This is a genomic window from Paenibacillus sp. VTT E-133280, from assembly GCF_002264385.1.
Lineage (GTDB): Bacteria > Bacillota > Bacilli > Paenibacillales > Paenibacillaceae > Paenibacillus_AQ > Paenibacillus_AQ nitricinens.
Window position 1 is genome coordinate 1 of sequence record NZ_NFUX01000047.1, and the last position, 57671, is coordinate 57671.

General features: G+C 43.8%; 42 protein-coding genes and 1 pseudogene (1 of these 43 running past the window's edge). 27 read left to right on the forward strand and 16 right to left on the reverse strand.

What is annotated here, in order from left to right; all coding sequences use genetic code 11:
* Positions 1-85: 85 nt before the first annotated feature.
* Complete coding sequence (locus CA600_RS19465) at positions 86-397, reverse strand: hypothetical protein (RefSeq protein WP_094872187.1); 312 nt, start codon at positions 395-397, stop codon at positions 86-88.
* Positions 398-937: 540 nt separating this feature from the next.
* On the opposite strand from CA600_RS19465, the gene CA600_RS19470 reads away from it, so the two are divergent.
* From CA600_RS19470 to CA600_RS19490, 5 genes and pseudogenes are all read left to right on the forward strand, one after another.
* Positions 938-1921, forward strand: coding sequence for a Gfo/Idh/MocA family protein (locus tag CA600_RS19470; protein ID WP_256989923.1), 984 nt, complete (start codon positions 938-940; stop codon positions 1919-1921).
* A 9-nt stretch (positions 1922-1930) separates the two neighbouring features.
* Positions 1931-2050, forward strand: a pseudogene (locus tag CA600_RS32210) (sugar phosphate isomerase/epimerase); the annotation flags it as partial.
* Between the two features lie 185 nt (positions 2051-2235).
* Positions 2236-2868: a carbohydrate-binding family 9-like protein gene (locus tag CA600_RS19480; protein WP_094872190.1), complete on the forward strand. Its 633-nt coding sequence runs from the start codon at positions 2236-2238 to the stop codon at positions 2866-2868.
* Between the two features lie 92 nt (positions 2869-2960).
* On the forward strand, positions 2961-3185 hold the full coding sequence (locus tag CA600_RS19485; RefSeq protein ID WP_179281669.1) for a hypothetical protein: 225 nt from the start codon (positions 2961-2963) through the stop codon (positions 3183-3185).
* A 393-nt stretch (positions 3186-3578) separates the two neighbouring features.
* Positions 3579-4217 carry a YczE/YyaS/YitT family protein gene (locus CA600_RS19490; RefSeq protein WP_094872192.1) on the forward strand — a complete coding sequence of 213 codons (639 nt, stop codon included), beginning with the start codon at positions 3579-3581 and terminating at the stop codon, positions 4215-4217.
* Positions 4218-4289: 72 nt separating this feature from the next.
* Here the strand turns inward: CA600_RS19490 and CA600_RS19495 are convergent, their stop codons facing one another.
* Positions 4290-4709, reverse strand: coding sequence for a MerR family transcriptional regulator (locus tag CA600_RS19495; protein ID WP_094872193.1), 420 nt, complete (start codon positions 4707-4709; stop codon positions 4290-4292).
* Between the two features lie 120 nt (positions 4710-4829).
* Here CA600_RS19495 and CA600_RS19500 point away from each other — a divergent pair, with 120 nt between their 5' ends.
* Positions 4830-5879: an NAD(P)-dependent alcohol dehydrogenase gene (locus CA600_RS19500; protein WP_094872195.1), complete on the forward strand. Its 1050-nt coding sequence runs from the start codon at positions 4830-4832 to the stop codon at positions 5877-5879.
* 457 nt (positions 5880-6336) lie between these two features.
* Positions 6337-7164 (forward strand): AAA family ATPase, encoded by an 828-nt coding sequence (locus tag CA600_RS19505; protein ID WP_094872196.1) that lies wholly within the window; start codon positions 6337-6339, stop codon positions 7162-7164.
* Positions 7165-7224: 60 nt separating this feature from the next.
* Here CA600_RS19505 and CA600_RS19510 read toward each other — a convergent pair whose 3' ends face one another.
* Complete coding sequence (locus CA600_RS19510) at positions 7225-8262, reverse strand: LacI family DNA-binding transcriptional regulator (protein WP_094872198.1); 1038 nt, start codon at positions 8260-8262, stop codon at positions 7225-7227.
* 492 nt (positions 8263-8754) lie between these two features.
* On the opposite strand from CA600_RS19510, the gene CA600_RS19515 reads away from it, so the two are divergent.
* The 9 genes from CA600_RS19515 (at position 8755) to CA600_RS19555 (ending at position 22726) form a co-directional block, all read left to right on the forward strand.
* Complete coding sequence (locus tag CA600_RS19515; RefSeq protein ID WP_094872200.1) at positions 8755-9648, forward strand: ABC transporter permease; 894 nt, start codon at positions 8755-8757, stop codon at positions 9646-9648.
* Between the two features lie 17 nt (positions 9649-9665).
* Positions 9666-10547 (forward strand): carbohydrate ABC transporter permease, encoded by an 882-nt coding sequence (locus CA600_RS19520; RefSeq protein WP_094872201.1) that lies wholly within the window; start codon positions 9666-9668, stop codon positions 10545-10547.
* 61 nt (positions 10548-10608) lie between these two features.
* Positions 10609-12219, forward strand: a complete 1611-nt coding sequence (locus CA600_RS19525; RefSeq protein ID WP_094872203.1) for an ABC transporter substrate-binding protein — start codon at positions 10609-10611, stop codon at positions 12217-12219.
* Positions 12220-12276: 57 nt separating this feature from the next.
* A complete protein-coding gene (locus tag CA600_RS19530) occupies positions 12277-13758 on the forward strand; it encodes a glycoside hydrolase family 32 protein (RefSeq protein WP_094872205.1) in 1482 nt (493 codons plus the stop codon).
* A 21-nt stretch (positions 13759-13779) separates the two neighbouring features.
* A complete protein-coding gene (locus CA600_RS19535) occupies positions 13780-14673 on the forward strand; it encodes an ROK family protein (protein ID WP_094872207.1) in 894 nt (297 codons plus the stop codon).
* Between the two features lie 72 nt (positions 14674-14745).
* Positions 14746-18507 carry a GH32 C-terminal domain-containing protein gene (locus CA600_RS19540; RefSeq protein ID WP_094872209.1) on the forward strand — a complete coding sequence of 1254 codons (3762 nt, stop codon included), beginning with the start codon at positions 14746-14748 and terminating at the stop codon, positions 18505-18507.
* Between the two features lie 196 nt (positions 18508-18703).
* Entirely contained in the window at positions 18704-19684 is a 981-nt protein-coding gene (locus tag CA600_RS19545) for an ROK family protein (RefSeq protein ID WP_373455896.1), read from the forward strand.
* A 260-nt stretch (positions 19685-19944) separates the two neighbouring features.
* Positions 19945-21162, forward strand: coding sequence for an MFS transporter (locus CA600_RS19550; RefSeq protein WP_179281670.1), 1218 nt, complete (start codon positions 19945-19947; stop codon positions 21160-21162).
* A 382-nt stretch (positions 21163-21544) separates the two neighbouring features.
* Positions 21545-22726 (forward strand): sensor histidine kinase, encoded by a 1182-nt coding sequence (locus CA600_RS19555; protein WP_179281671.1) that lies wholly within the window; start codon positions 21545-21547, stop codon positions 22724-22726.
* 88 nt (positions 22727-22814) lie between these two features.
* Here the strand turns inward: CA600_RS19555 and CA600_RS19560 are convergent, their stop codons facing one another.
* Complete coding sequence (locus CA600_RS19560; RefSeq protein ID WP_094872216.1) at positions 22815-23711, reverse strand: helix-turn-helix domain-containing protein; 897 nt, start codon at positions 23709-23711, stop codon at positions 22815-22817.
* A 125-nt stretch (positions 23712-23836) separates the two neighbouring features.
* Between CA600_RS19560 and CA600_RS19565 the strand changes: the two genes are divergently transcribed.
* From CA600_RS19565 to CA600_RS19585, 5 genes are all read left to right on the forward strand, one after another.
* Positions 23837-24742: a DMT family transporter gene (locus CA600_RS19565; protein WP_094872217.1), complete on the forward strand. Its 906-nt coding sequence runs from the start codon at positions 23837-23839 to the stop codon at positions 24740-24742.
* A 120-nt stretch (positions 24743-24862) separates the two neighbouring features.
* Positions 24863-25558 (forward strand): response regulator transcription factor, encoded by a 696-nt coding sequence (locus CA600_RS19570; protein WP_094872219.1) that lies wholly within the window; start codon positions 24863-24865, stop codon positions 25556-25558.
* Between the two features lie 3 nt (positions 25559-25561).
* A complete protein-coding gene (locus CA600_RS19575; protein ID WP_094872221.1) occupies positions 25562-26806 on the forward strand; it encodes a HAMP domain-containing sensor histidine kinase in 1245 nt (414 codons plus the stop codon).
* A 104-nt stretch (positions 26807-26910) separates the two neighbouring features.
* The gene (locus tag CA600_RS19580) at positions 26911-27597 is read left to right on the forward strand and encodes an ABC transporter ATP-binding protein (protein WP_094872222.1); all 687 of its coding nucleotides are present in this window, start codon (positions 26911-26913) and stop codon (positions 27595-27597) included.
* Positions 27594-30254: an ABC transporter permease gene (locus tag CA600_RS19585; protein ID WP_094872224.1), complete on the forward strand. Its 2661-nt coding sequence runs from the start codon at positions 27594-27596 to the stop codon at positions 30252-30254. Before CA600_RS19580 ends, CA600_RS19585 begins: the two co-directional genes overlap by 4 nt.
* Positions 30255-30614: 360 nt before the next feature.
* Here the strand turns inward: CA600_RS19585 and CA600_RS19590 are convergent, their stop codons facing one another.
* Together CA600_RS19590 and CA600_RS19595 are read right to left on the reverse strand one after the other, a co-directional pair.
* Positions 30615-32546: an ATP-dependent DNA helicase gene (locus tag CA600_RS19590; RefSeq protein ID WP_256989921.1), complete on the reverse strand. Its 1932-nt coding sequence runs from the start codon at positions 32544-32546 to the stop codon at positions 30615-30617.
* 319 nt (positions 32547-32865) lie between these two features.
* A complete protein-coding gene (locus tag CA600_RS19595; protein ID WP_094872227.1) occupies positions 32866-35520 on the reverse strand; it encodes a cation-translocating P-type ATPase in 2655 nt (884 codons plus the stop codon).
* 520 nt (positions 35521-36040) lie between these two features.
* Between CA600_RS19595 and CA600_RS19600 the strand changes: the two genes are divergently transcribed.
* Positions 36041-40594, forward strand: coding sequence for an endo-1,4-beta-xylanase (locus tag CA600_RS19600; RefSeq protein WP_094872229.1), 4554 nt, complete (start codon positions 36041-36043; stop codon positions 40592-40594).
* A 379-nt stretch (positions 40595-40973) separates the two neighbouring features.
* Here CA600_RS19600 and CA600_RS19605 read toward each other — a convergent pair whose 3' ends face one another.
* The 3 genes from CA600_RS19605 to CA600_RS19615 form a co-directional block, all read right to left on the reverse strand.
* Positions 40974-43340, reverse strand: coding sequence for an MMPL family transporter (locus CA600_RS19605; RefSeq protein WP_094872230.1), 2367 nt, complete (start codon positions 43338-43340; stop codon positions 40974-40976).
* A gap of 29 nt (positions 43341-43369) precedes the next feature.
* Positions 43370-43987, reverse strand: a complete 618-nt coding sequence (locus CA600_RS19610) for a TetR/AcrR family transcriptional regulator (protein WP_094872232.1) — start codon at positions 43985-43987, stop codon at positions 43370-43372.
* Positions 43988-44244: 257 nt separating this feature from the next.
* Positions 44245-45687 (reverse strand): DHA2 family efflux MFS transporter permease subunit, encoded by a 1443-nt coding sequence (locus CA600_RS19615; RefSeq protein ID WP_256989924.1) that lies wholly within the window; start codon positions 45685-45687, stop codon positions 44245-44247.
* Positions 45688-45981: 294 nt separating this feature from the next.
* Between CA600_RS19615 and CA600_RS19620 the strand changes: the two genes are divergently transcribed.
* Positions 45982-46563 (forward strand): TetR/AcrR family transcriptional regulator, encoded by a 582-nt coding sequence (locus CA600_RS19620; RefSeq protein ID WP_094872235.1) that lies wholly within the window; start codon positions 45982-45984, stop codon positions 46561-46563.
* Positions 46564-46631: 68 nt separating this feature from the next.
* On the opposite strand, the gene CA600_RS19625 is transcribed toward CA600_RS19620, so the two are convergent.
* The 3 genes from CA600_RS19625 to CA600_RS19635 are packed head-to-tail and all read right to left on the reverse strand — an operon-like array spanning position 46632 to position 49656.
* Entirely contained in the window at positions 46632-47897 is a 1266-nt protein-coding gene (locus tag CA600_RS19625; RefSeq protein ID WP_256989922.1) for an ABC transporter substrate-binding protein, read from the reverse strand.
* A 38-nt stretch (positions 47898-47935) separates the two neighbouring features.
* Positions 47936-48775: a carbohydrate ABC transporter permease gene (locus tag CA600_RS19630; RefSeq protein WP_094872238.1), complete on the reverse strand. Its 840-nt coding sequence runs from the start codon at positions 48773-48775 to the stop codon at positions 47936-47938.
* Positions 48775-49656 carry a carbohydrate ABC transporter permease gene (locus CA600_RS19635; RefSeq protein WP_094872239.1) on the reverse strand — a complete coding sequence of 294 codons (882 nt, stop codon included), beginning with the start codon at positions 49654-49656 and terminating at the stop codon, positions 48775-48777. The genes CA600_RS19630 and CA600_RS19635 overlap by 1 nt, the downstream gene beginning before the upstream one ends.
* Before the next feature lie 306 nt (positions 49657-49962).
* Here CA600_RS19635 and CA600_RS19640 point away from each other — a divergent pair, with 306 nt between their 5' ends.
* Both CA600_RS19640 and CA600_RS19645 read left to right on the forward strand, forming a co-directional pair.
* Positions 49963-50430, forward strand: a complete 468-nt coding sequence (locus tag CA600_RS19640) for a VOC family protein (RefSeq protein ID WP_094872241.1) — start codon at positions 49963-49965, stop codon at positions 50428-50430.
* A 2-nt stretch (positions 50431-50432) separates the two neighbouring features.
* Complete coding sequence (locus tag CA600_RS19645) at positions 50433-51131, forward strand: SDR family oxidoreductase (protein WP_094872242.1); 699 nt, start codon at positions 50433-50435, stop codon at positions 51129-51131.
* A 190-nt stretch (positions 51132-51321) separates the two neighbouring features.
* Here CA600_RS19645 and CA600_RS19650 read toward each other — a convergent pair whose 3' ends face one another.
* The 4 genes from CA600_RS19650 to CA600_RS19665 form a co-directional block, all read right to left on the reverse strand.
* Positions 51322-52329: a FecCD family ABC transporter permease gene (locus tag CA600_RS19650; protein WP_094872244.1), complete on the reverse strand. Its 1008-nt coding sequence runs from the start codon at positions 52327-52329 to the stop codon at positions 51322-51324.
* The gene (locus tag CA600_RS19655; protein WP_094872246.1) at positions 52326-53333 is read right to left on the reverse strand and encodes a FecCD family ABC transporter permease; all 1008 of its coding nucleotides are present in this window, start codon (positions 53331-53333) and stop codon (positions 52326-52328) included. The genes CA600_RS19650 and CA600_RS19655 overlap by 4 nt, the downstream gene beginning before the upstream one ends.
* A gap of 5 nt (positions 53334-53338) precedes the next feature.
* Positions 53339-54286: an iron-hydroxamate ABC transporter substrate-binding protein gene (locus tag CA600_RS19660; RefSeq protein WP_094872247.1), complete on the reverse strand. Its 948-nt coding sequence runs from the start codon at positions 54284-54286 to the stop codon at positions 53339-53341.
* A 176-nt stretch (positions 54287-54462) separates the two neighbouring features.
* Entirely contained in the window at positions 54463-56115 is a 1653-nt protein-coding gene (locus tag CA600_RS19665) for a helix-turn-helix domain-containing protein (protein ID WP_094872249.1), read from the reverse strand.
* 228 nt (positions 56116-56343) lie between these two features.
* Between CA600_RS19665 and CA600_RS19670 the strand changes: the two genes are divergently transcribed.
* Complete coding sequence (locus tag CA600_RS19670; RefSeq protein ID WP_094872250.1) at positions 56344-57177, forward strand: metallophosphoesterase family protein; 834 nt, start codon at positions 56344-56346, stop codon at positions 57175-57177.
* Between the two features lie 188 nt (positions 57178-57365).
* Positions 57366-57671: the beginning of a serine hydrolase domain-containing protein gene (locus CA600_RS19675; RefSeq protein ID WP_094872252.1), read on the forward strand. 855 nt of this gene lie beyond the right edge of the window; only the first 306 of its 1161 coding nucleotides appear in the window; it begins with the start codon at positions 57366-57368; its stop codon lies off the right edge, out of view.

Genomic DNA, 57671 nt, shown 5'->3' on the forward strand with positions numbered 1-57671 from the left:
ATCTCCGGTCTGAGGAACACGAACTTCATATAAGGTTAACTCAATGAGGTTGCATGACAAATGTTGTAAACCTGCATTCAGCCTCCTACATACCAGCTGGTAGCTTAGCGGACGCATCGTAAATTCGTGGGTCAGCTTTTCCATGAATTGCACACAATCGTGGGAAGGGTGATATACCGGCTCTTCCGACAACGGACAACAGCTCACTTCCCACTGCCTCCACCGCAATTTTCCCTTGCACTACCCCCTCTTCCAGAATCACCATATCCTCTTCCCTGTTGATGTTCAGTTCCCCGAAGAAGTCAAAATGGATCCCGATCAGTTTGGTGGTCGGATCAGCCTCCGTTGCATTCGTGGTAGACGCCGGAAGGCAGAACGATAAGCTCCCGGGTAACACCGTGTAGGTTCGCTCCTCCATCGCAACGTACAATAGGCCGTGGCACACATAGAGTAGCTCAAAATCTTTTAGCCTCCTTCTCGGGAACAAGCGAGGCGCGACCGTCTGGAACTGCGTTTAATGGATAGAGGGAGTCCACTCATGGAAGAGGAATCGCTTGCGGACCGGGTGTTGGAGAGGGCGGGAAATAGCAGGATAGATCCCTTACATAGAATTAGATGGAATACCGGAATCGTGCAAAAAGTAACTTTCTTAGCTAAATAAAACTATCCATCATTTTTATATAATAAAGGTAACAAGGTATCATAACAAGACGAAAGCTATTCTGTAGTAATCCGGTATTATACAAATGTAAGAGAAGGATATGCATGAAGAATGGTAAGTCATTAATGCCCACCCAAGAAGATTAGATGCTGTAGGGAGACTTCGGCTTCTCCCAACAAGGAGCTTGGATCAACACAAAATAACCTCCGCGAGTGAGAAGGATAGGATGGATGCATCATGAAAAGGTACGGGGCGGTCGTGATAGGCTGTGGTTATATGGGCTCTCTCCACTTGGACGCGATATCACAACAGGAGCGGGTCCGGTTGATCGGCGTGGCGGATTGGAACCGGGACAGGGCCTCCTTAGTGGCAAGCCAATACGGAGCCAAGTGTTGGAGCACGGATTACCGGACATTGATCGAGCGTGACGATGTGGATCTGGTCATTATCGCCACGTACCCGTCCTCCCATCTGGAGATCGCAAAAGATTGTCTCGCTGCAGGGAAGCATATCCTATGCGAGAAGCCTATGGCGGGCAATGCACGGGAAACGCAGGAATTCATGAAGCTGGCCGGCGGAGCCAAAACCAAGGTGCTGATCGGTCACATCCTTCGCCATAACACCACGTACCAGGCGGTAATGAAGATGATCCGGGAGGGCGCCATCGGCTTCCCCTTGGTCATCCGGTTATCCCAATTGAAGCCCTCCAAAAATTGGGCTTCCCACTTGTCCCTGCTCCGAGACGTCTCGCCGATCGTAGATTGCGGCGTCCATTATATCGATGTGATGCGTTGGGCTACAGGGGCGGACGTGATAAGCGTCAACGGGATCGGGCAGCGTCTTTATGAAGAAGTCCCGCCGTACACTTACAATTATGGGCTCATGACCCTCCGTTTGTCGGACGGCTCCATCGGCTACTTTGAGACGGGGTGGGGCAAGGGGCTTCCGACTGATAACCGGAAGGAATTCATCGGACCCGCAGGCCGGATCCGCATCATCTACAAGAACGATCGACCGCGAGAGGATCAGCATCTGGGAAATCTGGTCGAGGTCGAAGACCATCGGAAAGGAACGGTCCGGCAGATCAATATGGACTTCTCCGTGAAGCCTACGGGTGCCCAACTGGACTATTTCCTGTCCATGCTGGAGAACAACTTGCCCGCTATACCGGCAATGGAGGATGCCTACCGGGCGATGGAGGTCGCACTCTTGGCCGATCGGGCGATCCATGAAGGAATTACGTTACCTTGTGCGAAATAAGGGTGGACTGACATGGTTATGGTAACAGGGGATGACCCGGTGCATGGTGTACACCTGTTGAAGGGCTATATGGTCCTTACCCATGTGAAGGACGGCATCCGACATCAGTCGGTCGATCCGAGGGTTGTGTGAGTACGGTGCCCTTGGGAGAGGGGAAAGTGGGGGATTCGCCCGAGAGGGAGGTCTCCTTCATCCGCCAATACAGGTAATGGTAGACGGCCGTGCGAAATCTCGGATCTAAATAATCAAGTTAATTTATGGGGTTATTTTGGTTTGTTAACCCCAGTGGGATTCCGAACAGAAGGGAATGAAGCATGGAAAGAAAATTGGAAACCTTAGTAATTTCCCGTCTGACAAATCAGACGGATGTTTCAGATACAGAAGAAGTCCAGATCATCAAGCAATATCAATGGCTTAAAGGGTATTACCCGGTCGTTACAGCAAGATTAAATTACAGTCAGGAGGATCTGAAGCTTCAGTTTAAGGTTTACGAAAAGAATCCAATACGAACATATAGAAACATGAATGATCCCGTGTATAAGGATAGCTGCATCGAGTTCTTTTTTCAGCCTACTCCGGATTCGGACCAACGCTATATGAATTTCGAATTTAATGCGAATGGCACAATTCTCTTGCAGATAGGAGCGGATCGGTATGATCGCTTCCCAATCACTATTAATCCGGCACTTTTCCACGTCCTAACCACCACCGATCAAATCAATGATAAAGGAGAAGTGTATTGGGAATTAAGCTTTTCGATCTCATGGGCTTGGGTACAATCTTATTTTCCAGACTTTCGGGCAGTGCCGGGAAAAAGGATAAGAGGAAACTTTTACAAGTGCGGAGACGATACGACCTATCCGCATTTTGGAACATGGAGCAGAGTTCATTCGGACAAACCAGAATTTCATAGAAGCTGTGATTTTGGGATTCTGTACTTAGAGTAACTGCGAAATGCAGCGTCAATGAATAACTTCTGAAGCCGTGTGACAACAGTGTCATCCAACAATCCACGTTTGTGCGCGGGGATCGAGTACTCGTGAAAAAGGACAAGACGGCCAATAAAGATCAATATTACTTATATAATGGTCATGGTGATATGGTAATGAATGTAGACACTAGCGCAAAAACTGTAAATGAATATAGTTATGATGAATGGGGGAACATCACTGGCCAGATAGAAGGAATCTCCAACTCTTTTAAATACGCAGGTGAAGTGTATGATGCAGAAACGGGATTATATTATCTGCGGGCTAGTTATTAGGATCCAAGTATGGGTCGGTTGTTCCAAAAGAAACAGTAGGACAGTCACTGGAAGGGTTGGACTTGATAATGTTGTAAGATAGTTACGAAGTTATGTTTCAAGAATAGAAAAAAGGGCATTTATGAAGCTGTATCTTGAGTTTTATTAGGCGAAGCGTTGCTTAAATTTTATTAGGTAGGTCCGTTAACATTAAAGTATTGAAAGGCGACTTGTCTGCGGACGGGTTGCTTTTATTTTTTTCAATTCCTTTCAAAATAGTGTTCAGTTTTGACCGATCTGCTCATGCAAAACATTGAATAGCATCCATAAAGATAACCGTCAAATCATAGGAAATATGATATAATGACGTCGTTGTTGTATGGTGCATTTTAATATGAAAATAGGATGGACAATATGAGAGGATATTTTCATAACGTCGATAAAAAACGATTGATTATTATGGTTATCGGCAATGTATTTCTGGGCATGGGAATCAGTATTTTTAAGCTGTCCGGCATGGGAAATGATCCCTTCAGCGGTATGGTTATGGCACTTGCAGAAAACACAGGTATGACATTTGCAAATTTTCTGATCTTATTGAATCTGGTATTGTTTGTAATCGAATTCATAACAGGACGAAAGTTTATTGGCGCCGGGACTTTCGTGAACGCAATTCTTCTAGGTTACATAGCTACTTTCTTTCATAGTACTTGGCTATCTCTGTTCGGCGAACCTCAATTGATATGGCAGCAGGTGGTCATCGTAGCGATTGGTGTAGTGGTATGCAGTTTTGGGGTATCTCTGTATCAGTCATCGGAGGTAGGCGTAGCTCCCTACGACAGCCTGTCCCTGATTATGAGGGATAACTTCCCGAAAGTATCTTATTTTTGGCACCGGATGTTTACGGATTCTCTTTGTGCTTTGGTTTGCTTCCTGGCAGGAGGCATTATAGGCTTAGGAACTCTGGTATCCGCATTGGGTTTGGGACCTATTGTTCATTTTTTTAATGTGAATTTTACGGAGAAACTTCTGGCAAAAAGGCGTACCAATTAAAAAGTTTATGAATTACAGTAAAGGCGGGGCAGATCAATCTGCCCCGCCTTTACTGTAATTGAAGGTCCGTTTCTAATGAGCAGCGGATGAACTTTTTATTTTATTATTTTTATGAACATCTTCTGTACCGCTATCCAAGGCGGACTTGTAGTAGAAGCATTTATGTTCTATGACTTCCATCGTTTTTTTTAATTCTTCCATCTGTGCTTCTACGGAGGCTTTCCGCTCCAAGAACATGTCATATCTTTGCTGTAAGGTGGAATCTCCCTCTGAGCACCACTCAATGAAATGTTTTATTTCTTTAATTGGCATCCCGGATGACTTCAGGCATTCAATTACTTTTAAAGCGTCCATATCGGATTGTTTAAATATACGTTTACCGCCGGTGGTTCTTTCTATAGAAGGGAAAAGTCCTTCCTTGTCATAGTATCGCAGGGTATGTGGTGTCATGTTAAAGGATTCCGCAACTTCACTTATGGAGTATGTTTTCATCATCTATCTCCAATCTCAAATATATTTTATGCTTGACTTAGAGTTAACTTTAAGTAATAACATATGTTTTGTAAAGCTGACGTTATAGATTTTAATATTATCTAGAAGAGAGGTTTCACTATGATAAAAGTTAATGCACGCGCTACATTCAGTCAGGAAGGTCCATTCAAGCTAACCACAATCGAACGCCGAGATCTGCAGCCGCACGATGTTCTTATTGAGATTAAATACGCTGGCATCTGCCACTCGGATATTCATACTGCCCGCGGGGAGTGGGGGCCGGTCAACTATCCACTTGTTCCGGGACATGAGATCGCCGGAATTGTCAGTCAGATCGGTTCTGGAGTCACAAAGTACTCAGTAGGCGACCGGGTAGGAGTAGGTTGTATGGTTGACTCCTGTGGAGAGTGCAGTAATTGCCATAAAGGTGAGGAGCAGTATTGCCTGAGTGGAAATACGGGCACCTATGGAGCTATCGACCGGTACGGGCAGTATACGCAAGGCGGATATTCCACCCATATTGTCGTAACCGAGGATTTTGTGGTTCGGATCCCTGACAGTATTCCGCTTGACGCCGCTGCGCCGCTTCTGTGTGCAGGAATCACCACCTATTCACCACTACGTCATTGGGGAGCTGCTCCTGGCAAAAAAGTAGCTGTGGTGGGTCTTGGCGGACTTGGACACATGGCTGTGAAGATCGCTCATGCCATGGGGGCAGAGGTTACTGTTTTATCACAGTCATTGAAGAAGAAGGAAGATGGATTGAAATTAGGGGCGGATCATTATTATGCCACAAGTGATCCGGAGACATTTAAGCAGCTTGCCGGTTCATTCGATCTTATCGTGAATACAGTAAGCGCGCAGATTAATATCGATGCCTATCTTTCGCTTCTGGCGCTGGACGGCACATTAGTCAATGTCGGTGCACCCGCTGATCCATTGGCAGTTAACGTGTTTTCGTTGATCGGCCACCGCCGTTCGTTTGCCGGATCGATGATTGGCGGAATCCGTGAAACGCAGGAAATGCTTGATTTCTGCGCTGAACATAATATTGCATCTGAAATTGAGGTCATTTCTGCTGACCGGATTGATGAAGCCTGGGAGCGTGTACTTGCTTCAGATGTCCGTTACCGGTTTGTCATCGACATCAGCACGATGGGGAACGAATAAGGAAGGATTTCCTCTTTGTTTAAATCGGTTCGCGTCCAGAACCTCTGAGAATTCGATAATACCTGAGAAGATATGGAGGATCTGATCTCCATTGGCACAATCGGGAAGGACAAAAATGTAGAGATTCTCAACAAAGTATTTAAAAAGCAACTTGCCAACAGGGGAGGTGCTTTTTTGTTAAGATTTTTATAGCTGAAGATATAGAGCCGATACGGATTAGAAAATCGTAAGATATGAAAGACAGGAGCCGCAGCCACTCTTGCTGCAGGATTTCAGCAATGGACGATCTAATAGATATATCGCAAAAGAGCCTTGGCACTATAAAGGCTCTTTTTGTGCTAAAGGTTGACATTATAAATAAAAAGAAAGTATGATGTTTTAAATCGTAATAATTACGAATAATTGTTAGCCATAATCGAGTTGAGTAAATAATTTGTTAAAGGAGCTTCAATAATTAATGAATAAAAGCAGCACCAATCAACGTCTACCCAGAGCAAAAGGAATCGATATGGGCACCTATTATACACCCAAAGAATGTGCCAAAAAGGTTAGACATCTCGTTCTGCCCGATATGAATCGAAAGATTGTCGAAGAATTCATTACAATTTTAGGAATGAGGGGAATATTTGAAGAGCATCGAGTTCCAATTCCAAATAAAGTGGTTATGTATGGTCCACCGGGCACAGGGAAAACACTTACGGCATTTTATATGGCTCAAATGCTGGAGCTTCCACTTATCCTAGTTCGACTAGATGCAATTATTCACAGCCATTTGGGTGAGACTGGAAGTAATATCCGAAAAATATTTGAGTATGCCAAAGCATCTCCTTGTGTTCTTTTCCTGGATGAGTTTGATGCCATTGCAAGAACACGGGAGAGTAATGACGAGGTTAAAGAAATGGCTCGTGCGGTGAATACACTGCTGCAATGTCTCGATGATTTTGGTGATAATAGCATTTTTGTAGCAGCGACTAACCTGGAAAATGAACTGGATAGAGCTATTTGGAGAAGGTTTGATACAAAAATGATTTATTCTAACCCTGATGAATCAAGTAGGCGTCAATATGTTGAACTGTTAATCAATGATTTTGAAAGAGATGCTGGGTTGATGGAGGAGGCCTGCGAGCGTCTTTCCGGTTGCAGTTTTGCTGATATAGAACAAATTGTTCTAAAAGCGAAACGTAAGGCGATCATAGAACATTGTCCGCTAAAACGAAAGCATATTGTTCTTTCTTATGAAGAATATTATCCTTCCATAAAAGAACCCGAGCAATTGAATTCTTAATCGCTTGGGTTCTTTGCTTCATTTTCTTGGGTGTTATTTCAGCTCTGAATTATGAATTCATCAACTGATATTAGGTGTAGAGTCTCTTATGATGAGTTTGGTATAAATATGAGAAACCTGATAGGGTTGCTTCGGATCATTAATTCGGGAAAGTAGCATTTCGGCTGCTTTGACGCCCATCTCATTACTATAAATATGAACCGTAGTAAGATGGGGTTCTACAATGCTTGATTCAGGACCGTTATCAAAGCCACAAATGACGATGTCGTTAGGAATGGAAAGCACATTTTTGAGTGACTTCATAAAGGTAACCGCAATATAATCGTTAGCACACACGAAAGCAGAAGGGAGCTCATTGATTTGACTTAGTCTAGTATCTGCCCACTCTGGACTTGAGAAAAATAGTCGATCGTCATCGAGAATGCATTGTGTGAGATCAAGCTGAATCCCGGATTCTATCAGTGCGCGATTAAAGCCCACCCATCTTTCATTAAAACTCCTACAGTGATTATAGTCCCCGATGAACCCCAGTGATTTGTAACCGCCCTCAATTAACTTTTTGGTAAGTTGGTATGTGCTGTGTTCGTTCTCCATGAGAAGCACATCTGCTTGGAATTCAGGGTAACAGACATCTGCAGAGCAGTCGATGAAAATAGTTGGAATACCTAGACTTGTAATCAGCTTACTATATTCCGAATTAAACAACTCAATACAAATAATTCCGTCTACATTGGAGACATCAAAATTATTTGGAAGAGACAGGGACTCTTGATCAATATCTCTTATAATGTGCATGGATAAATTATATCCTTCTGCACTGATTCTTTTTTCCATGCCGCTGATCAGTTTCGATCCAAAGTGGGAAGTGTTAGGTAAGTTTTCTGTTAATAAAGCGATGTTTCCAGAGTTTCTTGATAGAGTACTTTCGGAGTCCATAAATGCAAATTGTTTATATTTTAACTCTATCGCTTTCTTTATGACCTTGTTTCTGGTTTCATCAGGTATACCGTTCGTTCCATTTAACGCTTTGGAAGCTGTATTTCTGGAGATTCCTAAAGCGTCTGCAATGTCTTGTATGGTTACTTTTTCCCGAGCCATCTATGTAATTCACCTCTATATTCATGTTCTTAATATTCGCCGCAAATACTGTACTATTTGTCGTTATTTCAACTCTCTTTAATGTATATTAGTTTGCCTGAAATAGCAACACGATTTTTACAAATGCACAATTTACTTTACATTATATTTGGTCATAAGTGTGCATTTAATTAGTATGGTTTTTATTTTATTTCGATTTTTGTGAGAATAAAGGTTGAAATCTTATTTAAATTGGCTGTATTTGTAATTATGTAAAAATATATACGCCATTTATGTACAAAATAATTTGTCATATGCACATAAATATTTTTACAAAATGTATTGACGAACGATTAAGTGTTTGGTAAATTGTAAAAGCAGCAGGACATAAGAGAGATTGAAAGCCCTTACTGCATCAAGATGTAAACATTGATAAGAACGGAGGTAAAGGCATTGCATAACCCAATAGAAGCCGAACACGGAATAACGGTGACGAGACATAAGAGTTCCTTCATGGATTATCTAAAGAAGCACTACTTTCTTTATATTTTGCTCGCACCAGCTGTGATTCTGACCCTTATTTTTAAGTACGGTCCTATGTATGGTGCGATTATCGCCTTTAAAGATTTCAGCCCAATCAAAGGAATCATGGGAAGTGAATGGGTAGGTTTGTACAACTTCGAGAAATTCCTTTCTTCCCCCAATTTCGAAGTAATCTTTATGAATACGCTTAAATTAAGTTTCTTCGGATTAATTCTGAGTTTTCCAATTCCGATCCTGCTTGCCTTGATGTTGAATCAAATTCGCCGTGCAGGCGTCAAAAAGAACATTCAATTGTTCTTGTATGCACCGAACTTTATTTCTGTTGTTGTCGTGGTCGGGATGTTGTTTATCTTCTTGTCCCCAACGGGACCGATTAACCAGTTTTTCACCTGGCTTACAGGTGAACCAATTATGTTCATGTCTCGTCCTGAGTACTTCCGTTCGATCTACATTTTATCCGATATTTGGACCGGAGCCGGTTGGGCATCCATTATTTATGTAGCAGCGCTTGCTAATGTCGATCCTGAGTTACATAATGCAGCCAATCTTGACGGCGCTAATCTTCTACAAAGAATACGCCATATCGATCTGCCAACCATTCGTCCAATTATGGCTATTGTATTTATCCTTGCTGCTGGTGGGATTATGTCAATTGGCTTCGAAAAAGCCTACCTCATGCAAACGGCGATGAACTTGCCAACCTCAGAAATCATTCCGACTTACGTTTATAAAATTGGTTTGCAGTCGGGCGATTATGCCTATTCAGCCGCAGTAGGATTGTTTAACTCTATCATCAACATCGTCTTGCTCCTCACAGTTAACTTCACCGTGAAGAAACTGAATGAGGGTGAAGGTCTTTACTAAGAAAGGAGCAACAAGCTATGCCTATTAAACATTCCGGATTAGATCGCTTTATCGTCGTGCTGAACGCGATCTTCCTGACACTGGCCGTACTTATCATCGTACTTCCTTTGATTTATGTAGTGATTGCTTCTTTTATGGATCCATCTGTGCTGCTCAGTAAAGGATTATCATTCAATCTTTCGGACTGGTCATTAGAAGGGTATAAAAAAATTCTCTCTAATCCGGCCATGATCCGAGGTTTTGGAAACTCTGTTTTATACTCTGTTTCATTTGCTATGATTACCGTTCTCGTCTCAATCTGTGCCGGTTACGCACTGTCCGATGAAAGGCTCAAAGGAAAAGGGTTTTTCATGACCTTGTTTATTATCACCATGTTCTTTGGGGGCGGGCTTATACCTACATATCTGCTCGTTAAGAACCTTGGTCTGCTTGATACAGTATGGGCGGTGATCATTCCAGGGGCAGTCAATGTTTGGAACATCATTCTCTCTAGAACTTTCTTCAAAGGCGTTCCGAATGAAATGAAGGAAGCCGCTAATGTAGACGGGGCTTCGGAGATGCGGATTTTCTTCAGTGTCGTATTACCGCTCTCCAAACCGATTGTTTTTGTACTCGCTCTTTATGCATTTGTTGGCCAGTGGAATTCCTACTTTGACGCTATGATCTATTTAGATAATCCGAATCTTCATCCACTGCAACTCGTGCTACGTTCCATCTTGATCCAGAATCAGGTAGATCCGGGCATGATCAGCGACCAACTCGCCATGGCGGAAATGAAGCGATTGTCTGAAATCATCAAGTATGCTGCCATTGTTGTTTCCAGTTTGCCACTCATTGTTATGTATCCGTTCTTCCAGAAGTACTTTGAAAAAGGTGTTATGGTCGGTTCCCTTAAGTAGGAAACAGGCTGCACATAGATAAAGATTAATTCATTCCTATCTAATTTGGAGGTCATACCCTATGAAAAGAATTAAGAAATCAAGAGTTTCGACGAAAGCAGCTTCTGTAACTGTACTTGCTTCACTTATGTTCCTTAGTGCATGCGGTGGAGGAGGAGGGGGAAGTGCAGCTAGTAAAGAACAGGACGCCAGCGGTAAAGTAACTTTGAACTTTATTACGCAAAGCTCTCCACTTGCACCAACTGATCCCAATGAAAAACTGATTAATAAACGTCTTGAAGAAAAGACGAATGTTCATATTAACTGGAAGAATTTTACGAAAGACGTATTTGTTGAAAAAAGAAACTTGGCTGTGGCAAGTGGTGATCTTCCTGATGCAATTTTTAATGCGGACTATAGTGACTATGAGCTGCTCAAGCTTGCTAAAGATGGTGCCATCGTTCCGCTGAATGATCTCATCGAGAACAATATGCCAAACTTCAAAAAGGTGCTGGAAGAAGCACCGGAATATAAGAGTATGATTACAGCACCAGACGGTAATATTTATGCCTTTCCATGGATTGAAGAGCTGGGTAGCGGTAAAGAAAGAATCCAGGCAGTAGATAGTATGCCTTGGATCAATGTGGAATGGCTTAAGAAGCTTGGCCTTGATATGCCTACAACAACGGAAGAATTAAAGGAAGTATTAATTGCATTCAAGACAAAAGATCCAAACGGCAACGGTAAGGCTGACGAAATTCCATTGTCCTTTATTAACAAGCCGGGAGCAGAAGATCTGGCATTCCTATTTGCTTCGTTTGGATTGGGGGAGAACCCTGACCATGCGGTTGTGAGCAATGATGGGAAAGTGATATTTACGGCGGCACAAGAAGACTACAAGGAAGCAGTTTCTTTTATTAACGAGCTGTATAAAGAAGGACTCATTGATATTGAAGCCTATACACAGGACTGGAGTACTTATCTTGCTAAAGGGAAGGATCAGAAATACGGACTGTACTTCTCATGGGATAAGGCCAACATCACCGGAGATAATGGCACCTACGAAGTTATGCCTCCACTTGCTGGACCTGATGGCGAAGTTAACGTAACAAGAACGAACGCGCTTGGTTTGGGAAGAGGGAAGATGGTTGTTACAAGCGCCAATAAGAACTTGGAAACGACAGCGAAATGGGTGGATCAACTCTTCGATCCGATTCAATCTGTACAGAACAACTGGGGAACGTATGGAGACGATAAACAGCAAAACATCTTTGAATTTGATAAAGAAAAAGATATGCTGAAACATTTGCCACTGGAGGGCGCAGCTCCTGTAGAGCTACGTGAGAAAACAAGTGTCGGTGGACCATTAGCTATTCTTGATTCCTATTATGGGAAATACACAACCATGCCGGATGATGCCAAAGGCAGAATGGATATTATCAAGAACATTATGGCGCCAAAAATGAAAGCAGAAAACGTAATGCCGAGTGTATTCCATTCCATTCAAGAGCTTGATCGTCTTACGACAATTGAAACGGATCTTTTTGCTTACGTGCTTAGAATGCGTACTGAATGGTACCAAAACGGTAAAGTTGATGCGCAGTGGGATGAATACCTGAAAGAATTGGATCGCTTGGGCTTGCAAGAATGGCTTGAAATTAAACAAAGCGGCTATGACAGAGCAACAAAATAATAAACTATAAATAATGTGCGGTGAAGGCCGTGTTCGGGAGTAAAGGAGAAAACAATAATGTCTACGATTGCGAAACAAAATTACCGAGGTGTGTATCATTTTTCCCCTAAGGAAAAGTGGATGAACGATCCAAACGGAATGGTTTATTTTGAGGGTGAATATCATTTGTTCTTTCAGCATCATCCGGGTGGAATGACCATGGGGGCTATGCACTGGGGCCATGCGGTTAGTAAGGATCTGGTTACCTGGGAGGAGCTGCCTATCGCTCTCGCTCCTGATGAATTGGGGATGATTTTTTCCGGCAGTGCTGTAGTTGACTGGAATAATACGACTGGATTTTTTGAAGGTAAACCAGGTTTGGTAGCGATTTTTACGCATCATTTGGATATGCCAGAAGGCAAGCCAGCCATTCAGCGTCAAAGCTTGGCCTACAGTAAAGATAACGGAAGAACCTGGACGAAATATGAAGGAAATCCGGTACTTGAACATGATACATTTATTGATTTCCGTGACCCAAAAGTATTTTGGCATAAAGATACTAATAAATGGGTGATGATTGTAGCTTGTGGTCAAACGGTATGTCTATATCATTCTCCTGATCTAATGAACTGGACATATGCCAGCGAATTTGGTGAAGGAATCGGTTCTCATGATGGGGTATGGGAATGCCCAGACTTGTTCCCGCTTGCTATTGCTGGCGATCATTCGAACACGAAATGGGTGATGCTTGTGAGCATCGGTGCGGATCCCGCTTTTGTGGAAGGGTCAAGAACGCAGTATTTCACAGGGGATTTTGATGGAGAAGTGTTCACGCCAGATGAAGATTCGCTAAAAGTTCGCTGGATTGATTATGGAAGAGATAATTATGCAGGTGTAAGCTGGTCTGATATACCGGCTGAGGATGGAAGACGACTATTTATCGGCTGGATGAGCAACTGGATGTATGCTAACAAGACGCCGGCAGAACAATTCCGCGGCGCGATGACGATTGCAAGGGAACTTCAACTCGAATCAAGACAAGGGGAGATCTTTCTTGTGCAGAAGCCGGTACGGGAGCTAGAATCTGCTCGTGTACAAGTCCTTTCTATGAAAGAGGCAACGGTGCAAGAAATCAATACTCTTCTTAAGGAGATTCACTTGGAATCTTATGAGATTATAGCTGAGTTCACTCAGGGTAAATCTGTAGGCTTCAAAGTAAGAGTAGGTGCGGATAGTCAAACGGTGATCGGTATTAACGGTGAGACCGAGGAGCTTTATGTAGATCGGATGGCTTCAGGTCAGCATGATTTCCACGAACATTTCGTAGGACATCATTCAGCCAAACTCGAAGCGCTTGATGAGTCAAATGATCTCCGTATTTTTGTGGATCGCTCTTCAGTTGAGGCGTTCAGTAATAGAGGTCAGGCAGTGATTACGGATCTTATATTCCCTGGACTAGAATCTAAAGGTATAGCTGTGTTTGCAGAAAATGAGAATGACTTGCTGATTTCCCTGGATATCTATGAGCTTACTCCCTCTGCTGGGCAAGACAAGAATTAGTCACCGAGAGGAGTCATGAATATGCGTATAGGAGCGATTGAAGCTGGCGGGACGAAGTTTATATGTGGCATTGGGAATGAAAATGGGAAAATTGAAGATCAGCTTAGTTTCCCAACAGAACATCCTGAGGTGACGTTGCCCAAAGTTATTCAATATTTTCAAGGCAAGCAGGTAGAAGCTATCGGAATTGGATCATTTGGTCCGATCGATATACATCCAAATAGCCCGACATATGGTTATGTTACAACAACACCGAAGCCAGGGTGGGGAAATTACGATATGCTGGGTACTTTGCAGCAAAGCTTCTCGGTTCCCTTTGGATGGGACACGGATGTGAATGCAGCGGCATTCGGTGAAGCTAAATGGGGCGCTGCCCAAGGGCTGTCCAGTTGTTTGTACTATACAGTTGGCACGGGTATTGGTGTCGGTGTGTATTCCGAAGGCAAGCTTATTCATGGTCTTGTGCATCCCGAGGGGGGGCATGTTCTTACGAGACGTCATCCTGACGATGTATTCCCGGGGGGATGTCCCTATCATGGGGATTGCCTAGAAGGGATGGCGGCAGGTCCTGCTATCGAAGCAAGATGGGGGAAGAAGGGGCATGAACTTCCTATGGATCACCTTGCATGGGAAATGGAAGCATTTTATATTGCACAGTCGATTACGGGAGCTATATTGCTTAACTCTCCTCAGAAAATCATTCTGGGTGGCGGTGTTATGCAGCAGTCACAATTGTTTCCACTTATCCGGCAGGCTGTGCTTCAGAACCTGAACGGCTATGTTAGCTCAAGTACGATTTTGGAACACATAGATGATTATATCGTTCCACCAGGTCTAGGCCAACAGGCGGGATTATGCGGCGCTCTGGCTCTTGGACTCACAGCACTGGAAAGTCAGATTTCTGCTCCATTGTAAAAGAATATATAGAGGAGGTCAATGCAGTGATGAATTGGCCTCCTTCTTATTTTTAAAAAGAGGGTGAAGAAGATGAGGAATAAAGGAAAAATTGTATTATGCTTTCTCATGGCCACAGGACTTGTTATGACTTCAGCAGGCCTTTATGTTGCAAATCTCGGTACGGGTTGGGCTGCTCCTATTTTTGAAAGCGTAACCAAAACAAAAACGAACTTAACAGGTTGGCAAATAAAAGGAAAAGGGCAGCTGGTGGATACGCCTGACGGGATCTTACTGACTTCGGAACCAAAAGAAAATGTAATGGCCATCTCCGAAACGGTGTCAGAGGATTTTATTTATGAAGCAGATGTCATGATCAAGGATATGAATGCTGATGCGACCTTGCTTTTCCGTTCTAATGAAGAGGGTTGGAATTCCTATATGCTCCAAATCGTACCGAATGCAGGTATAATCCGCTTACGAGACGCAAGTGGTACTGAAGGGAAATTAAAAGAGGAGCGAAAGATTACTGTGAAGGAAGGAGAGATCTATCATCTTAAGGTCACAGCTGAGGGTTCATCGCTGAAAGTATATTGGGACAATAAATATAAACCTGTGATTGAGGTTCAGGATCAAACGTATCGTACGGGTAAGCTAGGACTCAATGTATGGGATGGTTCTGCTTTGTTCCAAAACATTATCGTAAGTGATCTGAAAGGAAATCTGGGTACTGTGGTTACAAATAAAGGAGAATGGCAGCCTAATATCGGCGGCAAAAAAGGAAGGGGAATAAACCAGAATAAGTCACAGCAAATTTATATTAGGCAAGCTTCTGATTTTGTATATGAAGGAAATATAACCCTTCAATCTGATTCTGTTGCAGCACTCGCATTTCGTTCAACGGCTGATGGAACAAAGGGATATGAAGCTACCCTTACAAAGGAAGGAAATCAGGTCCGTTTAAGCTTGACGAAAGCTAACGGAACAACCATTGGAAGTTCACAGCGTACCTATCCAAGTCAGACCGGAGCAAAACATCACGTAGAGATAAGGGCAAATGGAAACAGAATTCAGGTCTTCTTAGACGGGTACACCCCGGCTGCAATTGATCTAACAGATAAAACCTACACCGATGGCTATGCAGGAATCGTCGTTAAACAAGGAACGGCTTACTTCCAGGATACTTATGTGACGGATGCTAGCAGCTATTATAATGAAAAATATCGTCCTCAATATCACTATACGCCAATTCGTGGTTCTGCAAGTGATCCGAATGGACTGGTCTACTTCGAAGGAGAATATCATCTATTCCATCAGGACGGAGGCACATGGGCACATTCTGTCAGTAAAGATATGCTGAACTGGAAGCGGCTTCCGATTGCGCTACCCTGGAATGATCATGGGCATGTCTGGTCTGGATCGGCTGTGGCAGATTTGACGAATGCATCAGGCTTGTTCGGGGATTCAGGAGGTAAGGGGCTAATTGCCTACTACACTTCCTATAATCCCGATGGCCCGAATGGGAATCAGCGTATCGGTCTTGCATACAGCAAGGACCAAGGTCGTACTTGGGAATATTCCAAGGAACGTCCAATTGTTATTGGAAATCCCGGCGATAATGGAGATGAGCCTGGAGGTTGGGATTTCCGTGATCCGAAAGTGATTCGTGATAACGACAATAACAGGTGGGTAATGGTTGTATCCGGTGGAGATCATATTCGTTTCTTTACTTCAACGAATCTACTGGATTGGACCCTGACAGATAGTTGGGGATACGGGGACTATGTTCGCGGCGGTGTATGGGAATGTCCGGATTTGCTTCAGCTTTCGGTAGACGGAACATCACAGAAGAAATGGGTTCTGATGATTAGTACAGGAGCGAATCCAAAAACAGGCGGATCAGATGCTGAATATTTTGTGGGTCATTTAACAGCGGAAGGTAAATTCGTAAATGATAATCCGGCAGGGAAAGTATTGCGAACAGATTTTGGAAAAGAATTCTACGCTTCGATGTCTTTTTCGAACATGCCAGATCATCGCAGTGTAATGATGGCTTGGATGACAAACTGGGACTATCCGTTTGCTTTTCCAACGACTCATTGGAAGGGCGTACTGTCAATCCCAAGGGAAGTCTCATTAGTAACGACTAAAGATGGGATTCAGCTCGTTCAAAGCCCAATCAAGGAGCTCCAATCGCTGCGTAGTCAGCTGTATTCTACAGCTAATAAAGTGGTGAGTCCTTCTTCTCAGAACCTACTGAAAGGCGTTACTTCTGGTGCTTACGAGATTGAAGCTGAAGTAGAAATTCTTGCAGGCAGTCAGGTAAGTGAATTTGGTTTTAACGTTCGTGTAGGTGGAAGTCAGAAAACGGTAGTTGGATATAAACCTAGTGAGAGTCAGATTTTCGTGGATCGGTCTGCATCTGGTTTGACGGATTTTTCGAGTTTATTTAGTACAAGACATGAAGCGCCAATGCAAACGGAGAATAAGCGTGTTAAGCTGCGTATCCTTGTAGACGAGTCTTCTGTTGAGGTTTTTGGCAACAACGGTAAAGTCGTTTTCTCTGATGTCATTTTTCCGGATCCAGCAAGCAGAGCTTTGAGCTTTTACACCAATGGAGGCAACGTAAAGGTCGTATCTCTGAAGGTGAATCGGTTAGGTTCTGTATGGAATCAGAAGTCCAATTCCGCTACCAAGATAATGATGGATACAAATGATCGTGAACTGAGCAAGGGGCAAAGCGACACACTCTTGGCAATGATAGAGAATGGAACAGGTAATGGTGCACAGCCGCTGAAATGGAATTCCAGTAACAAAGATGTAGTTGAACTAAACGTGGCAGATAACTCACAGGCAACCATTGTAGGTAAAAAAGAAGGAGAGTCGATCATTACTGTCTCTACTCCAAATGGGAAGACATCAACAAGCATATTAGTTAAGGTAACTGATGGTGAATTTCATACGAACTTAGGTGGATGGACTAAAGATCTTTCTGCAGCCTCTTGGGTCATTAGTGAAAATGGAATTCGTGGAAGTTACTTGAGTGACGCAAATTATGTCGCAGAGAAGCGGGCAGGAGACTTTACTTATGAAGCAGAGATGATGTTAGGTAAATCCGGTGGAGCGGGCTCTATGTTGTTCCGTGCCAGCGAAGATGGACGCAGCGGATACTACTTAAATCTAGATCCGAATATGAAGTCCATTCGACTGTTTTATAAAATTGACGGCCGATTTGAAGAGCGGCAAGTTCTGGCGAAAGTTCCGACGTTCATTCAGCAGGGTCGAACCTATAAAGTGAAAATCGAAGCAAATGGCCCACATATTTTGGTATATATGGACGGGCAGAAAGTGATCGACCTGCAGGATGGCACATTTGCAGAAGGACGCTTTGGACTACATGTATTTGGCGGATCGGTTTCATATCAAAACGTTAACGTGAGCGGAGAAGCACCTGCCAATCTGACCACATCCAAACTAGTAAATGCAGAACTACAGAAATCTCTCTATACAGCAAATCTTGTAAATGGTGAAGCTGTTGCTCTGAAGGATGCGAATGATTCTACGGATCAGAAGTGGGTATTCGTGCCGACGGGGGACAATTTAGGATCCTATTCCATTCGTACAACGGCCGGTCAGGCCCTTGATCTGGACACAGGGCAAAATAAAATTCAGTTGTACCATTATCTCGGATATAACAATCAGCGTTGGATTCTTCAAAAGAATGATGATGGTACCATAAGTATTATTTCTGCTCATCATAAAAAAGCGCTGGAAGTATCAGTGGATGGAACGAGACTGTCTCTAAGTGAGCTAGATCCTACCCTTGATCGACAAAAATGGGTAATTACGAATTAACATGAACCGGGTTCAATTTTATGCAATTCAGTTGATGGACCCGGTGATTTATTATTTAACACTGTCGTATTTAAGGTATGAAGATGAAAACAAGACGACATTAAGGTACAATCATACTTAAAACGAATACCTGATGAATTAATCCATACGTTCATCGAGCAGGGGGGGGCTTATGAGAACAGCAAACGCTAACTTAATGAAGGAAATTAACCTTAACAACGTTCGTCAAGTGATGAAACGTATAAATACAGCCACCAAACCCCAGCTGGCGGCACTGACCAAACTGAGCGTAGTAACAGTAAACTCATTAGTCAAGGAGCTGCACGAGTTAGGTGAGCTGTTCGAAGACTTGACTGTACCATCAAACGGCGGTAGGCCAGCACAAACTTATCGCTACAATTACAACTTCAGCCTCGGGCTGGTCATTTATCTGAAGGATAAAGAGGGACAGGTGCTGATTTCAGCCACCGTCGTGAATTTGGAGAACGAAATTCTGGCGAAGGATGAACACATCATTCCAGTCTTCGAGAGACAATTTTTTTATGATATTATTGAACACTCTATAGCCTTGTATCCTTCTATCAAGGTTATTGGCATAGGCATTCCGGGTCAGGTTGTCAACGGCGAAATTAAAGTCAGCAGCCACCATGAGCTGACTGGCTCACGGATGATTCAAGAGATTGAGCAGCAATTTGAGTTGCCTATCTTGGTTGAAAATGACGTTAATGCAGCTATTAGCGGATATTGCATGAACCAAGGGGGAGAAGAGAAGCAGTACTTGCTTGGTCTTTACTTTCCAAGCAGGTACCCGCCTGGTATGGGGATCTATCTGAATGGAAAGATCCTTAAAGGCAATCAGGGCATGTCAGGGGAAATAAAATTCCTGCCTGACATGCCTGACTGGAGTCTGGAGATGGGCAAGGACACGTTCATCGATACTACCTGCCGGATTATCCAAACCCTGAATGCAGTTCTTGCTCCGGACAAAATTGTAATATATCAGGATAAGGTGGAGTTAGAAACCTGGACATCTGCTTGGGAAGCTTATCAGCTTCGACATCCAATGCCCATTTATCCACAGATCGTTATGCAAGATACATTTCAAGAAGATTTCGAGGCCGGCCTGCGCTGGTTGACATTGAAGTCATTGGAGCCGGATTTGGTCGAGCTCCATTAAGAGGTTGTCCCATAAGTCATGAGATGAATGACTTATGGGACAAGCCTCTTTTTTTAGGTGATCAATATGAGTATTAATCCAATTGCAGATATGCACTGCAACAAATGATACAGCTCCGGATCAGTGAATGGGTTGCTTGACAAAGGAATGGTTATATCGCATACTTAATTTATAGACTTTATAAAGTATATTTATTAAGTGTATAAATGTATTTCTTTACCCGTGCGGCGAATCATTTTTATCACGAGGGGGAAGCATGCTTGTCTACCTGGTTTTTGATTGTTATATATCTGGCTTTTATCAGTCTAGGACTTCCTGACTCTTTACTTGGCTCGGCATGGCCCGTTATCTGGCCCGAGATTGGTTCATCTCTTGGCTCGGCGGGTATCGTGTCCATGATCATTGCGGGAGGGACCATCGTGTCCAGTCTGTTCAGCAAAAGGATGGTCGAGCGTCTGGGTACGGGTAGAATCACATTGTTCAGTTGTTTCCTTACTGCGGTTGCGCTACTTGGATTTTCCATTGCTCCATCGATGCTCTGGTTTATAGTGTTTGCCATTCCACTTGGTCTTGGGGCGGGAGCGGTGGATGCGGCATTAAATCACTATGTGGCAGAAAACTACAAAGCCCATCATATGAACTGGCTGCACTGCTTCTGGGGTGTGGGGGCAACGATGGGGCCGATGATCATGGCTGTCAATCTTGTGAACTCTCAGTCATGGAGAGGTGGTTATGCAGTTGTTGCGATCATTCAGTTCCTACTCGTGATCATTCTTCTTGTGACGCTACCCCTCTGGAAGCGCGTGGCTACAACGCAGGAGAAACTGCTTTCGAAGGATGGGGAGCTGCTAGAAAATTTTCATGTTGAAGCTGCAGCAACAACGAAGCTACAAACTAACGTACTTCGTTTACGGGGTGTGAGGCCAACGCTCCTTACCTTCCTGCTGTATTGCGGTATAGAAACGATTGTCGGGCTCTGGGGTGCTAGTTACCTGGTCAGTACAAGAGAGGTCACAGCTGATGTGGCTGCACGTTGGATTTCCTTATACTATGGTGGCATCACAGTTGGCAGGTTAACAACTGGATTCATCGCATTAAAGGTTCATAACCGCTTTCTTATCCGTTACGGTCAGTTGGTAACCATTGTAGGTGGTGTAATACTTTTATTACCGCTGTATTCGTCCTTATCGCTGTTCGGATTCCTCTTGATCGGTATCGGTCTGGCGCCTATCTATCCGGGTCTTCTGCATGAAACACCTTCCCGATTTGGCAGAGAGAATTCAGCCCGATTGATAGGCTACCAAATGGCTGTAGCGTACACGGGAACAACATTAATTCCACCACTGTTCGGATTTTTAGCTGTACACACAAGCCTAGATCTATTCCCCTTTGTTGTGTTTACCCTACTAACATTGATGTTTTTGAGTACAGAGACGATTAATAGATTGCTGATAAAACCCACGCAAGGGAGGGGATGAAGAGATGGTTTATATCATTTTATGCGCAATCATCTGGGTAGGAGTGTATTTGAATCTAGCCGCATCAAAGGAATCGATGGATGTAAAGCCTATTCGTTCCGTGAATGATCTGTTTGAATAACCAAGGAGCAACGTAAAAAGCATCTGATCCTAGATCAAATGCTTTTTTTGATAGTGCAAAGACTATATCGTTTCAATTGCAACACCCCAAACCATTCCGTTACAGGCGGAAGAGCTTGGGGTGTTGCACTTTATATAGCGCTTATAATTATAAATGGAGTAAAACTATTGGTTTTGTGAAATATAGTGACTTACTGTTTCTTTTGAAGCAGGAAAATATACATATATATTGAATACAAAACAACAAAGAGGGAGGATGAAAATGTCATACAGAGCCAATGCATTACGTTCGTCATTAACCCTAGCTGTTCCAATTATTTTAGACAGGCATTACCATTCTATAACTATGAAAAATATCGAATCCACTTGGTTTGTAGAGACGCATAAGGAATTGTTAGATTCAACATTCAGCACGATATTAATGAGTATGATAGAAGGACTGTTCTTGGATTCCTTTGATTACGACCAATACCTAAACTTACTAGAAAAAAAGGGGTTTGAACAAGGGGTTTATACTGCAGAAATATTTGGCGATCATTTTGATATCTTACTTGAAATGAGCAAGGATTTAAACTTAATCGCTCAGAATATTATGTTTAAGATCATTGAAGAGATAGAAGATGATTCTACGACCCGATTGTTTTTTTATAATCGTTTAATGGAAAGCAACTGGACTGGTTTTACGGGCTTTGCAACGGGTTATTTATCTAATAAAAATCAAGAAATTGATAATTTGCATGAACAAAAAATTGCAGTTATGGGACAAATGGCTGCTGGTATGGCACATGAAATACGGAATCCGCTTGCTTCGATTAAAGGATTTGCCCAGCTTGTAAACAACAGGCTATATGAACCGGAGATCAAGGCGGATGAATTGCGTGCGTATCTGGATATAACCATCAATGAGATTGATGCTCTGAATGGATTAGTAACAGACTTCTTAGTATTAGCTCGAAAAGGTGATAGTACGAAGAATAATGGCGTAGTATTTAACGTTATTGAAGTTATACATAGAGTTAATAACATCGTAAATCAACTCATACTTAGTGATGATATTATTCTTTCCGTGGAGTATTCTCTAGAGAAAGTAATGACGTATGGAAACCCCTCTCAACTAGAACAGGTAATCCTTAACATTTTAAAAAATAGTATCGATTCATTCACAGCATTTAGAGGCAGAATAGACATTACAGTTAGCACCGCTAATGACACTAACGAAATTATACTTATTTTTAAAGACAATGGAGAAGGAATTCCACTGGATAAACTAAATCGAATATTTGACCCTTTCTTTACAACCAAGCAAAAAGGGACAGGAATTGGATTATCAATTTGTAAACAATTAATAGAAATGTATGGGGGACAAATTAAGGTAGACTCAGAAGTTCAGGTAGGTACTAGCGTGATGGTCACTTTACCTTGGGCAAATGATTATCACATTTGAGGCTACGAACAATTTGAATGATTGAAGGGGACTGCTTACTTCCAGGATACCTATGTGACGGATGCCAGCAGTTATTATAATGAAAGTTTTAAGTATAATACGTTATCTTCTTCTGCTTCTTATAGGCTAAAGGTGTCATGTTCATTGATTTTCTAAATTGACCGATGAAATAGCTTGTGCTATTAAATCCTATCTGATAGGCAACATCCGTAATATTATATTCGGGTTGTTGCAGTAAAATAAGGCTTTTTTGAATACGGTACTCCATCAAATAATTCATAGGTGTCTTCTTTAGAAAGCGTTTAAAATATCGGCAACATTCGGACCGGCTTAATTGCCCAGCCCTTGCGATATCCTCTAAAATGATTTTTTCAGCAAAATGGTTATGGATCCAATGCAGCATTTGCTTCATTCTGTGGTTCTTCAACATATCTGCTTCTTTGTACTCTAATTTAAAACCGCTAACCACCAAGCTTCTCCATATGTGAGTTAACTGCATTGTAATATCTATTTCATATAATGCTGGACTTTGATCGATCAGCCGGTCAATTTCCAAAATCGCGTCAAGGATGTTTTTTGCCCAACTTTCCCTTGCGGACAGGATGATATAGGATAAGTTAGTTGCTTCGATATAAGGATATACATAAGTCCGAAAGAGCTCTTGAGAGAGAACGAAACTAGGCGAAACATTTAAGCAAATATACTCACATTGTGAGTGGTTATCATCTTTTGCCAGGTGCAGGCAACCGCTATTAATAAAAATTCCGTCACCTACGTCCAGCTTCACTTTTTCGTCTTGGATCTGAAAAATGGCTTGACCCTTCATGATAACAACAAATTGAAACTCTTCATGCCAGTGCATAGGGATATATCCATTTAGGTTTTGACGAATAGTTGTGCGATAGCATGCGATAGGTAAGACTGTAGTTCGATGTTCTGTCAGCTCTTTAAAATTTTGACCAATCTTAAAGTTTTTCGTTTGCATCCATATTACCTCAAATCTCAATATGCTTATATTTTATGATTTGATCCTAGTATATATTTAAAGCTTTCCTCTTTATTATAGTGTAAGTAAGCTACTTTTATAATACTTTGATGGAGAGTTGACATATGAATAAAGGAAGAGGAATATTTTTCATCATTACTGGAGCGGTTTTTTGGGGAATCGGAGGAACGGTTGCAAAAAAGCTATTCCAACAATACGGCATCGATATGGGCTGGTTCGTTACAATCCGTCTACTCATCGCAGGATTACTGCTTCTAATTGTTCACATTTTAAAAAAAGGTGCTACTGAAATTTTTGAGATCTGGAAAGATAAAAAATTATCATTTCAACTTTTAATTTTTGGATTAGTGGGTATGCTTGGGGTTCAATATACCTATATGGCTTCGATAGAAAGTGGAAACGCTGCTGTAGCTACGTTATTGCAATATTTAGCTCCTGTAATGATTATTTTATACTTATTAGCCCGCAAACAATCAATTCCCACAAGGAAAGATATGTATACAGTTTCACTCGCTTTGCTGGGTTGTTTTTTCTTGTTAACTAATGGCTCATTGTCTCAATTATCTGTACCCTCTGATGCAGTTGTTTGGGGAATACTATCCGGGATTGCCCTTGCATTCTATACCTTGTATGCTGTTCGCTTTCTTGAAAAATATGACTCAGTAGTCATTGTTGGCTGGGCGATGCTGATTGGAGGAGTTGCGTTAAGTTTTGTTCACCCTCCTTGGCAGATGAATATTAAAGGCTTACCGTTAGAAGCCTGCTTATATTTGATATTCGTCATCGTTTTTGGAACGATGCTTGCCTTTTGGTTTTATATTGAAAGCTTAAACAGCTTATCTCCCAAAGAGTCCAGTCTTTTGGGAAGCTTGGAACCGTTGGCGGCCGTATTAACAACCGTATTTTGGTTAAAGGAGCCTTTGGGATGGTTCCAATGGATTGGAACGTTTTGCATCCTTGCAATGATTCTTGTCTTAGCTTTTAATAGAGATACTTCATCAAATAGGTGATAGGTAATTATGGCATATCTTGAATAATGATTAAATGATGTGAAATGATATAGAAATATTTTTTCTGCAGGACAGCAAGTAAGCTTTCTTTAAAATGGTCTAAGTTAAATGAGGTGCACAATGAATCGAATTTTACTGGTTGAAGATGATGAAAACTTGGCATTTGGTATCGAATATACCTTAACGAGTGAAGGTTATACGGTCGTAGTTGCTGGTAGCATAAAAGAAGCCAGAAAAGCATTAAAGACAGTTGCCGTCGATTTAATTTTGTTAGACGTCAATTTACCTGATGGTTCAGGGTATGACCTATGCAGGGAAATCAGGGTATCCTCTCAGAACCCCATCATATTCTTGACGGCTTTGGATGAAGAGGCAAATGTTGTTGCCGGTCTGGACTTGGGAGCGGATGATTATATGACCAAACCAATCCGAACCAAAGAACTTATCTCCAGAATGAAAGCCGTATTAAGGCGCAAACCCAAGCTTAAGGATGAAGTGGATAGATGGATATCTGATGATATTGAAGTTCGGGTTCTCGAAGGAACTGTTCATAAACACAATCAAGAGCTTTTGTTAACTGGGCTGGAATATCGATTGCTGTTGATGTTAATGACTCACCCCAAACAAATTTGCAGCAGAAGCAGCATCCTTAACAGTCTATGGGATATGTCAGGAGATTTCATTGATGACAACACCCTTTCGGTCCATATCAGAAGGTTAAGAGAGAAAATTGAGGATAATCCTGCTGCTCCGAAATATATTATTACTGTACGAGGGGTTGGATATAAATGGAATGCAACTGTTATAGGGCGATAAAGCATGAATGAATTTGTCCGAAATCCAGAGTGGAAGTCTATCGTCGTTAAAGTCATTATAATGCAAGTTATGTTAGCGGTTCTTATGTTCTTTTTTATGAGTCATCAAGTCGACCAGATAAATAAGGCCGTGGTTAATCAGAATGCTGCGCTGATAGGTTTCGTTTTGAAGCAAGTTCCTCAGTTAGAAAACGAGATTATTCCTTTTATCACTCAAGGGGCGAAAGAAAATGAAATCTTAGAGGGAAAACGAATTCTGGCGCAATATGCCTATAAGGAAGATATGTCCGAAAGAGATCAGCCTGTACTCGCGAATAATGCTTTACCCTTGATAACAGCAAGTCAAGTTTTGCTATTAAGTATTCCATTTCTACTGTTATTGTTATGGGAATACCGCAAAATATTTAGCAAAATTCGAACCATATCCTTTGCCGCGGAGCTAGTTGTCGAACATCATTTTGATAAGCAACTTCCGGAAAACGATGAAGGGGACTTTGGCGCATTAGGACGGAACTTTAATACGATGGCTGAAAGGTTACACAACAGTCTTGGGCAACTCAAACAAGAAAAAACATTTCTGCGCAACCTGCTCTCCGATATTTCACATCAACTCAAAACACCTCTAGCATCCCTCATCGTTTTTAATGAAAATTTGCTGAATGACCCTCATATGAAAAAAGAAATGAGAATGAAGTTTCTGGAACGGAGCCGACAGCAGCTAGAGCGAATGGAATGGCTGATCATTAGTCTATTGAAGCTGGCACGAGTAGAAGCCGGTGCAATTAAGTTTCGTAGGGAACGCATCCTGGTAAGGGAAGTGATCGATCATGCGGTACAATCGCTGCGAATATTATCCGAGGAAAGAACGCAGAAGATCCGCATATATGGCGACCAACAAATGTACGTTTGGGCAGATGAAGAGTGGCTGACTGAAGCTTTTATAAATTTAATTAAAAATGCACTGGAGCATTCGCCAACAGAGAGCAAAATTGATATTACTTTAGAAGAAAATTCATTGTTTAAAACGATACACATTCAAGATCATGGGGAAGGCATTTCCCCAGAAGATTTGCCTCACATATTTGAACGGTTTTATCGAGGCGGAAGCACAACAAAGTCACAAAGTATTGGCATTGGCCTATCTTTATCTAAGTCCATTATTGAAGAACAGGGTGGTATAATTACCGTTGCTAGTGAACCAGGGCAAGGGGCGAAATTCAGAATTTCGTTTAATAAAGGGGATAGATAAGGGGAAGCTTACGATAACGTAAGCTTCCCCTTCACTTTATTGTAAGCTTGCATGTTTATAATAACAAACATGCAAAGTGAAGATAAGCTCAGGAGGAAAACAAAGTGGAGATACTGAAAACTGTGAATTTATGCAAAACTTATGGAAGTGCAGAGGCGAAGGTGGATGCTATAAAAAACGTCAATTTCTCCGCTCAAAAGGGGGAATTTGTTGCTATCGTGGGGGCAAGTGGATCAGGAAAGAGTACTTTAATGCACCTTTTAGGTGGAGTAGACCAGCCATCTAGTGGACAGGTCATCATTGATGGAACAGATCTTTATGCCAAAAGCGAAACGGAACTCGCCATATTCCGAAGACGAAAAATAGGCTTTATTTTTCAATCCTACAATCTGATTCCGGTTCTATCCACGGAGGAAAATATCAAATTACCGATGTTATTGGAGAACAAAAAAGTAGATGAAGGCTATGTGCAGGAACTGATGGGTATCTTAGGTTTGTCTAAACGAAAACACCATCTTCCATCCGAATTGTCAGGTGGACAACAGCAAAGAACGGCCATTGGCCGTGCGCTAATTAATAAACCTTCGATTATTTTAGCGGATGAACCTACCGGAAATCTGGATAGTAAAAGCAGTAAAGAAATTATGGAATTACTTGTGTTTTCTGTGAAAAAATACAATCAGACGTTGATCATGATTACCCACGATCTGGATATTGCTAAAACTGCAGATCGAGTGGTAAGAATTGAAGACGGAATACTTCACCAACCAAATGAGGTGAGTGAACGTTGAAAAGCTACACAGCTCTAACTGGAAAATACTTAAAGGGTCAGAAAAAAAGAACGCTGCTTACGATCTTCGGTATTATCTTGTCGGTTACACTGCTTACGTCCATTGGAACGATCGGGATGAGTTATTGGGATAAATCAATCAGACAAACTATGCGGGACTTCGGAGATTATCACGTCTCCTTCAATGGCATTTCAGGAGAAGCGGTCTCGAAAGTGAAAAATAATTCATCCGTAAAAAGTGCTGGCATCATTAGTAGAGAAGGATATACTGTCATTAAGGAAACAACAGAGAAGGAAAAGCTGGAAGATCCGTATGCCGCACCCTACCGGTACATGAATGTTAAGGGATATGATGCAAATGCAATAAACATGCTTCAGGTACAGCTCGACTCGGGAAGGATGCCTAAAAATCCTAATGAAATTGTCCTTTCATCACCGAGTTTGAGTTACTTTTCAGAAAAACCGAAACTTGGCGATACGATATATCTGAAGCTTGGGATTCGGAAGGTTGCGTCCACCGGAGAAGACATAAAAATTAACGGACTTGGTGATTTTGGTTGGGATCTTGACGAAGCCTTCCAAGCTCAATCCCAAAAAGAATATACCATCGTCGGTTTTATGAAGCCGCCAACGGGGAATTGGTCTTCCAGTTACATCTTTCCTGCTATTACTTTCGATGATCACAAGACCATCGACAACAATAAAAAGCACTTCGTTTACGTTAAGATGAAATCTTTGAATGACATTCAGAAGAAAACGGAAGACATGATGTCCTCACTCTCTTTGCAGATGGATAAAGTCGAGGTCGGTTCTGCTCAGCAACTGGGAAAGGATTATTCCAGGATGAACGTGAGAATAGAGTACAACAACGAACTGCTTAAATTGTATGGCAAGAGCACTTATGAGGGTGTGAATCACAGCTTAATCCTCGCGTTCGCTGCTATCATTACAATTATTATGACTTGCACGATTGCCGTAATTTATAATACTTTCCATATTTCTGTACTGGAACGGATTTCACAATTTGGCATGTTGAGATGCATCGGAGCTACACCAACCCAAATTCGTAAAATTGTGATGCAAGAAGCGACGCTGCTGAGTTTAATCGGCATACCCATCGGGCTTCTTACAGGAACCCTTTTTATGAAGTTATTGTTCTACTATATCAGTTTGTTAACGTTAGGTTTCTTAAAGGATATGAGAATGGTCATTTCCATGCCGATTCTGATCTCAGCCGGGGTGTTGGGCTTGCTGAGCGTATTTATTTCCGCCATTCGACCAGCAAAACAAGCAGCTCGCGTATCTCCCCTAGAAGCGCTTAAAAGTACAGGGGGAACGAAGGTTGAACATATCACAAAGGTCAAAAAGGCCCTTTTTGTTAAAAAGCTATTTGGCTTCGTAGGGCAGTTCGCCAGCAGAAATTTACAGCGGAACAAGAATCGTTTCCGGATCACAGCCTTTTCCATGATTATTAGCATAATTTTATTTATTGTCTTTAGTGGATTGGTTGAGTTCATGCAGCAATCAACACAGGTCTCAGGTGCGCAGTATTCTTATTCGATTTCCTACGATGGTCCTTCAAAACGCATAGATGATACGGTGTATCAGCATGTTGCCCAGCTTGATGCTGTTGAGCAGGTCTATAAATTTTACAGTAATCAAGTAATGGCAATTATCCCTAAAGATAAGGTCAATCCCAAATATTATGAATTAAGAAAAGATCGATATGTCGTTGATGATGGAGAGGGATATCGAACAAGTAATAACTCCTTTGTGTCCTATGGGGACAATGGATTGGATGATCTGCAATCAAAACTCACGTCCGGGAAGATCGACAAGGAGCAAATGGACCGGGAGAACGGCGTTATCATACAACAAAAAATAAGTGTGCTTACGGATGAAGGAAAACAGCTGATTATCGATTCAACCCAATTTAAAGTTGGGGACCGCATCAAAGTTCGAACATTTGACAGAAGCCAAAAAGGATACCAAACCGTGACAGTGGTAGGAATCGTCGATCATGATTTGTTGTCGGAGAAATATAACGGTAGTGAAGTTCTTTCTTTCATTACGACTCCTAAAGTATATTCCAATATTATGGGTACCGACGCGTATTCCAGAATGTTTATTCTTGCTAATCCTGATGTATCGAACCAAGCAATCACGGACTATTTAAAATTATTAAATGTTAAAGACGCTGGATTTAACTATCTTGATCGAGTGACGGAGGTTGCTCAAGCTAAAAACGATGCAATAACTTTCAGTATTTTGCTTTACGGTTTTATAGGTGTTATCGTTTTAATTGCTTTCCTGAATATTATCAATACAGTAAGTACGAATCTTATTCTTCGTACAAAAGAATTTGCAACCCTTAAGGCCATCGGCATGACCCAGCATGAAGTAAGGAAAATGATTATTTTAGAAGGCATATTTTATGGTTTGTTTGCCGGCGTTATCGGAATTATCATAGGTACGTGTCTGAATTACGGAATACACTTCCTTTTTGGAGGTGCTTTGGATACAGATTGGGTGTTCCCGTGGTACAGTATCGGCATCGCTTTTGCCGGTTCGATGATTACAACCTTCCTCGCAACGATTGGGCCGATGTATAGATTGAATAAAGTGAGTATCGTTGATGCTCTACGGAGGGAAAATTAGGGAGGAGCATATCTTTCGGCTTGGGTGAATTTGATGGTGCTCAATTTTGCAGTATTGCAAAATTGGGCACTTTTTAGGTGCGCTAGGCATTCGCTACAAGTTTGGCGGAAATCACATTTAAGGCAGGAGACCCGCCGGATGAGCTTGCTTAACAAAGCAAAGTCCAATACTTTCTAAATCCCATGATGTAAATAGGTTAAATAGTCCCTAATATTAGAATACGCCAATGCAGATTATAATGCCAAACCTGCGTATTTATTAGCGGTGCGGGTATTCAAACATAAAGTAGTTTAATTGCCTGATAACGTTACAGGGTTTAGAAGCGACTTATCTGCGGATGGGTTACTTTTTTTCATCTCTCTACGTATCACTAAGTTGTATCTCTTTTTCTTTTACAAACTTCTCCAGCACTCTAAAATCCTCGGTAACCTTTTTAAAGGGTAAAGAGTCCAGTGCCTTATCCCTGTAATCCTTTTTCGCAGCAGCAGACAGACGGGAATCAAGTATGCTGAGTACACCAAGGTCAGTCTCACTACGGATCAGTCGCCCGGTTCCTTGTCTTAACCGAAGCAGCATGTCCGGTACAAAAACGTCATTTAAGGGATTCTTTGCCAAAGATGCTTTATATTCATAGACAGGATCGGAAGGAACAGGGAAGGGCAGACGGAAAATAATTAACTGCGACAAATCAGAACCTTCGATATTCACGCCTTCCCAGAATACACCGGTACTAAGTAGGACGCCTTTACTGCCACGAAATTCAGCGATCACTCCGTCCTGAGACGATCCTTCTCTTTGAACATGCACCGCCCATGCAAGCTTCTCGGATTTTAACTTATTATGAATGTATCTCATATCTTCCTTCGCTGAAAAAAGAACCAATGTCCGTCCGTCCGTTAAATTACAGAGCCTCAGCATTTCCTTGTATGCCGCTTCAAGATAACCTACCTTGTTCTGATGGTTGTAGTAAGGGATATCTTTAGCAATATATAGCATGGTGTGGTTGTCATAATCAAACGGCGAAGCCTGGCGCTCCATATAATCTCCCTTGTAACCGAGCGACTGCGTCAGATATGCATATTGTTCCTCTAGTGTTTCCCCGGTTTGGCACATGGTGGCTGACGTTAAAATAACAGATGTCTTCCCGTTAAATAAGGTATACCTAAGAAACTGGCTTATGCCTTTAGGGCAGATACTAATAGTGGCCTCACGCTGGGTATTGCTTCCCCAAATCAGGTAGCTATCCTGTACTCCGGCGAGTACATCAAAGAGATCTATAAGTCCGTTCATTGCTTCAAAAAGATTATCGATCTCTCGCTCATGCTTGGAAGTTAAGACGGATAAGCTGAGACTAAACTCTTTCAAAACCTGAGTCCCCCGCTTTAACGGAATCCCTGAGATCTCCGACACTTTTATCCGGTCATTATCTTGCTTGGCTGTTTGCAGCAAATCCGCCTCTACCTGTTTGAAAATATGACCCACGCATCTTTTTAAAAATTTAAATTGCGGTAAAAGGCCGTTATCTGCGGATTGTTTGAAGAGAATCTGTAAGGTGTCATCCAGAATACGGCAGGTTCCCCGGTATGTAAACTCGAGCGTTCTAGCATCTCTAACCTTTGCTTCCAGATTATGAGCTTCATCAATTACGATCAGAGCTGGCCGTTCAGTGATTAATCCCTTCGTTCCTTCTTTTTTCTTGATCAAATCACGGATGAGCAGGTCCTGGTTGACAATAATAAAATCCATGTCGCTGGCGTCGGCGTTAATCTTTGCTCTCATTTCGTAAAATGAACAGGTGCTTTTATAATGGCATCGTTCAAATTTACAATCATTCACACAAACATTAGACCATACTGCATCACTAACCCCGCCCTTAATATCTGCTCGCTCATCAATGTCATAATTTACAATACGCTGGGCGAGCGCAGACAGAGGAGAGCTTGAATCATCAGGTTGTAAAAGGTCTGTTGCCCTGTATCGGCAAGCATATTGCCCCATGCCTTTTCCGACTACGGAGCGAACCGATGTAAATCCGAGCCGGCTTCCAATGAATCTCAGATCTTTATGAATCTGTTCTGAAAGCTGTATGGAGGATGTTGCAATAATGATCGGTTGCCTTGAGACTTGGTTAATGAGCAGGCTGGGAATGAGGTATGCAAAGGACTTACCGATGCCGACTCCAGCTTCAATCATTGCGTTTCTACCATCAATATAAGCATCAGCGATATCCAGAGACATATCTTGCTGGCCGATCCGCTCTTTAAGTCCAATCCTGGGAAATCTATCATACATCCGAAAGATGGCATTGACTAAAGAGGGTTCGATGTCCTTTTTTAGCTCCCGCTTCTGTAATTTATATAGATCACTTAACCAGCTAATAACAACCGCCCCATTTCACTATCAATTTTCTTCCAGTCCCAGTTTTTTGGGTGAGGTTGTAATTATCGTAGATGAAGCGCTAACAGTCAAGTGTCAGAATATAAAATAATGATTTTAAACCCTGTTCATCTAATCATAATACAGATGCTTTAATCTAGATCTGTAAATGACAGAAGAACAGCGATTCTCCATCCTTGGAGAATCGCTGTTTTGTCTTTTTGTTCAATTGTGATCAAGAAGCTGATTTAGGAGTAAACGCTCTGCGAACAATCTTCGTCAATTCCATTAGAATGACGGCACCGAGTGCCAGACCGCTTGCAATCAGCCAATCGGACATTCCGAATGAAGCCGGAATCGAGAAGATTTCTCTAACCCCTGGAAGAACTGCAATGCCGTAAAAGGCAAAGCAGACCAGAACGGCTCCGATGACGTATTTGTTGCTGAAGAACCCAGCTTCAATAGCTGTTTGACTGTTCGAGCGAGCGGCAAAGGTCTGAAGCGTACGAGACAGGATCAGGGTTGTAAATGCCATGGCCACGCCCATATCAGGGGAATGCTGGAGTCCGATATACAGGGATATAATTACGGCGATACCTATAAGTAGACCACGAGTAATAATAGCCTGCATCATTCCTCCGGCAAATATACCTTCCTTCAGTTCTCTTGGATTTCTGTTCATCACGTTAGGTTCAGGTTTCTCCATACCAAGAGCAATGGCGGGCAGTGAATCATTCGCCAGATTGATAAATAGAAGCTGAATCGCTGTGAAGGGATTAATCCAGTCGAAGATCAGGGCAAACAGAATGGCGATAATCGCACCCAGGTTGCCTGAAAATAAATAGGCGATCGCTTTTTTGATATTGTCGAATACCGTTCTGCCCACAGATACAGCATTCACAATGGATACAAAATTATCATCGGTCAAAATCATGGCAGCCGCGTCTTTAGCAACGTCAGTTCCACTACCCATGGCAACACCGATGTCTGCTTGCTTCAATGCAGGTGCGTCATTTACGCCATCACCGGTCATGGCTGTGATTTTGCCTTTTCGCTGCCACGCCCGGACAATTCTGATCTTATTCTCCGGGGAGACTCGGGCGTACACACCAATCTGCTCAAGCTTATTATCCAGTTCTTCGTCGGACATGGCATCAAGCTCTTGGCCGGTTACGGCAATTTCTTTCTCCGTCATAAGGCCGATATCGCGTCCGATCGCTTGGGCGGTTGTCTTATGATCACCAGTAATCATGATGGTCCGAATTCCAGCCTTCTTGGATTCTGCGATCGCGCCATAGACAGCTTCCCGGGGGGGATCAATCATAGCTGTCAAGCCTACGAGCACCAGGTTTTGTTCATCCTCAAGGCCCACTTCTGTGACCGTATTGGGTACGGTTTTGTAAGCATAGGCAAGGACACGTAGTGCTCTGCTGGAGAATTCCTCATTGGCTTCAATGAAACGATTAAGAACCTCCGGTGTCATCGGCACTTCTTGTCCACTTAGTAGTACATGCGTACAAAGACTAAAGAGTACATCTGGTCCGCCTTTGGTGATCACTGCTTTTTGTCCGTTAAACGTGTGTAAGGTCGTCATCAGCTTACGGTCCGAGTCAAAAGGAAGTTCGGCTTCACGAGGGAAATTGTCGCGTATTTCCTTGTAATCTTTATTTATGCTGTTACTGAAGGCAATAAGTGCCACCTCAGTTGGATCGCCTAGTTCTTTACCATCCTCATTAATGTTAGAGTCGTTACAAAGCACGGCAATGTGTAGGAGGCGCCGGGCTTCCTCAGACCATTCTTCGGGCTCTTGATTGAATTGATCACGATCACCTTCCGGTAAAAAGTAATCTACAACCGTCATTTTATTTTGGGTTAGCGTACCGGTTTTGTCCGTACAGATGACACTGGTTGATCCAAGTGCTTCGACGGCTGGTAGCTTACGAATAATCGCATGCTGCTTAGCCATTTTATTCGTACCTACGGATAAGACAATCGTTACGATCGAGGATAGGGCTTCAGGAATAGCGGCGACTGCCACAGCGACTGCAAACATTAGGGCATTCAGGATGGCTTCCGTGGTATCTACTGTATCATTCGACAGCCAAACACGTCCGGCTTGGATGGCAAAGATCAAAACGGACAGCACGATAATCGCTACACCCAGCTGCTTGCTAAAGGTTTCGAGCTTACGCTGTAGTGGCGTCTGCTTGGCTTCGGCGCTCTCAATGAGTTCAGCGATTTTGCCGATTTCGGTTGTCAGTGCAGTTCCTGTTACTACAAGAGTTCCACGGCCATATACAACCAAAGAACCGCTAAACGCCATATTACGACGGTCTCCGAGTGGAGATTCCTTCGCGATGGGATCCGTATGCTTCTCTACAGCTTCGGATTCTCCGGTCAGCATGCCTTCATTGATCTTCAAGCTTCCCGATTCTATGATGCGGCCGTCGGCAGGTACAAAATCTCCAGCCTCCAGTAATACGATATCACCGCGAACAAGCTCTCTGGCAGGGACGGTTTTTAAGGCTCCATCCCGCAACACTTTAGCCTCGGGTGCTGACATCTGCTGCAAGGCATCGAGTGAACTCTCTGCTTTACGAGTTTGGATGACACTTATAACTGCATTGAGAATCAACACGAGGAATATGATAAGCGACTCCATAACTTGACCCATAATAATCTGGACAATAGCCGCAATAAGCAGTACGACCACCATAGGGTCCTTGAAATTTTCAAGGAAAAGCTTCCAGAGGGGGTCTTTTTTCTTTCCTTTTAATTCATTGTAACCATCACGTTCCAGTCGTTTGTCGACTTCTGCCGACGTAAGCCCGTTAGTTGTACTCTGCACTTCCTGTAAACTGTCTGTTACATTCTTGCGGTAATACTCCACTAATGATAGCTCCTCTCCGCTGTGCTGTGTCTTTTTTTTAGGTCTCATAAGCTTCGATTTACTGCATAAGTGCACATAACTGCGTGTTTTATACAAGTATGGTATATCAGTTCGTCGAATCAGTAGACTTCAGGACCTATCTTCAAACTTACGATTCAACTTGAAGCAAGTTTCAAAATATGGAGCTTAGTATGCGCATATCTAAAAAAAGATCATTCGTAATCGTCCATATTGTGAAATCTTTTTAATGAATAATATTGGATTACCTATGAAGAAGTCTTATTACATGGGAAGACATAGGGAATTCCTAGATCTTGCGTGTGTTTTCCTATGATTATGGGGGGTAACACCTTTAGTATTAGTATAGTTGTCAATTGCGTCCGAGATGTAAAATGGTGTAAGCACACATGTAAGCGGTTACAAATGGAGGTGGATCTCTAATATCAATTTTTAAGGGCAGCTTCTAGAGGGTTTAGGTAATTAATCACTTTGAAAAATAACTTGAGGAGGAATGCGACAAATGAATAGAATGTTTAGACAAGTCATCTCGATTTTACTCGCAGCTGTTTTGCTTATTCCATCAGGTTGGTTAGCTCCGATTACGAAAGCTACGGCGCAGGATACGACAACGTCATCAGATACGGTAACGGTATATCACGAAACCTTTGTGAACGGCAAAGGTGTTGCAGGTCAATCAGGTGGTGCTAGTCTCACCCCTGTCACCGGTAAGGTTTTTGACGGAAATGCTGACGGTGCTGCTTTATATGTTGGCAATAGAAAAAATAACTACGACGCAGCTGATTTCAAGTTTAGCGACATGGGCTTAGAGAACGGTAAAACCTACTTGGTGTCCGCATCTGTTTATGTTGACGCTGATGTGGTTGTACCTACTGGTGCACAAGCTTATCTTCAAACTGTAAATAGTTATGGTCTTTTGGCAAGCGTGAATTATGAAGCTGGAAAAGCGATCACTCTGACGAAAGAACTCACTGTGGACACGAGTAAAGATACGACGCTGCGAATTCAATCCAATGAGATTGGTGAGGCCGTGCCGTTTTACATTGGGGATATCCTCATCACGGCAAAAAAAGCAGTCACAGAAACGGATAAAGAAGTTTATCACGAAACTTTTGCAAGTGGTAAGGGTTTAGCCACACAATCAGGCAGTGCTGCTCTAACACCTGTAACAGGTAAGGTTTTTGCTGGTAATGCTGATGGTGCCGCATTATATGTTAACAATAGAACAAATGACTGGGATGCGGCTGATTTTACATTTAGCGACATAGGCCTGGAAAATGGTAAAACCTACACGGTGACCGCAACAGTATACGTTGATCCTGATGTGACTGTTCCTAGCGGTGCACAAGCTTATATACAAGCAATAGGCAGTTATGCCCTTTTGGCAAATGTGGATTATGTAACAGGCAAAGCGATCACCTTGACTGGCAAATTCACTGTGGATACGAACAAAGATACGAAAATTCGTGTTCAATCCAACGATGTCGGGAAAACAGTTCCGTTCTATATCGGCGATGTGTTGGTTACAGAAAAGGTGACAGCAGAGCCGACACCATCACCAACGCCAGAAATACCTAGAGATCCAGCTTTACCTTTTACTACAATTACTTTTGAGGATCAAACGACAGGTGGCTTTGAAGGCAGAGCAGGTACTGAAACACTTACAGTTACCAAAGAAGCGAATCATACGAATGATGGTTCATACGCTTTGAAGGTAGAAGGAAGAACAGGTACTTGGCATGGACCATCATTACGTGTGGAGAAATATGTGGACAAAGGCTACGAGTATAAAGTTTCGTTCTGGGTTAAGTTGATCGATCCCGCAAGCTCGCAGCTCCAGTTGTCTACTCAGATTGGCAATGGAAGCAGTGCCAATTATGTTTCGCTCGCACCTAAAACCATCAGTGCAAGTGATGGCTGGGTTCAGTTCGAGGGAACATACCGCTATAACAATGTAAGCAGTGAGTATTTGACCCTTTATGTGGAAAGCTCCAGCAACAGCACCGCATCCTTCTACATTGACGATATCAGCTTTGAAAAAACAGGATCGGGCCCGGTTGGCATTCAAAAAGATCTAATTCCGATTAAAGATGCTTATGCAAATGATTTTTTGATTGGAAACGCAATATCGGCGGAGGATTTGGCAGGTGTCAGACTTGAACTTCTAAAAATGCATCATAATGTCGCTACGGCAGGAAATGCCATGAAGCCGGATGCGTTGCAGCCTACGAAGGGGAACTTCACGTTCACCGGTGCAGATGCGCTTGTAGATAAAGTGCTGGCGGAGGGAATGCAGATGCATGGACATGTCCTGGTGTGGCATCAGCAATCACCTGCATGGATGAATACAACAACAGATGCAGAAAACAACACGATCCCTTTGGGGCGCGATGAAGCGCTCGGAAATTTGAGAACCCATATCAAAAATGTTATGGAGCATTTTGGCGATAAGGTGATCTCCTGGGATGTTGTTAATGAGGCGATGAGCGATAATCCATCTAACCCAACGGATTGGAAAACTGCACTGCGATCCGCCCCATGGAAAAGTGCTATTGGAGCAGATTACGTAGAGCAGGCATTCCTGGCAGCAAGAGAAATATTAGACGCGAATCCTGATTGGGATATTAAACTCTATTACAATGATTATAACGAAGATAATCAGAATAAAGCACAAGCCATCTACAGTATGGTCAAAGAAATCAATGATAGGTATGCGCTGACTCACCCTGGTAAACTGCTAATCGACGGTGTCGGCATGCAGGCGCACTATAGTATCAATACGAACCCTGAGAATGTGAAGCTTTCCTTGGAAAAGTTCATTTCCTTGGGAGTCGAAGTAAGCATCACCGAGCTGGACATTCAGGCGGGAAGCAACTATCAGCTTTCGGAGAAGCTTGCTAATGCACAGGGTTATCTGTATGCGCAGTTGCTAGAAGTCTTCAGAGCTCACAGGGACCATATCACACGTGTTACCTTCTGGGGAATGGATGATAACACAAGTTGGAGAGCTTCCTCCAATCCGCTCCTGTTTGATAAGAATCTGCAAGCTAAACCAGCTTACTATGGCGTTATCGATCCTGATACCTTCATTGAAGAGCATGAGCCTGAATCGGTGGAAGCTAATCATTCTACTGTCAAATTCGCAACACCTGTCATAGACGGAACAGTTGACGAGATCTGGAGCCAAACCGCTGAAATCCCGATCAACCGTTATCAAACAGCTTGGCAGGGAGCGAGTGGAGTGGCCAAAGCGCTCTGGGATGATGAAAATCTATATGTCCTGATTCAAGTTAGCGATACGCAGCTTGATAAGAGCAGTGTGAATGCATATGAACAGGATTCGGTTGAAATCTTCTTGGACAAAAACAACGGGAAAACAACCTTCTACCAAGAAGATGATGGACAGTACAGAATTAACTTTGATAATGAGACTTCATTTAATCCTTTAAGTATCGCAGCTGGCTTCGAATCGGCAACTCACATTTCCGGAACAAACTATACGGTTGAAGTGAAGATTCCACTTCAAGGCATAACTCCGGATGATGATACAAAGCTTGGTTTCGATGTACAAATCAATGATGCAAAAGACGGCTCACGTCAAAGTGTTGCGGCTTGGAATGATACGACAGGTACTGGATATATGGACACATCTGTGTATGGTGTGCTTACCCTCAAGGGTAAATCTGCGGGTTCGGAACCAACACCAACACCAACACCAACACCGACACCAACACCAACACCGACGAGCCCAACAGATCCAACAGATCCGACGGAACCATCAGCAACTCCGACTCCTGTTCCTACAGCAACACCAGCGCCAACCAATGAACCAACTGGTAGTAGCAACATTGGCAGTGCAGTAACAACTCCACAGCTTGCAGCTATTGCATACAAAGATGGTGTTGTTACGATTACACCGCAGGTCAAATCTGAAAACGGGCGTGCCATAGGAACAATCTCCAGCGACAATTTGAAAAAAGCGCTTGACCAAGCTAGTCCAGCAGCTAACGGCAAGAAACAAATCGTAATCGAAGTGCCAAAGCAAACGGATGCGAAATTGTATGATATACAATTGCCTACCCAAAGCTTGATGGGGAAAGAAAACTATGAGCTATTGCTTAAGACGGAAAATGCTACAATCCGAATTCCAAGCAATATGCTGTCCAACGTAACTGATAGTGCTGAGCAAGTAACTATACGTATAAGTACGGTTTCAACGGACAGCTTGAATGCATACAATCGCAATTTGATCGGCAACCGTCCGGTTATTGATCTAAGTGTTGTATCAGGCGATAAAGTCATTCCATGGAATAACCCTAACGCTCCTGTCACGGTATCCATTCCGTATACACCGACAGCGGAGGAACTAAGTAATCCGGATTTAATCGTTGTTTGGTACATCGATGATAAAGGCAACGTAGCTCCGGTTCCGAATGGTCGATATGATGCTGCCACCCAAACGGTTGTATTTCAAACGACCCACTTCAGCATTTATGCAGTAACCTTTGTAAATAAAAACTTCGGAGATCTGCAGAGCGTAACTTGGGCAAAACAAGCCATAGATGTTATGGCAGCTCGCAATGTCATCCAAGGAACGAGCATGAATAATTTCTCACCTGCAGATTCTATAAAGCGGGCAGATTTCATTGCTCTTCTTGTCAGAGTGCTTGAACTGAAGGGAACGGGCAATAGTTCAGCGATGTTCAGCGATGTTCAAAAGACAGACTATTATTATGATGAACTAGTTATCGCGAAGGAACTGGGAATTGCCACAGGCTTTGAAGATGATACATTCCGACCATACAGTGAAATCTCTCGTCAAGATATGATGGTGCTGACCGCACGGGCACTGGCGGTATCCGGCAAGCAAGTCAAGGCGAGCGGCGCTTTAATTGCTTATCTCGATGAAGCAAGTATCTCCAGCTACGCGAAAGACAGTGCATCCTTGTTGATCAAATTCGGGATTGTGAACGGTAAGAATGGTAGAATTTCGCCTAACGACACGCTTACCCGTGCTGAAGCAGGAGTGATCTTGTACCGCATCTGGAAGCTGTAAGCTCAGCTTAGAAAGAAGACGCCCTTATAATTTGGTAGCAAGAAATATCAAAAAAACGTAAACGACACAAAACAGCGATTCTCCCATCCTTGGAGAATCGCTGTTCTTGTATATGTATAGGACAAGGGATATGGCTATGCCAGAAAGGAGGCAACGAGAATCTGTGGAAAGTACAACAATATGTGCTCCGTAAGCTATAAATTTATACTAACAGAAACCAACTCACCCGATAGGTTAATTTGTTCGTCGATCAATATAGAGAAGATTTCAGACACAGGCAGAACCATAAAGACGTAAAAAGTAAAGCAGACCCTGCAGGTAGTTCGCAGGGTCATGCTCTTCAAAATTTTGGGGAGACTGTCTAAAGGCTTTCCACTTCTTATTTCTTACCTTCTCCCTTGGCATTGAGCATGGCAATTAGCTTATCACCCTCGACATCGAGGTTCGGAAGCAAACGGTCTAGCCATTTCGGAAGCCACCAGGCTTTGTCGCCGAAGACGGCCATTACCGCCGGAACGAGCGTCATTCGGATGATGAAAGCATCGATCAGGATGCCGAAAGCCAGCGCAAATCCGATCTGCTTGATCATCGCATCAGGTGCGAAGATGAAGCCAGCGAAGACGGAAACCATGATTACGCCTGCGGCAAGTACGACGCGGCTGGCGAGATCGTAACCGTGAACGACACTGTCGTTGCCATGACGTCCATGGACGTAAGCCTCACGCATGGAGCTGACGAGGAATACCTGATAATCCATCGCCAGTCCGTACAGAATGCCGGTGACCAGAATTGGCATAAAGCTGAGCAGTGGGCCTCCTGTGTCAAAACCAAACAGAGAGTGCAGCCATCCCCACTGGTAGACGGCCGTGGTTAGGCCAAAAGTAGCGAGGACGCTGAGAATAAAGCCTATCGTCGCCTTGATCGGAACGATGACTGACCGGAAAACGAGTAATAGAATAATTAGTGATAGGATTACGATGATGCCAATATACAAGGGAAACGCGTCGGATAGCTTGGAAGACATATCGATATTAATCGCAGTGAAACCGGTCACGCCAAGCGTTACATCATTTGCTGATGCGAGGCTGGAAGTGGGATTGCGCAGATCCTGCACCAAATCTCTCGTTTTTGTATCTGTAGGGCCTGTTTTAGGAATCAGACTGATAATAGCAATATCTCCGGTCGCATTGACGCCCATTGGGGACACTAGCGTGACGTTATCATGCATTTGCAGCTCTTGAACCAGCTTGCCAAGTGTCTGCATTGAAATCTTGTCGGACGGGTTGTTTGGCTGGGCCACAAGGAGTAGCGGACCGTTGAACCCTTCGCCGAAGCCCTTGGAGATGATGTCATAGCTCTGGCGTGCTGGAGTGTCCAGATTTGCTGAAGCGCCAGACGGAATACCTAACTCCATTTTGGTGACTGGAATCGCCGCTGTGCCAAGAACCAAGACCACTAGAACAATGATAGCCCAGCGGTATTTTACCGTAGCGTTCGCCCAGCGGTGTGAGAACCCGTGGCGGGCTTTGCCCGCGGAAGCTACGTTCTTTGAACGTGCCTTGACGGTGCAGATCCGTTCGCCTACCAGACCCAGCAGTGCAGGCAGCAGGGTAAGCGCCAACAGAACAGTGATCAGAACGCTGACAGCAGCAACGAGAGCCATGGTTGACAAGAAGCCGATGCCGATGACCAACATGCCGCAAAGGGCGATGATGACGGTCAGTCCGGCGAAGAATACTGCACTGCCTGCGGTGCCGACCGCTCGGCTTGCTGCTTCCTTGGCACTTAAATTCTCATCGAGAATTAACCGCCGCTGCCGGTTCACGATAAATAAAGAGTAGTCGATACCGACAGCCAGACCGATCATGACTGCGAGAATGGGTGTAATGTCATTCATGTGCACAATATTCGAAAGAGCAAAAGCACCGCCGACGCTAATCGCGACGCCAAGGAGCGCGGTAATCAGCGGCAGTCCGGCTGCAACAATCGAACCGAGTGTAATAAACAGCACAACTGCTGCGACGGCTACGCCGATCGCTTCCGTAGATCCGATGGACGGTGTGCTTTTGAGCGAATCACTCGGAATGGCTGTGATCCCGGAGCCTGCCTGCTCCACCTCGGTTACAGCCTTAATAACGTCATCTGGTACAGAAGAGGGGAGAGATGTCTGCTGAACCGTGAACTGGAATTGGAACAGGGCGATGCTGCCGTCGGCGGACAGCATGACGCCGGGAACCGGAGCACCATCAAGGATTAGTGGCCCGTAAGGAGCGGCCTGAGCTGCAGCAGTAGCTTGACCCGCAGCGTCTGTCTGACCCGCCGCCGAAGGGTCAGAAGTGGCAGTCTGGCCACCAGCAGCTGCAGATGGGTCTGCTCCTGCAGCTTGACCCGCAGCCGCCGCGGCTTGCGCGGCCAGTTCAGCAGGATTGATGATATAATCCATGCTGTAGACATCATTTATAGCCTTCAGAATCACTGCTGATCTCTCCGGCGTATCTAGCCGTTCTCCATCAGGCGCGGTGAAGGCAACGCTCGCCTGACCGCCAGCAGCCGCTGGAAGCTCCTTGACCAGCATATCCAGTACTTTTTGCGATTCAGTGCCTTCAATTTTCATTTCCGAGCTGGACTGGATACCATTGACACCAAGCAATGCGCCTATAACACCAAGAATCAGAATCCAGACCGTAAGAAAATACCAGGGCTTGGTATATGCAGATTTACCCAATCGGTACAGAAATGTAGACATATTATGGTTTTCTCCTTTGTATCTCTAAATTAGAAACCTTTTCGTAAATAAGTGAACATTGAATTTAGATATTGGTCGAACGATATGGCATCGGAGTGTTCATCCTGCGCTTCACCTGGTAGCATGACATTCAGACGTCCATCCAGAATCGGCACGAACGCTCCGTAAACGGCACCAGCGAGAAGATGTGTATATCCGTCGGCATAGCGCCCATGAGTGAACTGTTCGAGCACTTCCTGCGCGGCAATCTGCAGGCGGCGGAATACGCTGAGGATATAAGGCTCCAGTGACTGATATTGATTAGCCAGCGATACGAATTGCCGCAATTGATACAGAAACTCGGAAGTGAACTGCAGCTTGAACAATTTATACAGAGCATCCAGCGGTGTTGCATCTGGTGGCAGGTCCTCGAATAGCTTGCTCTGACCCTCTCTTGAAGAGTTGCTGATAAAATATGCGGCTACCGCCTCCTCTTTGCATGAGAAGTAGTTGGCAAAGGTCCGCCGGGAGTAGCCGGCTTTCTGGACAACGTCGTCGACGATGAAGCCGTCCATCCCTAGTTCAAGCGCAAGCTCGAAGGCAGATTTGGCTAAGGCATAGGCAGTAGCTTCTTTTTTTTTGTCGCGCAGCGTCTGTTTGGGGTTCAAATTCTATGCGATCTCCTTTCTTAAGTACAGAGGATATTCTGTGCTCTATTTTCTATTTTTATATTATTGCCCAAAGGGCAAAATTGCGCAATGGGCAATTTTTAAGAAACGAGTGGAGGTTATATTCAGGATACAGGATAGTGAACCGTCCGAGGTTGTAAGCAGGGTAGTTGTCAGACTAAAAAGAGATCAGCAATGATTAACATTGCTGATCTCTTTTGCAATTTACTTTAAATAGTGCTATTTGCTTTTATATATTAAGCTTCTTTGGCGATGATCTTTTTGAGCTTCACTTCGGGTTCTTGCTCAAGATCAGGCGCTTGCCCAACACGTTTAATGAAGAAAGAGAGCAGCAGGCCGAGAATGCCGATACCAACAATGACTAGATAGGAATCATTGATACCTTGGATGGAAGCCTCCATAATCATATGTTCCTGTGTTCCGTTTTGTGTGCTACCGGAGGCTAGCATATCCTTCATATGCGTTGTGGTACGACTCGTCATTACGGTGACGAGTAGGGAAGTCCCCACGGCGCCAGCCACTTGTCGAATGGTATTCGAGATCGCTGTACCGTGCGCACTAAGCTTGGAAGGCAATTGATTTAGACCTAAAGTTTGGATAGGCATCAGGAGCAGAGCCATCCCGATCCGGCGTCCTGTTGACATATAGACCAGATACATATAACTGGTTGAGTCCGTTAAGTTCACAAAGCTTAGCGTAGTTGCAATTGTAATGAGTAGACCGATGATGGCAAGCCATTTTGCCCCGAACCGGTCGAACAGCTTCCCGGTTATCGGCATTAGTAAACCCATAATGAGTGCACCAGGAAGCAGCAGCAAGCCGGATTCCATCGCTGTAAAGCCACGGGCATTCTGCAGATACAGAGGCAACAGCATCATATCTGCATACATCACGATGGTAACTGCGATACTGATGACAGTCGTTAAGGAAAACATACTGTATTTGAAGGCTCGAAGATCAAGCAGCGGGTTCTGGGAAGCTAGCTGTTTCCAAGTAAACAAGCCAAGGGAAAGGACACCCAGGCCCAGAGACAACAGCACTTCCGCGCTTGACCAGCCTGCGCTTGCAGCGCGGCTGAAGCCATACAGCAAGGTTCCAAAACCAATCGTAGAAAGAATTACGCTAACAATATCCAACTTGGGAAAGATGCGCTCCGATACATTTTTTAAATAAATAAATCCGCAGATAATTACAATAACGGTCAAAGGAATCATGCCATAGAACATAGTTTCCCAAGAATAATGCTCCAAAATATATCCGGCTAGAGTAGGTCCAATGGCAGGCGCAAAAATAATGGCTAACCCTACCATCCCCATGGCCGCCCCTCTCTTTTCCGGAGGGAACAGGGTCAAGATGACATTCGTGAGCAGTGGCATGATAATCCCGGCACCAGCTGCCTGAATCATACGACCGGTCAGCAGAATAGGGAAGTTAGTTGCGAGAGCCGAAACGATCGTTCCAGCCAAAAATATAAACATGGATGCTTGAAAAAGCTCTCGCGTCGTAAACCGTTGCATCAAATATGCTGTAATTGGGATCAGAACCCCATTAATCAGCATATAGCCTGTTGTGAGCCACTGAGCGGTAGCAGCCGTGATATTAAAATCATGCATTAACTCCGGAACGGCAACGCTCATTACCGTTTGATTCAGTGTTGCAAGAAAGGCGCCCAAAATCATAATGAATAAGATGGGTCCCTTTTTTACGGAACTGCTTGTTACTTCTGTCTTTGTACTCACTCCACTCCATCCTTTCAAATCGTCGATCATGGACTAAATTTACAGTGTGTTGTATAGTTTACAATGCATGAATTAGATTATAAATGAAATTTTCATGTAATCAAGCAACGATTTGCGAAAAAATGTAAAATAGTTTACATTTATTTTAAATTTGTAGTGTTTTCTCATGAAAAAACAACAATTTATTAAAAAATGTAGTTTACGATATGAATGTAAAAGATTGGAGAGAGTAGGATGAATAACACATCGCAACGTACAGATCCACGGGTACTTCGTACACGTCAATTGCTTAGAGATGCTGTGATTGAATTGCTTGAGGAAATGGATATTGAGAAAATATCAGTAAACCGTATTGCAGAGCGGGCTAAAATCAATCGGGTTACTTTTTATCTGCATTACCGGGACCTGCCGGATATGTTAGAAAAGATGGCGGATGAAATGGTGGAGGACATTCTACAAGTAGTGAACAACGAAGATAATGATCACGAATCGGTTGAAGAAGAGAATTTAAGAATACTTGAGAGTCTGCTAAAGCATATTGCGGAAAATGCAAAATTCTACAAAGTTATACTCACATCGAAACGGAGCCCGATTTTTACTGATCGACTGTTTGACTTGATGGCGGAAATCATTTCTGCACACCAGGAGAAAAAGGAGGGTGCGGCTGATCATTCCAAGATGCCCATACAGAAGGACATTGCCGTTTGGTACGGTTCTGCAGCCTTAATTGGCACGGTTATTTCTTGGCTTCGAGATGACATGCCCTATACGCCAGTGTATCTTGCCAGACAAATAAGTATGCTGCGTGCTAACTAGTCAAATGAATACGATCAAAGGAAAAGCCGCGCATCATTGCGCGGCTTTTGATGTGCAGAGCGGGTTACTCACTGCACACTGAGATTATCCCAGTTGACTTGAAATTCCTTCAGCATGCCTTCTTTCGTCAGCTTTCCACCGAGATAGCCTTGAATGCTGCTGGATAATTCCTGTGGCATCCCGTTCGGCAGACGGGTCCAGTTCCAGGTAAGTGCTTGATCCTTATCGGTATAGGCTAACACTTCGGCGCCCAGCGCTCCAAGATCTTCTTCGGTGCCCTTAATGCTGTCGAGCGCAGGGATGAACTGGAATTCCTTAGTGATATACTTTTTCCCAGTCTCGGAGGTGACCAGCCAATCCAGGAAGACCTTGGCTTCCTGCTTAACGGGGGAGTTTTTATTGATCACCCAATTACTTGGCACGCCTACATACAGCTTGTCGTTGTCTTCGGGGGTGTCATCAATGGGCATCGGCAGGATACCCAAATTTAGATTAGGATCGATACCATCGATCTGTCCTTGCGTCCAGTTGCCCTGCTGCATCATTGCGGCTTCTCCGCTCGCTAGCATAGTGACTTGGGTATTATAGTCTGTCGAGAGAGGGTTCTTATTGCCGTACTCTACAGTAAGGTCGAGTAGATCGATCCACTTGGAGAAAATAGGGTCTCCGGCGAAGGTTTTGGAGCCGTCTGTAAGTCCGGCGATGAATGCCTCCGGATCAGGCTGCTGGGCGAAAGGTACGTTCACATTATGATTGCCAAGCACGAACCATTCCTGGTAGCCATTCGCAAAAGGTGTGATGCCAGCCGCCTTCAACTTCTCTGAGGTTTCGCGCAGAGCGGTTAGCGTCAATGGCTTCTCGGTGATGCCGGCCTTTTTAAATAGGTCCTTATTATAGATGAAGCCGTATCCTTCCAGATTCATCGGCATGCCATAGAGCTTGCCATCGATGGTCATTTGTTCTGCTGCAAGTGGCTTTACATCCTTGACCCAAGCTTCGCCGCTCAGGTCCTCCAGATATTCCAGCCACATATCACGTTCATTGTTGCCGCCGATGGTGAAGATATCCGGTTCATCTCCAGATGAGAACTTGGCGCGTAGGGAGGCGCCGTAATCGGTCCCGCCACCGACGCTTTGGACCTCCAGCTTAATATTGGGGTGTTCCTTCTCAAATTCAGTCTTAAGCGAAGCGAGCGCTTCAGATATTTCAACCTTGAACTGGTAGATATGCACGGTTTTAACTCCATTCGCATTGTCGCTGTTATCTCCGCAGCCGGCTGTCAGGGCAGCCAGCAGCAGGGAGCATGCGAGGAGAATTCCACGTTTGGTTCTCATATTCATTCATCCTCTCTGGCTGAAAATAACATGTATCGTTAGCCCTTTACGGAGCCTTGGGCAATGCCTTCAATAATATATTTTTGCATCGCTAGGAAAAAAATGACCACAGGCGTAATCCCGAGCACAAGTCCCGGAAGCGCCAAATCCCACTGTTTCGTATATTGTCCGAAGAAGCTATAAGTGGCGATGGGAATGGTGCGAAGCACCGGGTCCTGCAGAATAAGCGAAGGCATTAAGTAATCGTTCCAGATCCACAGGGTATTTAGAATAATGACAGTGACAATAATCGGCTGCATGAGCGGAAGCACAATCCGGAAAAAGGTACCATAAGGACTGTTGCCATCTACTCTCGAAGCCTCCTCAATATCAAGAGGTACCGATTTGACGAAGCCATGGAACAGAAATACAGTCATAGGGGCGCCAAATCCAAGGTACGCTAAAATCAAACCTGCGGTTGAATCCATGACGCCCAGACCGCTAACGACTTGCACCAGCGGGATCATGATCGCCTGAAATGGAATAACCATAGCGGCCACTAAGGCAATATAAAGCATGCGGTTATATAAGCTGTTATTGCGGACCATTTTGTAAGCGCACATAGAGCAGAGGAACGCTAGCAGAATATTACTAATCACCGTGATAATAAAAGAGTTTAGGAAGGCACGAGGAAAATTAATGGCTTTCCAAGCTTCGGCGTAGTTGCTCCACTGGAATACGGAGGGCAGCGCAGCGGAATCCGAAAGAATCTCACTATAGCTTTTAACCGAGTTAGCTAGCAGAAAGTAAAACGGTACTAGGAATAGAAGGCCCAGCAGGATCACAATCACTTCGACGAGAAGCAGGGGCACATTGAATTTCTTGGCGGTAGTCTCCATTACAGCTCCACCTCTCTTTTCTTAGTTGCTCTAACCTGTAGCAGGGAGATCAAGGCCACAATGACGAAGAAAATCATCGCTTTCGCTGAGCCCATCCCGAATCGGCTAATAGTGTAGGCCTCATTGTAAATATTCAACGCTACAGATTCGGTAGCTTTGAAGGGACCACCCTTGGTCAGCGACAGGTTAAGGTCGAACAGCTTAAACGACCAGGAGATAGAAAGGAACAGACAAACGGTTACAGCAGGCATAACCAGCGGGATGATGACATGGCGTAGAGCCTGAAAGCGTCCGGCGCCATCCACTTTTGAGGCTTCAAGCAGGCTTTTGGGAACGTTGTTGATTGCAGAAATGTAGATGACCATTAGGTACCCTGCATTTTGCCAGACAAATACGATCACTATCGCCCAGAAGGCTGTCCCTCCGGTGCCCAGCCACGGAAGATTAAAGAAGGACCAGCCCGTAGCCTGTCCAATCGAGGAGAATCCTCTTACAAAAATAAACTGCCAAATGAACCCGAGCAAAAGTCCACCAATGACATGAGGGACAAAAAATACCGTTCTCAGGACATTACGCGTGAACAGCTTACGGGTCAGTACATAAGCGAGTGCGAAGCCGAGCAGATTGGTCAGCACCAGGCCAAATAAAGTGAACTTCGCTGTGAACCAGAATGAATGAAGAAAGGAAGGGTCCTTCGTGAATATATGTAGATAGTTCCGGAGTCCGGCCCACTCCACATGACGCGAGATTCCGTTCCAGCTGGTAAATGAATAATAGAGTCCTAAAAAGAAAGGAATCAGCACAATCATAAAGAAAAACAAGGAAGTCGGCCCGACAAAAATAAACTGCTGCATCAGGCGTGATCTTTTTCTATGGTCCATCGTTCCTCACCCCTTTTTGTTAATGTAAACTTTTCATTCTATAACCGGATTGGTGATTAAGCGAAACAAAAAGTAATATCACGCACAAAGTAATCTTAACCAGTTACGGTATCGTAGAGGCAAAAATGCCCTTGATAGCGCTGAAAGTGGTCGATTTGGAGAAAAGAGAGGCAAAAATGCCACTGATAGCGCCGAAAGTGGTTGGGCTTTATTTTCACTGGCTCGGAGCGATTTCTTTTCGGGCTTGACAGCCCTTTCAAAGAATCGGTATGGTGGACTTGTCAGACTAATAGGAGGTTGATACGCATGTCAGGATGGCTAGGCAATCATTTTGTTACGCAGATTGGAATATTAGTGAATGATGTTGAAAAGGTAAGTACGGCATATGCCGAGTTTTTTGGACTCAAAAAGCCGGAAATTATCGTTACAGATACAGAAGATGTTGCACAGACACGGCATAATGGCGTGGCGACGCAGGCGCGGGCTAAGCTGGCTTTTTTTGATATGGGCTCTTTGCAGCTGGAATTGATTGAACCGGATCATGAGCCGAGTACGTGGCGCGATTACTTGAATGAGCATGGTGAGGGACCTCATCATATTGCTTTTGTGGTTGAAGGAATGAAAGAAAAGATAATGCTGCTAGAAGGCAAAGGCTTCCCACTTCAGCAAAAGGGTGAGTATACCGGTGGGCGTTATGCTTATATGGACACTTTCAAGGAGTTAAAGGTGATTGTGGAGCTGCTAGAGAACGATAAGGATAACGGGGAGGAGTAATTATGAATATTATTATTACCGGTGCAGGACGTGGACTAGGTTATGAGCTGGCGGCTGAAGCGCTGAAGCGTGGTCATGGAGTTATTGCCGGGGTTCGCCGTCCCGCTCAGGAACAAACAGCGTTATCCCAGCTTGCTGAAACCTATGGAGATAAGCTTACCATCGCTGCGCTGGACGTGACGGACGAGACGGGAATCGCGGCACTTGCTGCGAGTCTACAAGAACAAGGACGCTCGCTCGGTGCCATTATTAATAATGCGGCGGTGCTCAGCGCCCGGGATACATCGATTGAAGTATTGGATTTCCAAGATATGCTCACAACGATGGATATTAATCTGTATGGACCAATGCGAGTGGTTAAGCATTTCTTGCCGTTACTCACGGAACCCGAATGCTCGATCATCAATATATCGTCGGAAGCAGGAAGTATAACGAATGCTTACCCGAACGACTATCCTTATGGCATTTCCAAAACGGCGCTCAATATGTTCTCACAGCAGCTGCATGTGTATGTAAAAGAACGCGGGATTCAAGTGCTCAGCGTGCATCCCGGCTGGATGCAAACGGATATGGGCGGGGCAGAGGCACCAACAAATCCTAATCATAGTGCCGAGGGAATCCTAGACCTGATCGAGAAGCGAACTACACGGGAAGGTCATTTCATGTTTGTAGATTATACGGGTAAGGATATGAAGATTTAGCTGATTAGATACCGCTCTTCTCGGTTGAAATCTGATGACAAAGACGGTCGCTAGCGCTCCTGCAGTTCCAAACTTCCCCTCCGATCCTTCTCGCTATTCGTTATAATCTTTTATTCAGCCTATATAAATAGGAGTGGCAGTAGAAAGAACCTCGGTAAATGTGCCGAGGTTTTTTTGTCTAAACAAATGCTTATTTCTTAAGCAATAAATAAGCGAAATAAGGTACGCCGATTAGCGACACCATGATTCCTGCCGGAATACCGTCAGGATCGACGAGATTGCGGCCAACGGTGTCCGCGATCAGAAGTAGCCAGCCGCCCAACAACACAGCGACGGGAATAAACATCTGATTACGCGGGCCGACTAGCGATTTCGCAATATGTGGAGCCATCAGTCCGATGAAGGCGATCCCACCTGTGACAGAAACTGCGGAGGCTGAAGCTGCAACTGCCGTGAGAATCAGAACGATACGTTCACGTTCGAGATTCAGCCCGACACCAATGGCAGATACTTCACTTAGGCTGAGCAGGTTGAGTCGCTGCGATTTGTACAGGGTAAAGGGAACTAGTAAGATCAACCAAGGCAGTAAAGCCCAGATGAATGGCCAATCTGTACCCCATATATTCCCTGCGATCCATTTAGCAATAAAATCTACCTTGGCACGATCCGCGGAGGAAATGATCACGATCATAACGCCAGACAGCGCTAGGGAGAACCCTACCCCAACAAGCACTAACCGAACAGGGTCAAGCCCCTTAGTCCGACTATATGAAAAAAGATAGATTAACGCTGCCGTAAGTAATGCCCCTATGAAAGCAACCAGCGGTAGCGCATAAATGAATGATCCGGCGCTAACCGGGAAAAAGAGAAAGAAAGCAGCGACTGCCACACCTGCACCGGAGTTGATACCAATAATACCGGGGTCGGCTAGATCGTTTCGTGTAACGCTTTGCAGAATGGAACCGGATAACGCCAAGGCCATGCCTGCCAGCAATGTAATCAGAATCCGCGGCAATCTTACAGAGAATAATACAAAGTCCTCTTTAAAGGTTCCATGCCCGAATAGAACCGGAAGCAGTCTGTCAAAAGATAGAGAAGAATATCCGATTCCCATGCTGACGATTGCTGTCAGCAGAATCAATCCGCTGCATACACATAGGATAATACGTTGCTTTCGTACGGGAGCAGAGGAAATCATGAGAGTGTTTTACCTCCTTTCCGAACAACAAACAAGAAGAAAGGTAGCCCAAGCATAGCTACTACGGCGACCACTGGCGTCTCATAAGGTGCATGGATTGTCCGTCCAATTGTATCCGCGAGAAGCATGAACGATGCACCTGTAAAGATCGAGATCGGCAATATATACCGGTAATCGGTACCGACAATCTTACGGACAATATGCGGAATCATCAGCCCCACAAAAGCCATATCCCCAATTAGAGCGACCGATGCTCCAGTCAGCAGAATAATAAGAGTGAATAGAATCCCTTTAACCAAAGCTAGGTTTTGGCCTAAACCGATGGCTACCTCGTCACTTAAGCTAAGAATGGTTAACTGGTTTGAAAAAATTAATGCGACCACAATGCCGATGAGGATCACAGGTGCGATAGCCTGAAGCTGGCCCCAGGTTGTGCCAATCAATCCACCCGCTGTCCACATGGATACATCCTTGGATATTTTGAAGGCAATGCTTACGCCACTTGCGATAGCATACAGAAAGGCAGATACCGCTGCACCGGCTAGTACGATTCGAATCGGAGAGAAGCCACCTTGGCGAACAGAACCGAGAACAAGCACTAGCACGGCTCCTAGGGCAGCGCCAAAGAAACAAGCGATCATGGTACCAAAATAATTCAGTCCCGGCAGAAATACAAACGTAAGAGCCAGCGCCATATTCGCGCCCGAGGTCAGACCGAGCAGGCCTGGGTCGGCTAATGGATTGCGTGTAACCCCCTGCATGATAGCACCGGATACGGCAAAGGCCGCACCGATCAGCATGGCGGCGAGTTCGCGAGGCAGCCGGATCTCACGCAGAATAAGGACATTGTCTGCTTTTGAATTTGAGGTGATGGCGAGCCACAGATCATTGAAAGTGGTTTCTTTAGCCCCGAATAGCATAGCAATCACGAGGCATATAACCATTACCAGCACGCTACCAAGCAGCTTATATAAAAATGAAATGGAAGTTTGCTTCGTAGTCATTATCTTTATTTTCCAAGAAATTGTTGTTCAAAGAATTCCAACTGGTACTCAAGGCTAAGTGGATCGTTAAAATAGAATGCTTTTGCATCAGCTTCGTAGACATGATTATTTTTGACAGCAGGGATGCTCTTGTAGATTTCTGTATTCTGGAAGGAATTGTCCTCATCCGCATTTTTACTGAAAATAACGTAATCGCCCAGATAATCCTTCAGCACTTCTGTCGAGACAGCAAAGAATCCATCTGTTTTGGTGCTTTCCTTTACTGTTTCTGGCATGCCAAGCTTGAAGTCCCCATAGAGGAGTTCAGTTCCGCGGCCAAAGTTATACCCGTATACATACAATTGCTTATTAAAGGTCTCAATAACAGAGACAGTGGCATTATCACCGATCTTCGCTCTGATTTCTTCACCCGCTTTTTTGGTACGGGCACTAAAATCATCGACCCAAGCCTGAGCTTCTTTTTCTTTATTTACCAATTTGCCGACTTCCAGCTGTTGGGTTAAGTAATCCACTTTATTATAAGTATAAGTAACGGTCGGTGCGATTTGCTTGAATTTATCGATATTCTTAATATCGGAGAGCCCGATGATCAGATCCGGCTGCAGTTCAATGATTTTCTCCAGGCTTTCATCGCTAACCGCTTCTACGTCTTTTAGCTGTTCTTCAAAGCGTGGATTGGTTTTGGACATTTCGTCTACACCTACAACAGGTACACCAAGTGCCATGACATTCCCTGTTAAAAAACGGGTGAGTACAACGACACGCTGAGGATGTGTTGGAACCTCAACAGGTCCGTCTTCGGATTGATAAGTAAAAGTCGCACTTTCTGACTCCGCAGCAGGAGTAGAAGATGGGCTGTTTGTAGGACTAGCATCATTCTTCGCCTGATTTCCCCCACAAGCACTGAGTGCAATCCCCATAATAAGTACAAACGGAATAAATATCTTTCTCATTAAATCATTCTCCCCTTTTTTTGTATGGCAGTGTTACTTTGAACAATTCAAACCGTGTAAATCAATCTTCAGCCTATGCTTTAGAGTGATTATGAGAATCATTCGCATTTGTAATCATTATAGGGATCCCTTATGTGCCTAACCATGCCTTTTTGTTGGAAAAAAGACTTGGACTATTATTTGCCTCCGAATAAAGCTACAGCACGTCCTAGTTGTAAGCGAATCGAAGCGGGGTTATAAGGAACCCAATCATCCAGATCAAGTAAATGGACTTTCTTCTGCTGCACTGCGGAAAGCTGGCTCCAATAAGGGGATTGAAAGATCGCTTCAGTGTGCGCGGTAGAGCCTTTGGCATCGGGAAATACAATGACTAAAATTCGGTCTCCTGCATAATCTGCAAGATCTGAAACTTCAATCGAAATTGAATGGAACTGGTCTCCAAGTCTTTTAATCTCGTTGTCAATCAAGGTCGGAGCTCTAAGTCCAAGGGATTGGTATATCACATAGCCTACATTTCTTGCCCCGTAAACGAGTAGCTCGTCCGGTTTAATGATCAGAAGGGTCACAATTTCGTTAGCGATCGCACCTTGCTGTATCACGGCACGAGCTTCTAGTTCTTCTAGTTCAAAGGCATCTAGCCACTGCTCAGCCCGATTACTCCGCTGAATGGCTCGGCCAATTAGGCGGAGCTGATCTTTCCAGCCGATTTCGTTCCAAGAGACTTCCATAATAGGGGCTACTGCCCGTAGCTGCCCAGCATTCAATCCGTATTCTTCCAAATGCTCTTTGGCCGCAATAATCAGTTCAACGTTGGCATCAAGTAAAAGCGATCGGATCTGTTCAGCCGAGCTATTTGTGTTGATAAACTTCATCGACTGAGGTGGCTCCTGATCCGAAAGATTCAAATATTCACTACTTTCAGAGATGGTAACCGCAGGTTCTAAGCCAAGTAACAGTAAATGGCTTGCATAAGGGGTGAGCATTACGGCAATTCGCTGGAAAGAGCTTCCGCTGTAACCAGATGGAGATGCGCCTGTCTGCAGCTTAAAACGACGGCTGAGATAAAATTCATCCTTGTAGCCTACCTTTAGCGCAATTTCCCTAAGTGTACCTGAACCGTTAAGCAAAAGCTCCTTGGCACTATGGACCCGTAGCCGCGACAAGTATTCGCTCTGGCTAAAGCCTGTCACCTGCTTGAACAGCGTTGAATAATGCGAGCTGCTTACACCCGCAATGGCGGCTAAGTGCTCACGTGTTATTTTTTCGCTAAAGTGATTCTCCAGGTAAGAAATGCTCCGTTCCATCGATGGCTGCTCGTTGACTGTATATCTGGCTTCCTGCTGTTCAAGCAATTGTAGAATAATCTGATGAAAGAGCATTTGATTCTGTACATGACGTGTTTCTCGATCTGGCAGTCGGTGAAGATACAACTCCTTGACACTGGATACAATGGTAGGCTCATAAGGAAACAACAGCATATTTGAACTCGAAGCTATTTCGCTTTTTCGTACCATCGTACTGCCAGGTATAGCCTGAGTCTGCTCTTGAATCCAGATGGTGAGCTTATAGGCATGAAGCGGCTGCTGGAGATTTGTAATTAAAGAGGCATGAGTATTAGCGGGGAGAAGGATTACACTTCCTTCCGTAAGCTCATAAGTTAGATTATTGACTTCAAGGCTTCCTTTACCAGCGGCAACGGCCAGTAATACGGTTAGATTCTCATGAATCTGAACTCTTGGTAGATTTGAGGTCCCATACATCGATTGAATGCTGCCAGCGCTATATAAAGGAAAATGAGATTCGGCCCATTCCGGGATAACGTTATTCAAAATAAGGCCTCCGTTACTTGAATATATTTTGAAACTATAATGCTAAAGATTGAACTGTATTATTGACGTCTGTGGAATTCATTATAACATCTTACCTTTTTAGATAAGCCTGTTAATTATCTGCTCTATATATTCTTTTTAAAGGATACGTCTGTCCAAGAGAAAGCACATTGGATCGAATATACATACTACCAGGAATTCTTCATCCATTTTAAAGAGGTGATTAAGATGAAAAAGCAGATAGCCTCCACTAAGAAGCGAAGGCTTCTTGCCAGTCCTAAGCCCAAACGTAATCTGAATCTTAAAGCAAAAGCCCAGACTATTAATTTCGCGGTTATTGGGGATAGCCATGTGGGATATGGGAATAGCGCAAGCATTTTTAGAAATCTTCTGCCAAAGGCTGTGGGGAGCGGGAATAAGAGGTTTGTTATTTTTGGAGGAGATAACACGCAAGCGGGAGCGAATCATGGAAATAATGCAAATGCCTATTACAAGGACTTCAAGGATACAGTTACTAGCACGCTCGGAAGCATCCCCTATAAAGCATCGATTGGAAATTGGGAGGCAAGTACCCAGTCCTTATTCACACAATATTTAGGGGCTGTTGAAGGACAAATGAATTTCCCTGGGACACAGGGCAAAGTGAAGTACGTATGGCTCAATTGTGCGCTTGGAAAATTTTCGCCGGCCAGTATAAATCTATTAAAGAATTTAGATGACCAGCATTACTACATTATTGATTTTCATTGGCCTTTAAAAGTGAGCGGGATCACGGTCGATCCTAGCCATGTATTAAGCGCGGCGGAGACTGCTAAGTTTTTTACGTCTATTCCTGTAAAGGTGAGAGATAAAGTACTGGCTATTTTTACACATCATGGGCATTTGTTTTACCGAAAGCTTACTAATATATATCCAGGGTATACAAATACAAAATTCTTTGTGTGCGGATGTTCGGGTGATTATAAATGTAAGCCGAGTGGTGATCGCGGTTATTACAACGCCACACTAACCATCAATGGGACGGCATTAAATGTCGATGCTTTTAAGTTAGCGGTCTCTTAGTGAAGAAGTGGATGCGGTTAAAATAAAACGCTAATTTTCGGGATAAACCCGAGATTAGCGTTTTCTTTTATTAAGAATAGCCCATTAACCATGGAGTCACAGGTAAATAGTGAGTAAGCAGGATTATTTAATATATTTGTATAATAGTTTATATATGTATTGAATAAATTTGTTTAGGGGGGCTATCCATGAAAGAACTATTATTTCATTCTTTAGAACAAGCAGGTGTGTCGGCTTACGGTGTAGAGCGCATACGTATAGCAGCTGCACAAATGGTTGAACACAACATCACACCGGCACAAGTTATTGTTGCTGCAAGAAAGGGTACGCTACTGGTCCATCAAGCGAACGGGAAATTCGGTCCGGAGCCAGGCGCAGCGGAATTAACTGTAGATGCTATTTATCCGCTGTGTTCTATAACAAAACTGTTTACGGCAACCGCTATAATGATGTTAATGGAACAAGGGAAGATTGGTCTAAACAGACCTGTTTCC

Coding starts and splice junctions, on each gene's coding strand:
- CA600_RS19470 (WP_256989923.1), top strand. CDS start 938: ATGGGCTCTCTCCACTTGGACGCGATATCACAACAGGAGCGGGTCCGG.
- CA600_RS19480 (WP_094872190.1), top strand. CDS start 2,236: ATGGAAAGAAAATTGGAAACCTTAGTAATTTCCCGTCTGACAAATCAG.
- CA600_RS19490 (WP_094872192.1), top strand. CDS start 3,579: ATGAGAGGATATTTTCATAACGTCGATAAAAAACGATTGATTATTATG.
- CA600_RS19495 (WP_094872193.1), bottom strand. CDS start 4,709: ATGAAAACATACTCCATAAGTGAAGTTGCGGAATCCTTTAACATGACA.
- CA600_RS19500 (WP_094872195.1), top strand. CDS start 4,830: ATGATAAAAGTTAATGCACGCGCTACATTCAGTCAGGAAGGTCCATTC.
- CA600_RS19505 (WP_094872196.1), top strand. CDS start 6,337: ATGAATAAAAGCAGCACCAATCAACGTCTACCCAGAGCAAAAGGAATC.
- CA600_RS19510 (WP_094872198.1), bottom strand. CDS start 8,262: ATGGCTCGGGAAAAAGTAACCATACAAGACATTGCAGACGCTTTAGGA.
- CA600_RS19515 (WP_094872200.1), top strand. CDS start 8,755: ATGGATTATCTAAAGAAGCACTACTTTCTTTATATTTTGCTCGCACCA.
- CA600_RS19520 (WP_094872201.1), top strand. CDS start 9,666: ATGCCTATTAAACATTCCGGATTAGATCGCTTTATCGTCGTGCTGAAC.
- CA600_RS19525 (WP_094872203.1), top strand. CDS start 10,609: ATGAAAAGAATTAAGAAATCAAGAGTTTCGACGAAAGCAGCTTCTGTA.
- CA600_RS19530 (WP_094872205.1), top strand. CDS start 12,277: ATGTCTACGATTGCGAAACAAAATTACCGAGGTGTGTATCATTTTTCC.
- CA600_RS19535 (WP_094872207.1), top strand. CDS start 13,780: ATGCGTATAGGAGCGATTGAAGCTGGCGGGACGAAGTTTATATGTGGC.
- CA600_RS19540 (WP_094872209.1), top strand. CDS start 14,746: ATGAGGAATAAAGGAAAAATTGTATTATGCTTTCTCATGGCCACAGGA.
- CA600_RS19545 (WP_373455896.1), top strand. CDS start 18,704: ATGAAGGAAATTAACCTTAACAACGTTCGTCAAGTGATGAAACGTATA.
- CA600_RS19555 (WP_179281671.1), top strand. CDS start 21,545: ATGTCATACAGAGCCAATGCATTACGTTCGTCATTAACCCTAGCTGTT.
- CA600_RS19560 (WP_094872216.1), bottom strand. CDS start 23,711: ATGCAAACGAAAAACTTTAAGATTGGTCAAAATTTTAAAGAGCTGACA.
- CA600_RS19565 (WP_094872217.1), top strand. CDS start 23,837: ATGAATAAAGGAAGAGGAATATTTTTCATCATTACTGGAGCGGTTTTT.
- CA600_RS19570 (WP_094872219.1), top strand. CDS start 24,863: ATGAATCGAATTTTACTGGTTGAAGATGATGAAAACTTGGCATTTGGT.
- CA600_RS19575 (WP_094872221.1), top strand. CDS start 25,562: ATGAATGAATTTGTCCGAAATCCAGAGTGGAAGTCTATCGTCGTTAAA.
- CA600_RS19590 (WP_256989921.1), bottom strand. CDS start 32,546: ATGTATGATAGATTTCCCAGGATTGGACTTAAAGAGCGGATCGGCCAG.
- CA600_RS19600 (WP_094872229.1), top strand. CDS start 36,041: ATGAATAGAATGTTTAGACAAGTCATCTCGATTTTACTCGCAGCTGTT.
- CA600_RS19605 (WP_094872230.1), bottom strand. CDS start 43,340: ATGTCTACATTTCTGTACCGATTGGGTAAATCTGCATATACCAAGCCC.
- CA600_RS19615 (WP_256989924.1), bottom strand. CDS start 45,687: ATGATTTTGGGCGCCTTTCTTGCAACACTGAATCAAACGGTAATGAGC.
- CA600_RS19620 (WP_094872235.1), top strand. CDS start 45,982: ATGAATAACACATCGCAACGTACAGATCCACGGGTACTTCGTACACGT.
- CA600_RS19625 (WP_256989922.1), bottom strand. CDS start 47,897: ATGAGAACCAAACGTGGAATTCTCCTCGCATGCTCCCTGCTGCTGGCT.
- CA600_RS19630 (WP_094872238.1), bottom strand. CDS start 48,775: ATGGAGACTACCGCCAAGAAATTCAATGTGCCCCTGCTTCTCGTCGAA.
- CA600_RS19635 (WP_094872239.1), bottom strand. CDS start 49,656: ATGGACCATAGAAAAAGATCACGCCTGATGCAGCAGTTTATTTTTGTC.
- CA600_RS19640 (WP_094872241.1), top strand. CDS start 49,963: ATGTCAGGATGGCTAGGCAATCATTTTGTTACGCAGATTGGAATATTA.
- CA600_RS19645 (WP_094872242.1), top strand. CDS start 50,433: ATGAATATTATTATTACCGGTGCAGGACGTGGACTAGGTTATGAGCTG.
- CA600_RS19650 (WP_094872244.1), bottom strand. CDS start 52,329: ATGATTTCCTCTGCTCCCGTACGAAAGCAACGTATTATCCTATGTGTA.
- CA600_RS19655 (WP_094872246.1), bottom strand. CDS start 53,333: ATGACTACGAAGCAAACTTCCATTTCATTTTTATATAAGCTGCTTGGT.
- CA600_RS19660 (WP_094872247.1), bottom strand. CDS start 54,286: ATGAGAAAGATATTTATTCCGTTTGTACTTATTATGGGGATTGCACTC.
- CA600_RS19670 (WP_094872250.1), top strand. CDS start 56,344: ATGAAAAAGCAGATAGCCTCCACTAAGAAGCGAAGGCTTCTTGCCAGT.